The organism is Streptomyces sp. SS8 (genome assembly GCF_054072955.1).
The window spans coordinates 1-54,200 of sequence record NZ_JBSVCZ010000023.1 but is presented as its reverse complement, the minus strand read 5'-3'; the positions used below and the strand labels follow the sequence as shown (position 1 = coordinate 54,200).

Genomic DNA, 54,200 nt, shown 5'->3' with positions numbered 1-54,200 from the left:
CCGCAGGCGCACCGCCTCCACCGAGGAGGCTCCGTGGCGGCGGGCGGTGTCCTGCGCGCTCTCCACCACGGCGGCGGCGATCGACAGCTCGTGCATGGGGGGTCACGCTAGCCATCGGCCCCGGCTTCCCCGGGGGCCGCCGTTCCGGGTTCCGGGCGAGTTCCCCCGTACGGCCCAGACGCCGCGGCGGCATCCGTACGCGGCGTTCCCCTTCCGGACGCGCGGGCGCGTCCGGAAGGAGGCGCTTCCCGGCACAGCACGTTTGAGTTGTGGGGGTTTGCTGGAAATGTCACGATCCGTGAGGCGGTCGACGGCCCGGCGCACACGGCTCGCCGTCCGCCCCGGGCCCGGGCTCCGGTCCCCGCCACCCGCAGGGAAGGAAGGCTCCATGAGCACCGACACGCTGGCCCCCGGCGGCGTCGACGAGGTTCACATCCTGTGGACCTCCGAGGGCATGAGCTGCGACGGCGACACGGTCTCGGTCACCGCCGCGACACTGCCGAGCCTGGAGGACGTCGTCCTCGGGGCGATCCCCGGCATCCCCAAGGTCCACCTGCACAACAAGGTGCTGGCCTACGAGACCGGCGAGGACTTCACCCGCGCCTTCCACCAGGCGGCCGCCGACGAGCTTGGACCGTTCGTCCTGGTGGTCGAGGGTTCCATCCCCAACGAGAACATCAACGGGGACGGCTACTGGACGTCGATGGGCAACGACCCCGACACCGGTGAGCCGATCACCCTCAACCAGTGGATCGACCGCCTGGCGCACAAGGCGTACGCGGTGGTGGCCATCGGCACCTGCGCCACCTACGGCGGCATCCACGCCATGGCGGGCAACCCGACCGGCTGCATGGGGCTGGCCGACTACCTGGGCTGGGACTTCCGGTCCGCGGGCGGACTGCCGATCGTCAACGTGCCCGGCTGCCCGGTGCAGCCGGACAACTTCATGGAGACCCTGCTGTGGGTCCTGCACCAGGCGGCCGGGCTCGCGCCGCCGATCCCGCTGGACGACCAGCTGCGGCCGACCTGGCTGTTCGGCAAGACCGTCCACGAGGGCTGCGACCGGGCGGCCTACTACGAGCAGGGCGACTTCGCGCTGGACTACAACTCCCCCAAGTGCCAGGTGAAGATCGGCTGCTGGGGCCCGGTGGTGAACTGCAACGTCCCCAAGCGCGGCTGGATGGACGGCATCGGCGGCTGCCCCAACGTCGGCGGCATCTGCATCGCCTGCACCATGCCGGGCTTCCCCGACAAGTTCATGCCCTTCATGGACGAGCCCCCCGGCGGCAGCGTCTCCTCCGGGCTGCTGAGCCGGACCTACGGGCCGCTGGTGCGCTCCCTGCGCGCCATCACCAACCGCACGGTGAACAAGGAGCCCAGGTGGCGCCACAACCGCGCCGAGCTGACCTCCGGCTACGACCCCCGGTGGTCTGGCCGGTGACGACGAACCGCACACCGGCGCCGAGGACGCAAAGGACGCCCAAGAGGCTCGAAAGGAACGCTCCGTGACGACCAGCCAGACCGTCCCGGTCGAGCAGCGCACCCTCACCGAGGTGGCGTTCGACCCCATCACCAGGATCATCGGCAACCTGGGCATCTACACCAAGATCGACTTCCCCAACCGGGAGGTCGTCGAGTGCCGGAGCACGTCCTCGATCTTCCGCGGCTACAGCGTCTTCATGAAGGGCAAGGATCCCCGCGACGCGCACTTCATCACCAGCCGCATCTGCGGCATCTGCGGCGACAACCACGCGGTGTGCTCGATCTACGCGCAGAACATGGCGTACGGGGTGAAGACCCCGCCACTGGGCGAGTGGATCGTCAACCTCGGCGAGGCCGCCGAGTACATGTTCGACCACACGATCTTCCAGGACAACATGGTCTTCGTCGACTACTGCGAACGCATGGTCAAGGAGACCAACCCGTCCGTCCTGGAGCGCGCCGAGCGGACCGCGGCCCCGCGCGGCGACGTGCACGGCCACCGCACGATCGCCGACATCATGCGCTCCTACAACCCCTTCGAGGGCGCCACCTACAAGGAAGCCCTCACCATGAGCCGCCTCACCCGCGAGATGTGCTGTCTGATGGAGGGCCGGCACGTCCACCCCTCCACGCTCTACCCCGGCGGCGTCGGCACCGTGGCCACCCCCCAGGTCTTCACCGACTACCTGGTGCGGCTGATGCGCTGCATGGACTTCGTCAAGCGGGCCGTCGCCATGAACGACGACGTCTTCGACTTCTTCTACGAGGCCCTGCCCGGCTACGAGGAGGTCGGCCGCCGCCGCACGCTGCTGGGCTGCTGGGGCGCCTTCCAGGACCCGGACGTGGTCGACTACGACTACCGGACGATGAACCAGTGGGGCAACGCCATGTTCGTCACCCCCGGCATCGTCGTGGACGGCGAACTGGTCACCACCGATCTGGTCGACATCAACCTGGGCATGCGGATTCTGCTGGGCAGCTCCTACTACGAGGACTGGATCGGCGAGGAGACCTACGTCGACAAGGACCCGCTCGGCAACCCGGTCGACCCCCGCCACCCGTGGAACCAGACCACTGTGCCCGCTCCCCAGAAGCGCGACCTGGACGGCGGCAGGTACAGCTGGGTGATGAGTCCCCGCTGGTACGACCGGAGGACCAACGACTTCCTCGCCCTGGACACCGGCGGCGGCCCGATCGCCCGGCTGTGGGCCACCGCCCTGGCCGGGAAGGTGCGCACTCCGTACGTCCGCTCCACCGGGCGCAGCGTCGAGATCGACCTGCCGAAGACCCCGGCCATGCCGCAGATGCGGCTGGAGTGGACCCCACCGCCCTTCCCCAACACCATCGAGCGCAACCGGGCGCGGATGTACTTCGTCGCCTACGCCGCCGCGATGGCCCTGCACTTCGTCGACAAGGCGATGGAGGAGGTACGGGCCGGACGCACCAGGGTCTTCCAGGACTTCGACGTTCCCGAGGAGGGTGTCGGCGTGGGCTTCCACGAGGCCGTGCGCGGCGTTCTCTCCCACCATCTGGTGATCCGCGACAAGAAGATCGCCAACTACCACCCCTACCCCCCGACCCCCTGGAACGCCAGCCCCCGCGACTTCTACGGCACACCCGGCCCCTACGAGGACGCCGTCCAGGGGTGTCCCCTCTTCGAGGAGAACGGGCCGGAGAACTTCAAGGGCATCGACATCATGCGCACCGTGCGCAGCTTCGACCCCTGCCTGCCGTGCGGCGTCCACATGTACCTCGGCGGCGGGCGCACCCTGCGCCGGACCCACTCGCCCACCTTCGGCCAGGTCTCGTAGCGGGCGGCCGGAGATGCCCTGGGACGACGAGTACGCGCGCGGGCAGGCGGCCCGCGCCGAGGAACTGCTGTCCGCGCTGGAGTCGCTGCCGGACAGCGCCGCGGCCGCCCGCGCCACCGACGCCGTCCACACCCTGGTCGGCCTCTACGGGGACTGCCTGGCCCGGATCGTGGACCGCCTGGGCCGGGAGGAGGGCGGCGGTGACGCGGTGCGCGGGCTGGCCGGCGACGAACTGATCGGCCATCTGCTGCTGGTGCACGGTCTCCACCCCGACCCGCCCGAGACCCGGGTGCGCCGCGCACTGGCCGGTCTGCGGTCGCGGCGGCGGCTCGGGGAGGGCGAGGCGGAGCTGGCCGGGATCTCCCGGGAGGAGGTCCGTATCAGGCTCGGCGCCACCGGGCGCGGCTGCTCCGCCTCCCCGCAGGCTCTGGAGGAGGCGGTGCGCGAGGCGGTGGCCGCCGCCGCGCCCGAGATCGAGCGGGTGGAGGTGGAGACCGCCCCGGACCGGGCGCCCACCGCCCTCATCCCGGTGGACGACCTCTTCCGCCGTCCCGCCCTCGCCGCCGAGCGGGAGGGGTGATCCGCCGTGTCCGCCCCCATCTCCACGCCCCGGCTGCGGCGGCTGGCCCACCGTCCGGCCCGCCCTGGCGGACCGGGAGCGGAGAGTGCCCCGTCCGGGCATCAGCGGTGCGACCTGTGCTCCGAGCCGCTGCCCGAGGCGCACCGCCATCTGCTGGACGTCCGCGCCACCGCGGTCTGCTGCGCCTGCCGCGCCTGCTCCCTGCTGTTCGACCGCAAGGAGGCGGGAGGCGCCCACTACCGGCTGCTGCCGCTGCGCAGGACCCGGCTGGACGAGGACGGGTTCGACGACACGCTGTGGGCCTCGCTCGGCGTCCCGGTCGGCCTGGCGTTCTTCACCCGCGACGGCGAAAGCGGCCAGGTCACGGCCGGCTACCCCAGCCCGCTGGGTCTGCTGCGCTCCACCGTCGAGGCGGAACGCTGGCACGCGGTCCAGGCCTGCGATCCGGCCGTCGCGGCGATGGCCGACGACGTCGAGGCGCTGCTGGTCAACCTGGCGAACGGCGCGCGGGAGCGGTGGATCGTCCCCCTGGACGACTGCTACCGCCTGGCGGCCGTCGTACGCACCCACTGGAAGGGGCTGGGCGGCGGGCCCGAGGTGTGGCGGCACGTCGGGGACTTCTTCCGCTGTCTGTCTCCCGGCCCGCCACCCGGCGCCCCGCACGCCGGCCCGATCCCCACCGAACTCCCGTCCACCACCTGAAGGAGGCGTCATGGCCCGTATCGCCGTAGGCAAGGCCGATGTGAGGCCCGACAGGGCGGCCCACGTCAAGGGCACCAGGCAGGGCAACCAGAAGGGCTCCTACCGCAAGACCCCCGGGCTCCTGCCCGGCGGCCGCTCCACGGCCCGCCGGTCGACGGGAGTCGACGCCGGGCGCCGCGACCCGGTGATGCCCGGGATGCCGAACCTCTCCCCGTCATGACGGCGCCGCACGCGAAGCCGGCCGGCGCTCCGTCCCGGCACCTCATCCCGGCCCTCTCCTTCGAAGTCGCGGGGGCGGAGCCCGAGCGCCACGCCGCCGTGCCCACCCTCCGGTTCGACGTGGAGATCACCCGCACCGGCGGCGGCCCGGTCCGCTCGGTCAGCCTGACGACCGCGATCAGGATCGACGTCACCCGCCGCCACTACGACCAGCGGGCGCGGGCGGCCCTGGCCGAACTGTTCGGCGAACCCGAGCGGTGGGCCACCACCCTGCGCCCGCTGGCCTGGACCCGGACCACGGCGGTGGTCCCCCCGTTCGACGAGACCACCACGGTCGGCCTGACGGTGCCGTGCCCCTGCGACGCCGAACTGGCCGTCACCAAGTACCTGCGGGCCGTCCCCGACGGAGAGGTGCCGCTGGACTTCCTCTTCAGCGGCACGGTCTTCTTCGACGGCGGCCAGGGCCGGCTGAGAACGGCCCAGATCTCCTGGGCCGAGGACGCCGGCTACCGGCTGCCCGCCGCCCTGTGGCACACGCTGGTCGACCGCTACAGCGGCGGCAGCCCCTGGCTGCGGCTGTCCCGCGAGACCCACGACCGGCTCGACGCCTACCGCGCCCGGTGGACGCTGGGCACCCTGGACGACGCCGTCGGCGCCCTGCTGGACCGGGCGGAGGGCCTTCGCACCCGCTCCCCCGCCGCGTCCGCCACCCCCGACATCCCCAGAACACCCGAGACCACCGGAGCACCATGGACGACGTGACACCGGCGGAGCGCACGGCCGAGCCCGCGGGGAAGGCCGAGAAGATCGTGCGCACCTGCCTGTACGAGGGCTACCTGCTCTGGCCGTACCGCAGATCCGCGCTGAAGAACACCAAACGCTGGACCTTCGGCGGGGTCTTCCCCCGCTCGTGCGCCGACGCCCTGGGCGAGGCGCACCGGATGCGCACCCAGGTGCTGCTCGAAACCGGCGGGCGGGCGGCCGACCGCACCGAGGTGGCGGTGCGCGTACGGTTCCTGCACGTCGTCGACCGCGGTGTGGTCAGGCAGGGCCCGGACGGGCCCGAGGCCGTGGACGAGCTGACGGTGGACGGTGAGCGCCACCTCGCCTGGCAGGAGGCGACCGAACGCGAGGTGTCCGTGCCCGTGCGGCTGGACGCGGTCCTCGGCCAAACGGTGCGCGCCCCCGTCGCCGTTCCCGCCGGCACCGACCGCGAACCGCTCCTGGACTCCTCGGGCCGTACCGCCGGCGCCCTCGTCCGCCGGTGGAACGCGCTGAGCGGCACGGTCGAGATCGGCGCCGAGCCCGTCGCGGACGGCGTGTTCCGGCTGACCGTGCGCGTGGAGAACACCACACCGTGCCCGGCGCCCGACCCCGAGGACCGGGGCGCGCGGGAGGCGGCCTGCGCCTACGCCTTCGTCTCCACCCACACCGTGCTGCACAGCCGCACCGGGCGCTTCGTCTCGCTCCTGGACCCGCCCGGGCGGCTGCGGGAGGCGGTCTCGGCGTGCGAGAACCAGGGCACCTGGCCGGTCCTCGTGGACGACGACACCGGCGCCGGTGACGCCGGCGGCGGCGTGTACGGCGCGGGTGACGGGTCGTTCGCCCGCACCGTCCTGTCCTCACCCGTCACCCTGTACGACTTCCCCGAGGTGGCCCCCGAGAGCCCCGGCGACCTGTTCGACGGCACGGAGATCGACCGGCTGCTGATCCTCGGCGTGATGAGCCTGACCGAGGAGGAGAAGCGGGAGGCGCGGGCCTGCGACCCCAGGGCCCGGGAGATCCTGGACCGCTGCGCGGGACTGGACCCCGACGAACTGCTCGCCCTGCACGGCACCATCCGCGAGTTCCGGCCCGTGGGGGAGAAGGCGTGAGGGAGAAGACGGTACTGGTCGGCGGAGTACGGCTGGGACGGGGCGGCCGGGTACGGCTGCGCCCGTCCCCCGGCGCCGACGTCCTCGACCTCGCCCTCACCGGGCGCACCGCCGAGATCGACGCGGTCGAGGAGGACATGGAGGGCCGCACCCACGTGGCGGTGGTCCTCGACGACGACCCGGCGGGGATCGACCTCGGCACCGCCGGGCAGATGGGGCACCGCTTCTTCTTCTCCCCCGAGGAGCTGGAGCCGGCCGGGGAGCCCGGGGAGCCGGCCGCGCCCCCCTCCCGGATCCTGGTGGCCGGGATCGGCAACGTCTTCCTCGCCGACGACGGGTTCGGCCCCGCGGTGGCCGAAGCGCTGCGCGGCCGGCCCCTGCCCGACGGCGTCCACGTCGCGGACTTCGGCATCCGCGGGATGGACCTGGCCTACCGGCTGCTGGAGGGGTACGGCACGGCCGTACTGGTCGACGCCGCGCCCCACGGGCAGCCGCCCGGCACGGTGTCGGTCATCGAGCCGGACGCCGCCGCCCCCGACGACGCCCACGCCGCGCCCGAGGTCCATGCCATGGACCCGGTCAGGACACTGGCCCTGGCCCGGCGGCTCGCGGCCGACGGCGGCGCCCCGCTGCCGCGTGTCCTGGTCGTCGGCTGTGAACCACTGGTGCGCATGCGCGGCGACGAACCGGATGTCGCCGTCGGGCTCAGCGAGCCCGTGCGGCGGGCGGTCGACGAGGCCGTCGGCCTGGTGGAGTCCCTGGTGGGGGAACTGCTCGCGGGGAAGGAGGTGACCCGATGAGGAACGGTGTCTTCGTGCCCGCCGCCGTGGTGCGCGCCGCCGTGGGCGTCCTGCTGGCCGCCGCCGCGGCGACGGCGGTCGCGGGAGCGCCCTCCCTGGTGCGGTACATGCGGATCAGGGCGATGTGAGGGGCGCGGCGGATGTGACGGACCGGCGGCCTTCCGTTCCTGCCGCGGCGCCCCTGCCGCCGGGGGACAATGGTGGCCGTCCCAGGGCCCGGCAGTCGGTGCCCGCCCCTACGGCAGGAGAAGGCGCCCGGTGTCCCCCAGAACCTCCCCCGGCAAGCGACAGCGGCCGCCCGCTGCCGGCCGGGAGCGCGCGGAGCGGCGGCCCGCGCCGCGCCGCGCCCCGGCTCCCGCCCGGGTGCCCGCCTCCGACCCGGAGCTGCGGGCCGACTGCGCCTCCTGTTTCGCGCTGTGCTGCGTCGCGCTGCCCTTCGCCCCCTCGGCGGACTTCGCCGTCGGCAAGGACGCCGGGCGGCCGTGCGGAAACCTGCGGGCGGACTTCCGCTGCGGCATCCACTCCCGGCTGCGGAGGGAGGGCTTCTCCGGCTGCACCGTCTTCGAGTGCTTCGGCGCGGGCCAGAAGGTCTCCCAGGTCACCTTCGGCGGCCGGCACTGGCGCGAGGATGCCCGCACCGCCCGGCGGATGTTCGAGGTCTTCCCCGTCATGCGGCAGCTCCACGAGTTCCTGTGGTACCTGTCCGAGGCGCTGGAACTGCCGCCGGCCCGCCCGCTGCGCCGCGAGCTGCGCCGGACGACGGACGAGGTCGGCCGCCTCACCCGCGCCGGCGCCGACGAGCTCGCGGACCTGGACGTGGCGGAGGTCCGCCGCGGGGTCGACGAACTGCTGCTGCGCGCAGGCGAGCTGGTGCGGGCCACCGTCCCCGGCCGCCGCCGGAGCCACCGCCGGGCCGATCTGATGGGAGCCCGGCTCAAGGGCGCCGATCTGCGCGGGGCCGACCTGCGCGGGGCGTACCTCATCGCCGCCGACCTGCGCGGCGCCGACCTGCGCGGGGCGGACCTGATCGGCGCCGATCTGCGGGACACCGACCTGCGGGGAGCCGATCTGACCGGCAGCGTCTTCCTCACCCAGCCGCAGGTCAACGCGGCCCGGGGGGACGCCCGGACCGGACTGCCCCGGCGGCTGGCCCGTCCCGCGCACTGGCGGTCCGCCGCGCGGGACGGAAGCTGAGGGCCCCGCGCCCCCGGCCCGGCCTCAGGCGAGCGTTCTGGCCATGACGTGCTCCCGGCGGCCGTCGGGCAGCTCGTCGCCGACCGGGCCCGCGTCCTCGAAACCGTGGCGGCGGTAGAGGGCCGCGGCGTGCGCGTTGCCCGGCATCACCGACAGCCGCAGCTCCCCGGCCCCCGCTTTGCGGGCCCACTCCTCCACCGCCCGCACCAGCGCGTCCCCCACTCCCCTGCCCCGCACCTTTGGGGCGACCCACATCGATACCAACTCGGCCACGCTCCCGCCCGGCTCCACGATGCCGCTGACCTGCCCGGCCGGCCGGCCCTCCAGCACGGCGGCGAAGTGCGCGCCGGGGACGCTCAGCCGGGCCCGCCACCTCTCCTCCCGGTCGCCGTCGCCCTGCCAGTCCGCCAGGCGGGAGGAGAAGGCGTACGGGGCCTGCGCGAGCGCGGCGAGCCGCAGTTCGCGCCAGTCGGCCCAGTCGTCGGCCGTCAACTCCCGCACCCCGGCCACGGGGGAAGGCCGCCACACGTACCGGACGTCGGGCTCGCGCTCCTCGTTGCGGCTGCCGTCGGTGTACTCCACCGCGACGAAGCCGTGCCGCTCGTAGAACCGCCGGGCCGGGCCGTTGGCCTGGAACGTCCACAGCTCCAGCCCGTCCGGCCGCCGCCGCCTGGCGAGGTCCACGAACCGGTCGCCCAGCCCCCGGTCCCGCCGGGCGGGGTCGAGGTAGAGCTGCTCCAGCTCTCCCCCGCCCAGCACCATCACCCCCACCACCGCCTCCCCGCAAACGGCCACCCACGTCTCACGGAGCGGCAGGACCACCTCCCGGAACCAGGCCCGCACCTGCTCGTCACCGTGCGCCCGGCGAACGCCGGGAAGCGCCGCGGCGAAGGAACGCAGCCACACCTCGGCCGCCGCAGCGGCGTCCTGGGCCTTCGCGCGGCGGATGACGGGATCGTCTCTGTCCATGGCGGCACATCCTGGCAGTCGTGCGGCCCACCGCACATCCGGATTCCGTCCGGGTGACAGGCGCTCCCCCGACACGCCGGCGCCGCGGCGGCCGGAGGCGTGCCGCGCGTTTCCCCGGGTAGACGACGGTTGCGTCCGGGCGCCGAGCAGGTGGAGTCGCGAACAGGCGTCCGGACGCCGCGGCGCCGGCGGCCGGCGGATCTCCCCCCTCCCGCCGGCCGCCTCCGGCGCGCCGCAGCCCACCGCCCGCCACCACCGCCGCCGGAGCGGCTCCGGCCGGACGGACGACCGTAAGGAGCCGCTGTGCCGGAACGGGAACTCGCCGTCCGCCGCATGCTCGCCGGCCTGCTGAGGGCCAGTCACCTGACGCCCCTGGAGATGCTGCCGGCCACCGTGGCCGAGCACGCGGCGACCGCCGGGCTGAGGGACGTGCGGATCTACCTGGCCGACCTGCAGCAGTACACGCTGCGGCTGCTGCCGGGCCCCGAACCGTTCCCGGACACCGAGGAGAGGGAGCTGCCGGTCGAGGGAACCGTGCCCGGCCGGGCCTTCCAGTACGGTCGGACCCTGCCCGCCGCGGGCGCCGGACCGCACGGCTACCGCTGGTGGGTGCCCCTGCTGGACGGCACCGAACGCATGGGGGTGCTGAACGTCGGCACCGCCCTCGACGACGACCGCACCCATGAGCACCTGGGGCTGCTGTCCTCCCTGACGGCGCTCATGCTGGAGAGCAAGGGCAGGACCAGCGACACCGGCGCCCGGCTGACGCGCACCGGGGAGATGAGTATCGCGGCCGAGATGCAGTGGCACCTGATGCCCCCGCGCACCTATGCCGACGGCCGGGTGGTGATCAGCGCAGCCCTGGAGCCCGCCTACCTCGTCAGCGGCGACGCCTACGACTACGCCACCGCGGGGCCCGTCGTCCATCTGTCGGTCTTCGACGCCATGGGCCACGACACCGCGGCCGGGCTCACCGCCGGCCTCGCCGTGGCCGCCGGACGCAACCTGCGCCGCCGGGGGGCCTCGCTCGCCGAGACCGGCGAGGCGATCGAGGACACCCTGGTGCGGCAGTTCGGCAACACCCGTTACGTCACCGGGATCCTGGCCGCCCTGGACACCCGCACCGGTGTGTTCTCCTGGGTCAACCGCGGACACCACCCGCCGGTCGTCATCCGCGGCGGACGCTGGTCCGCACTGCTGCGCTGCCCTCCCACCCACCCGATGGGCACCGGACTGGGCCTGGCGAGCACTCTGTGCCGCGAGCAGCTCGAGCCGGGCGACCGCGTGGTGTTCTACACCGACGGCATCACCGAGGCCCGCGGCCCGGGCGACCGCGAGTTCGGCCTGTCCCGCTTCGTCGACTTCCTCATCCGCCACCACGCCGACGGCCTCCCCGTACCCGAGACCCTGCGCCGCCTGGTCCACGCGGTGCTCGGCCACCACGGCGGACGGCTCCAGGACGACGCGACCGTGCTGCTGTGCGAGTGGTTCGGCCCCCGCCCCGACGCCGTCGGCCCGGCGGCGGCCCGGGCCGGTCTGCACACCGCCTAACGGGAACCGGCGGCCGGGGGCCCGGGCCCGCCGCTGCCGGAGGCGGGCCCGCGGTCCTGCGCCGGCGGCCGGCTCCGGCGCAGGACCAGGAGGGCGATGTCATCGGCCGCGGCGCCCCCGGTATGGACCGCCAACTGGTCCAGCAGGCCCGCGGCCACCTCGCGGGGAGAGGCGTCCGCCCACCCTGCCAGGCGCTCCCCCAGGGGGAAGAAGGCCCCGGAGGAGTCGCGCGCCTCGGTGACGCCGTCCGTGCAGAGCAGCAGCATGGCGTCGGGCGGAAGAGCGAACCGCTCGACGGCGCGGGAGTCCGGCGCGAGGGATCCCAGCCCGAGCGGCACCCCGGAATTCCGCAGCGGGACCGGCCGGGCCGCCGGCCCGGCCGGCTCCCGGCGCAGCAGGTACGGCGGGATGTGCCCGCAGTCCACCACCTGGACGTCCCCGTCGCCGTCGGCGTTCAGGACGAGCGCGGTGACGAATCGTTCGGGCTCCCCGGTCTGCGCCGCGAAGGCGTTGTGCCGGACGACCGCGTCCTCCAGGACCTCCACGACCGCGGTGAGTTCCGGCTCCCGGCCGGCCGCCTCCCGGAAGGCACCCAGCACCGCGAAGGCCGTCCCGATGGCGGGCAGCCCCTTGCCCTGGACGTCGGCGATGAGCACCCGGGTGCCGTACGGCGAGGACGTGACCTCGTAGATGTCCCCGCCGACCCTGCTGTCCTCCTCCACCGGCTCGTACGCACCGTCGGCCAGGAGGCGGTCGGTGAGCAGCGGAAGAGGGCGCAGGATCTGGCGCTGCAGCGCGGCGGCGGCCGAACGCAGCCGGGTGATCTCCGCGTCCCTGCGGTCGCGCTGCCAGGCCCCGGCGATGCTCAGGCCGCCCAGCGCCGCGGTGAAGAAGACCGTCGAGAGGTTGGCGGAGACGGTCTGGAGCGGGTCGTAGACCAGCAGCCCCACCAGGACGAGGACGACCCACGCGGCGGCGGCGGCGGTCTGCCGCGCCGTACCGAGGCCCGCGACGAAGGCGGGCAGGAAGATCAGCAGGGGAACCAGACCGAGACCCCGGTCGGTCAGGTAGTCGGAGACCACCACCAGCAGCGTCACGACGACGAGCAGGGCCGCCAGCGCCCGGGAGCCGAGCCTCGCGGGGACGTACCCCCTTCTCCGGGCCCCGGCCGCACGTGCTCCGCCGGGGGAACCATGGTCGCGCACCGTCGCCTTCCGCACCTCTCGTGGTCGGGTTCCGCCAGGACGGTCCGTGCCGCGCGGAACCGATCCGGTCTCCCCACCCTGCCCCATCCCCCGGCTCGTCCCCCGGCCGCGCCGGGCATTCGGGCACCGCGTCACCCGTGCGCACCCGCGCCGTACGCCGACACGCCGAGTGTGCCCCGGCGCCGCCCGGCCCGCCGGCGCGCGGGTACTCCTGCGGATGGGACCCTGATCGCCGCGGGCGAGGCGACCTGCGGCGGGAGACGACAGGAGCCGACCGGAGGGGTGGCGCATGGCACACTGTTCTCAACGGGCGCGGGAGCTGGGGATCGTGGCGGACGGCGACGAGCCGGGCCCGTACAACGCGATCACCGACGTGCCCGGCGTCGCCGTCGGACACACCACCGTCCGCAGGCCGCCCGATGTGCACACCGGGGTGACCGCGGTCGTCCCGGCGGGCATCGGGCCCCACCCCGGCGGCACCCCGCTTCCCGCCGCGCTGTTCACCGCCAACGGCTACGGCAAGCTGGTCGGTGCCACCCAGATCGCCGAGCTGGGGCAGCTGGAGTCGCCGGTCGTCCTCACCTCCACCCTCTGCGCCTTCCGCGCCGCGGACGCCGTGGTGAGCTGGATGCTCGCCCGCCCCGAGCACGCCGGGGTCCTCTCCTTCAACCCGGTGGTCGGCGAGTGCAACGACGGGTACCTCTCCGACATCAGGGCCCGGCCGGTGCGCGAGGAGCACGTGCTGGCCGCGATCGAGGGGGCCGGGGGCGGGCCGGTGGCCGAAGGGTGCGTCGGCGCGGGCACGGGCACCTGCGCGCTGGGGTTCAAGGCGGGGATCGGCACCGCCTCCCGGCGGGTCGTGCCGGAGCGGGCGGCTCCTGTCCGGGTGGGCGTGCTGACGCAGGCCAACTTCGGCGGCACGCTGCGGATCTGCGGCACCTCCGTCCTCCCGGAGCCTTCCCGCCCGCCCGCGGATCCGGGACCCGGCGAGGACGGCTCGTGCATGGTGGTCGTCGCGACCGACGCCGCGCTGGACGCCCGGCAGCTGGGCCGGCTGGCCCGGCGCGCGGTGTTCGCCCTGGGCCGGGTCGGCGCCTCCTACGGTCACGGCAGCGGGGACTACGGGCTCGCGTTCAGCACCTCCCCCCTGCTCGGCGGCGCGCCGGCGGCGGTTCCCGACCGTTGCCTCGACCCGCTGTTCGGCGCGGTCCTGCGGGCGACCGAGGAGTCGGTGCTCAACGCCCTGTGCGCGGCGGTCACCACGACCGGCCGGCTGGGCCGCACGGTGCCCGCGGTGCCGGTGGAGCGGCTGCGGGAGCTCGCCGGGAGGGCGTACTCGCCGGGCGAGTGACGTCCGGCGGCCGGGGCGGCACCGGGGCCGTATCGGAGTGCCGCCGATATGCGTGCCGCCGTGAACGGCGGGTACGCGAAGGACACAACCCGCAAGGGAGTCACAGCGGTCAGCGGAGTTCCGCGCGCTGACGCCGCCGGCGGCCGGGTGTCCGTCCCCCGCACAGATCGGCCGCCGGCTCCTCCCTTCCCCGGCCGGCCCCCAAACGAGCCGAGACATCCCGACTCCGGCTCGCCTTGGACGAGGAAGCCGGGCCCGGGAGGAGGACGTGCCGCCCGGCGGGCCCTTCGGGGACCCGCACGAGGCGGCCGCCGTCCGTTCCGGCCGGTACCACCGCCCGTCCCCGGAAGGCCCTCCCCGCCGCGCCCAAGGCCGCACCCGGACAGTGCCCCGGACGGCACCGCGCGGAACGACGGGGCGATGTGGTGACAGATCGACAAATCCCTGCGGGTGACATGGGAGGCCGAATGCAGCAGGCCGCCGCGCGGCCGGGCCGAGCCGGGGTCACGGTGGAAGTCCCCCAACGTCTCGAAGGAGATTGATCCCATGCGTCGTCTTGTCCGCATGTCCGCGGTCGCTGCCGGTCTGTGCTGCGCCCTGTTCGCCGCCGCCCCTGCCGCCACCGCCGCCTCGGCCGCCCCCGAGTCGGGCGTCCAGATGTGCTCCGAGCACGTCAACCCCGGCCTCCTGGGCGGTCTGCTCCCGAGTGCGGGCAGCCAGACCAAGGGCTGCATGACCAGCAACGCCACCACGGCGGAGTAATCATTCGGCGGCATCCCGGTGGGTGCCCCGCGGCCGGGCCGCGGGGCACCCACCCGCCGTTTCGGCACCGCCCCTCCCGCATGTCCCGCCGCCCACGGGGTACGGTCCCCGCACCGCCGACCGTGCCGGGAAGGAGCCGTGGGACATGCCGGATTCCGCTCCCGCCCCGGGCGGGCCTCTCCCCCCGTACCCTCCCGCCCCCTGGACCTTCCGGGGGCAGCTGTGGGTGGCGCTCCTGCCGGTACGCGGACGGCTGCCCGTCCCGCCGGACCTCCGCCCGCTGGCCCGCGCCTCCTTCCTGGCGGTCGGGCTCGTCCGGTACCGGGAGGGCACCCTCGTCTACGACGAACTGGCCATGGGCCCCCTGGTGAGGCGCGGCCGCCGCGCCGGGCTGCTGATCGACCGCATCTGGGTCGACGACGCCGCTTCGGTGCGGGGCGGCCGGGAGATCTGGGGCCTGCCCAAGCGACTCGCCTCGTTCGCCTGGACGGACCGCTCGGTGCACGTCACCGACGACGAGGGCCCGGTCGCCTCCCTGGCCTTCCGCCCGGGAAGGATCCGGCTCCCGGCGTTCCCGATGCCCCTGCCGGGCTTCTCCGGCCCGGCAGGGCGGCGGCTGTTCGTTCCGGGCCGTCTGGTGGGGTCCCCTCGCCCGGAGAAGGTGGCGGTCACCTCGTGGTCGGAGCGGCTTCCGCCCCTGGAACGCACCACCGCCCGCTTCTCGCTGGCGGTACGCCCCTTCCGCATGACCGTCCCCGGGCCGGTGCGCTGCTGACCGCCGGTCACGGCGGCCGCGTGCCCGCCGCCGCCCGCACCAGGTCGGCCAGCCCGCGCCGGACGGCGGGGTCGTCGCAGGTCCGGTCGATCCTGTCCAGGGCGAGCGCGCTCAGCCGCTCGATCCGCCTCTCCACGGCCGCCCGCACCCCCAGCCCGGTCAGGACCTCGCGGAAACGGGCGAGCCGCTGGGGGGTCAGTGTCCGGTCGCCCAGACTCCCGCGCAGGACGGCGAGGGCCTCGGTGTCGCCGAGCGCCTCGGCACGGGCCAGGGCGAGGGCCGCCGGATAGGTGTTCTTGCCCTCCCGTACGTCGTCGCCCGCGGGTTTGCCCGTTCGCCGCGGGTCGCCGAAGACGCCGAGGAGATCGTCGCGGAGCTGGAAGGCCAGCCCCGCCCGCCGGCCCGCGAAGCGCAGCGCGCCGACGAGTTCGGGTGCCGCCCCGCGCAGGGCCGCGCCCAGTTGGAGGGGGCGCTCGGCGGTGTAGAGGGCGCTTTTGAGGTGGGCCACGCGCAGCGCCGCCGGCGCCGAGAAGCCTCCTTCCGCCTGGGTGTGCAGATCGAGGAACTGGCCGGCCACCATCTCCGTGCGCATCGCGTGCCACGGCTCCCGCACCCGCCGCCCGGCCGGTCCCTCCGGCAGGGCCTCGGCGAACATGTCGTCGGCCCAGGCCAGCGCGAGGTCTCCGGCGAGGGTCGCCATCGACGCTCCGTAGGCTTCGGGACTGCCGAGCATCCCGTCGTGCCGGTGGCGGCGGGCGAGTTCGGTGTGGAGGGCCGGGCGGCCGCGGCGCAGCGCGGAGTCGTCCATCAGGTCGTCGTGGACCAGCGCGCAGGTCTGGAGCAGTTCCAGGGCTCCGGCGAGCCGGAGGGCGGTGGCCTCGTCGCCGTCCCCCGGCCGCCCGCCGGCTGCGCGCCAGCCCCACCACAGGAAGGCGGCCCGCCTCCGTTTGCCCCCGTGCAGCGTGAACCGCGCGACCTCGCGGGCCAGCCGGGCGCGGAAGAGGCCGTCGAGGCCGCCGGCCTCCTCGCACCTGCGGCCGGTGTAGCGCCGCAGGGTCTCCTCCAGGCCGTGCCGGAACTCGTCGCCGGGCCCCGCGGACCCGCCGCGGTCCGGGCGGGGGCGGGTGCCCCGGGCCGGTCCCGCCGACGGCCGCTCGTGGGCGCCGGCGGGGTCGTCACCGCCGGGAGCGCCGGGACCGGTCACAGCCATCGGGCGCCTCGCACGGGGCCGTGCCCGGCCCGGCGGGGAGGCGGGAGCACCGCGCAGGGCGGGACGCGGACAAGCCACGGCCGGCGGGCATCGCGGTCCTCCTCGCCGTCGGGTACAGGGCACCGGGCAGTGGCGGACGGGTGCCCTTACCGGGCTGCGGGGAACCTCCGGCGGCCTTCCCCGGAAGACCGGAAGCCGGGGAGCGGGAATCCGGCGGGGCTCAGCCCTCGCGGGAGCGGCGGGCGAGCAGGCTGGTGTCGAGGTGGGCCAGCAGGTCCGCGGGGTTCTCGTAGACCTCCGCCGCACCCGCCTCCTCCAGCTCCCGCCGGGTGATGCCGCCCGAGAGCACGCCCACGCAGGGCACCCCCGCCCGTTCGCACGCCGCCACGTCCCACACGGTGTCACCGACGAAGACGGCCCGGTCCGGGGCGACCCGCGCGTGGTCGAGCGCGGAGCGCACCAGGTCGGGCGCGGGTTTGCTGGCCTCCACGTCGTCGGAGCTGGTGGCGGCGGTCACCGCCTCGTCCGCGCCCACCGCGCGCCGCATCGCCTCCAGTTCGTCGCCGCGCGCGGAGCTGGCCAGAACGACCGTCCAGCCGCGGTCGGCGCAGGCCCTCAGCAGTTCGGCGGCTCTGTCCAGTGGGGCCAGCCTCGGCCAGTACTCGGCGTACAGGGTGTGGTGGGCGGCGCTGACGGTGGCGGCTTCGTCCGGATCGTGGTCCTCTCCGAGGAACCGGGCAAGGAGTTGGTCGCTGCCCATGCCGATGGTCCGGTGGATCACCGACATCGGCACCCGGCGGCCCGCCTGCCGCAGCGCCTCCCACCAGGCCACGGTGTGCAGGTAGGTGGTGTCCACCAGAGTGCCGTCCACGTCGAAGAGCACAGCCCTTCCCGTTCCGTCGCCGCTCATCCGCAGCCCCTCTCCGCTTTCCGCCGGTTCGCCTTCCGGGACCGTCTTCCCGGCCGCTGCCGGAACTCCCCCGTCGCGGGGCGTGCGATCACCCGGACGGATGTGCGCCGTCCGTCCCCCGGGCTCCGCCGCCGGCGGCCCACTCCCGGTGGGAGTCCCAGGCGGACAGCGTGCGGCGGCTGGTGAAGCGGCGCACGCGGCCGGTGATCGGGTCGGTGAACTCCAGTGATCTGGCCAGCAGCTGGAGAGGGCGACCGAAGTCGTCCGGGGCGGGGTCGGTGACCGTCGGATAGACCGGGTCGCCCAGTATGGGCACGCCCAGGGAACTCATGTGCAGACGCAGCTGGTGGGTGCGGCCGGTCAGCGGCACCAGCCGGTAGCGGCCGAGTCCGCCGCGGTGCCCGGTCAGCTCGACGCGGCTGACGCTGTCGGGCTCCCCCGGCACCTCCCGCGCGGCGATGACCCCGCGTTCCTTGACGATCCTGCTGCGCACCGTGCGCGGCAGCTCCAGGCCCGGGTCGTGGGGGGCCACTGCCTCGTACTCCTTGCGCACCCGCCGGTCCTGGAAGAGGCCCTGGTAGGCGGCGCGGTGCTCGGGACGGACGGTGAACATCACCACGCCCGCGGTGAGCCGGTCCAGCCGGTGCGCCGGGCTGAGCCGGGGCAGCCCCAGGTCGCGGCGGAGCCGGGCCAGCGCGGTCTCGGTGACGTGCCGGCCGCGCGGTGTGGTGGCCAGGAAGTGCGGCTTGTCCGCGACGACCAGGACGTCGTCGCGGTACAGCACCTCCACCGCGTACGGCACCGGAACCTCCTCGGGCAGCTCCCGGTGGAACCACAGGTAGGCCCCCGGCCGGTACGGGGCGCCGGGGTCCACCGGACCGTCCGTGCCCCAGACCTCTCCCCCCTCCAGCATGGCGTCGATCAGGGCCGGTTCCACCGCGGGCAGCCGGTCGACCAGGTGGTCGCGGACCGTCTCCCAGCGGCCTTCCCCGGACAGCCTGAGGCGGACGGGGTCGATCCCGTGGCGCTGCGGCAGGGGGGAGGGCGGCACGGGGCGTCTGCGTCTCATCTCGGGGCAAGCCTAGCGCCGTGCGCCGGGCGGGGCCGGGGCTGCCGGGCGGGCCGCCGTAGGATCGGGGCGCCCGTCCACGCCCCTTCCCGGAGGTGCCGGTGTCCCCCGACGAGACCCCCCGCGTCCTGGCCGACCTCGACGACCGCATCGCGCGGGCGGCCCCCGGCGAGGGCGGGGCGCTGTGGCGGCTGGCCGAGTCCGGGCGGCAGCTCGACGCGAATCTGGTACGTCTGCCGCCGGGGGCGTCCGTCGGCGAGCACGCCGAGAACGATCTGGACGTGCTGCTGCTGGTGGTCGCCGGCGGCGGGGAGATGGAGGACGGCTCCGGCGGAAGCCTGGCGCTCTCGCCCAAGGCCCTGGTGTGGCTGCCGCGCACCTCACGGCGGGCCCTGCGGGCGGGCCCGGAGGGCCTGGTCTACCTGACCGTCCACCGCCGGCGGCCCGGTATGACCGTCGGGGTGCGCCCGCCCTCCGCCGGGCGCACCGCCCCCGGCGGGGACGAGGGCGGCGAGGGGCCGTGCATGCTGGACCGGGTCTGCCCCGCGTGCGGACGGTTGAACGAGCGGGCGGGCCCGGGCGTCTGCGAGCGGTGCGGCGAGCCGCTGCCGTCGCCGGGGGCCGCATAAGGGCGCCGGCGGCCGCACGAGGGCCTCGGCCCGGGCCCGGAGCACCCCGCCCCGCCGCCTCGCTCGGGCGCTCAGCGCCCCTGGCAGCTGTAGAGCAGCAGGAGCAGCAGGGCCGTGCCGGCCAGACTGACCAGCAGGGAGCCCAGGCACCCGGTGCGGTTGGAGAAGAAGACGAACACGGTCACCGTCTCAGTGGTCGTCGCGCGGGCGCTGCGGCGGGTGCCGGTGCGCCGGGCCGGTGCCCCGCACCGTCCCTGCTCACGTGTGCCCCGAGCTGCCCGAGAAAAGCACCCTGGCGAGTTCGTCGTCCAGGGAGGGGCGGATCTTCGCCGAGCACGCCCCGCCGGTGGCCTCGTCGACCACCTCGATCACGCAGCGGGCCTCGTGCATCGCCTTGGGGCGGTCGGCCGAGGCGCGCTGCGCCACGCGGTCGAAGAACTCCTGGCTACTCATCCGCATGCCCGAGACCGGTTCGTCGGGCGCGTAGGCGACCCTGCGCAGATGCTCGCCGATCTCGCGCGGAAGCTGAGCGGCCAGCTTCTCCGCGACCGTGGCCGGGACGCGTTCCGCGAGGGTCTCCAGGCTGGCCCGGGTGGCGGTCTCGGCCGCGCCGGGGTTGTCCAGCCGGGCGCGTGCCTGTACCTGTCCGAGGAAGGTGTCGTACCGCATGGTCACCTCGTCCCTTCTTCGCTGACCCGGCCCCGGTACCCGGGCCGAAGGGGAGGAAACACCCGGCCGGCGGCTCCGGCCCGAGCCCCGTGACGGCGGGTTCGGGCCGGAGCCGAGCCGGACCGGTGGGGACGGCCGTGTCAGGAACCGGCGCAGACGGTGTCCGGTACGGCCGGGGAGCCGGTGGCGGTGAAGCCGAACGTCGCCGAGCCGTCGGGGGCCAGCCGCGCGTTCCAGTCCGCGCCGGTGGCGATCACGGTGTCGCCGGAGCGGGTGAGCCTGGCGTTCCAGACGCTGCCGAGCGTGAATCCGTCCTGCGCCGTCCAGCGCACCTGCCAGCCGTCGACGGGGGCGGAGCCGTTGTTGCGCACCGTCACCTCGGCCTGGAAGCCGCCCGGCCACTGGTTGACGACCCGGTAGTCGGCGGTGCACGGTGCCTGCCCGGGGTTATCCGGGTCGCCGGGCTCCTCCGGCTCCTCCGGCTCCTCCGGCTCCTCCGGGCCGGTGTCGGTGTAGGTGAGCCCGTACCCGTAGGGGAACAGCGCGTCCTTGCCGTCGCCGTCGTTGACCGGCTGCTGGCTCACGGACCGCATCCAGGTCACCGGGAGCCTCCCCGTCGGCGCGTGGTCGCCGTAGAGCACGTCGGCCACCCCCGCTCCCTCGGTGCCCGGCAGCCAGGAGGCGAGCAGCGCGTCCCAGCCGTCGAGCTGTCCCGCGATGTCCAGCGGGCGGCCGGAGACGAGCACGACCACGACCGGCACACCGGAGGCCCTCAGTCGCGAGAGGGTGGCCAGATCCTCCTCGTCCAGGCCCATCGGGCCGGGCCGGTCGCCCTCCATCTCCGCGTACGGCTCCTCCCCGACGACGGCCACGGCCACGTCGTAGGAGCCGTCGATGCCGTTGCCGTGGCGGTCGTAGACGACCTTCGAGGGGTCCGAGGCCGCGGCCCGCATGCCCTCCACGATGGTGGTGCCCGGTGTGATGTCGCCGCCGGAACCCTGCCAGGTGATGGTCCAGCCGCCGCTCTGGTTACCGATGTCGTCGGCGTTCTTCCCCGCCACGAAGACCTTCGCCGAATCGGCCAGCGGCAGCAGTCCGCCGGAGTTCTTCAGCAGCACCTGGGACTTGCGCACCGCCTCCCGGGCGAGTTCCCGGTGGGCGGCGGAGCCGATGGTGGAGGTGTAGGAGCGGTCGGTGTAGGGGTTCTCGAACAGACCCAGCTCGAACTTCTTGGCCAGGATGCGGCGGTTGGCGTCGTCGATGCGCTCCATCGGCACCCGTCCGGCCCGCACCTCGCCGCGCAGCAGTTCGATGAACCCGCGGTAGTCGTGGGGCACCATCACCATGTCGATCCCGGCGTTCACCGCGTCGCGGACCTCGGAGGCGGTGAAGCCCTCCCTGCCGTCGAGCTGGTCGACGCCCGCCCAGTCGGACACCACGAAGCCGGTGAAGCCCAGTTCGCCCTTGAGGACGTCGGTGATCAGGTAGCGGTGGCCGTGCAGCTTCGCGCCGTTCCAGCTGCTGTAGGAGACCATCACCGAGCCCACGCCCCGCTCCACCGCCTCGCGGAACGGCGGCAGATGGACCGCGCGCAGCTCGGCCTCGCTCAGCTCGGTGTTCCCCTGGTCGTCGCCGCCGGTGGTGCCGCCGTCGCCGATGTAGTGCTTGGCGGTGGCCAGGACCGAACCGGGAGCGTCGAGCGAGGCGCCCTGGAGGCCGTCGATCAGCGTCGTCATCGCGCCGGGCAGTTCGGGCGTCTCGCCGAAGGACTCGTAGGTGCGCCCCCAGCGGTCGTCGCGGGCCACGCACAGGCAGGGTGCGAAGGTCCAGTCGATGCCGGTGCCGGAGACCTCCTCGGCGGTGGCCCGCCCGATCCGCTCCACCAGGGCGGGGTCACGGGCGGCCCCGAGCCCGATGTTGTGGGGGAAGATCGTCGCGCCCCGTACGTTGTTGTGTCCGTGGACGGCGTCCACGCCGTAGATCATGGGGATGCCCAGCGGAGTGGACAGGGCGGTGCGCTGGAAGGAGTCGTACATCTCCGCCCAGGCCCGGGAGGTGTTGGGTGTGGGTGCGGAACCGCCGCCGGACAGGACGGAACCGATGCGGTAGGCCGCCAGGTCGCCCGGCCGCGCCTCCAGGGCGCCGCGGTCGACCTGGGTCATCTGGCCGATCTTGTCGTCGAGGGACATGCGGGACAACAAATCCTCGACACGGTCGTCCACCGGCAGGGCCGGGTCCTCGTAGGCGGGCGGCGCATCGGCCGACGCCGCGGCGGGGGTGCCGTTCAGGCTGCAGGCCACCATCAGGCTCACCGCCGCTCCCGCGGTCAGCCGCCGGAGCCGGCCGCGCAGCGCGGCGCGGGCCGGTGTCCGTCCTCCCCTGCGCTCAGGGGTTCCTCTCGTCGTCCGTCGTCTCATCGCGGTGCCGTCCTTCCGGTGGGGCCGCGCTCCGGTCGTGCGGCCTGTGGGGGGCTTTCCGGCCCCGGCCGGCGGCCACCGGGCCGGACGTCCGGCCCCGGCGGAGGAGACACCGGGGCCGGACGCGGAACCGGTCCGGCGGCGCGCCCTCATCGCGCCGCCGGGCCGGGGTTCCCGACCGGGGCTCCAGGCGCGGGGAGCGTCCGGGCGGGTGGTCGCGGTTCAGGGGCGCAGCGGCGGCTCCGCGTTGCGCACCAGTTCCAGCGCCTGCTGCGGGAACCACCGGCCGGCCGCCGGATCGACCATGCCGCGCGCGGGGTCCTCGGGCCCCTCGGTGCCGCGCAGGCACAGGCCGTCCGACTCGCCGGGGATCTTGATCCACAGGCGGGCGTCGTGCAGCGGGTCGCCGGTGCGGGTGGTCGGCCGCGCGCCCAGGCCGCGGTCCGGCGGGTTGCACCAGTCCTGCGGGTCCGGGTAGAGGTCCGCCGGCGCGGTCCACGGCCCCTTGCCGTTGCGGCTGGTGTCGGTGACGAAGTGGGGCTGGTCGGACGGGTCGGCGGTGACGTTCTCCTCCAGCCAGGCCCGGGCGTCGTTGCGGTCCGACCACTGGTCGGGGCAGGCCGCCGGGTCGCCGCCGCCCTGGACGTACTCCACGCAGCCGGAGACCAGCTTGCCGTACCAGGCCAGTTCGTCGTCGGCCCGGTAGTTGGACGCGTTGAGGTAGAAGCCGGCGGTCCGCCCGATACCGGCCTCGACCAGCCGGGGCACGATGGATCTCACGCTGTGCCAGCCGCTGTGGCCGGCGTCGAGGTAGACGGTGGTGCCGGGCCGGGCCGAGAGGGTCTCGACGGCGTAGCCGATCTCCGCGTAGCGGGCGGCGGTCAGGGTCCCCTCGTCGTCGTCCTGGCCGCAGTCGGAGGGCAGCAGGGCCAGGGAGTCCGGCTCCAGGACGACCAGCGCCCTCTTGCCGCCGATGCCCCTGGCGACCTCGTCGATCCAGGCCTTGTACTCGGCGGTGTTCGCCGCGCCGCCCGCCGAGTACTGCGAGCAGTCGCGCCCGGGGACGTTGTAGAGGGCCAGCACCGGCAGGGCGCGCTTGCGTGCGGCGTCCCGCACGATGCGGGCCACCTCCTGCCGGATACGGCTGTCGTTCCCGTTGCCGTTGAGCCAGACCGCCTGAGGGGTGGTCACCATCTTCGCGACACCGGCGGCGTCCCGGTACTCGCGCGCCTCCACCAGCTCCCTGATCTGCGTGTACGCATCGGGATTGGCGGGCGGTACGTACAGGCGCTCCCCGCCCCGCTCCCCCTTCCGCGCCCCCTCTTCGGCCCGGTCGGCGGCTCCGGCCGCCCCGGCCCCGGCGACCAGCGCCAGCGCGGCGGCCGCCGCTGCGGCTGCGACGGTGCCTCTTCTGCGTCTCTGCACGTTTCCGGCTCCTGACGTGGACGATCCGACGGAGCGCTCTCCCGTGGCACGGCCCACCATTTGATGGGAGCGCTCCCATGCTCGCTGCCAGACCTTCCTCCCGTCAGCGCCGCCCGTCAAGACCTCCCACCCGGGTTTTCCGCGGCACCCGCACGCCCCGCGCACCCCGCGGAGGCCGTCGTTGCTGAGGCGAAGGGCGAAGGGGCCGGTCCGGCCCCCGCCGGGCGGCGCGCTCCTCTAGAGTCGTGGACATGGCTGCAGACGAGGGGAGCGTGCGGATCGACAGCTGGATCTGGTCCGTCCGGCTCACCAAGACACGTTCGACGGCCGCCGCCGCCTGCCGCGGAGGCCATGTCCGCATCAACGGCGACCGGGTGAAACCCTCCCATCCGGTGCGCCCCGGTGACGAGGTGCGACTGCGCCACCTGGGCCGCGACCGGATCGTCGTCGTCACACGCCTGGTGCGCAAGCGGGTCGGCGCCGCGGTCGCGGCGGAGTGCTTCGTCGACAACAGCCCGCCCCCGCCCCCGCGTGAGTACGCCGCCCCGGTGGCCCGGCGCGACCGCGGCGCCGGCCGCCCGACCAAGCGGGAGCGGCGCGAGACGGAGCGGCTGCGCGGCCGCTGATCCCCGTCGGCGCGCGAATCCGGGTGGCCGTACGCCACCGGCGCGGGGCCACCCGGATTCGCGACGGAGAACCCCGGCCACCCGCGCCCGGGGGTGTGAACGGCCGCGGTGGCCCCGCCGCCCGGAGTCGGCCGCCCGCCACCGCCCCGCACCATCATCCAATTTTCAACTATTTGCCCGGCGCCGCCGCCCGCGGACCGCGGCGGGGCGGGGACGGGAGCCCGGCCGGACACGCTGTCAGGCGATGCGGAGTACGCCCTCACCTGTTTTCTTTTGACACTGCGTATGACTAACATCGCTCCGTCCTTCGCCGCTCCCACCAGCGGCGACCCGTCACCGTGAACCACTGCTGGGGAGAGATGGCACTGCGCACCCGTGTGCCGAGACGGCAGGGCCGGCCGACGAGCAGAACGTTCCGTCTGAGTTCACTGCGCCCGAAGTCGATCCGGGCGGCCCTGCTGGTCCTGGCCGTCGTGCCCAGCCTCGCCATGGTCACCCTGTGGGGTGTGAGCACCGGCCAGTGGGCGCAGGAGTGGGAGGTCCAGAAAGACGAGAAGACCCTCGCCGCCCGCGCCGGCACTCCGGCCAACGCCGTCTACTTCAACCTCCAGGAGGAGCGGCGCCTGAGCGCCGAGCTGCTGGCCGGGCCCGACGGTCCGACCCGCACCGCCCTGCGCGAGCAGCGTGCCCGGACGGACGAGGCCCTGAGCTCCTTCCGCTCCCTGTCCGGCGTCGACGCCTCCAACGCGCCCGAGGACCTGCGCGAGATCGTCGAGCTGACCCGCTCGGACATGCTCCGCATCGACCGCATCCGCCAGAGCGTGGACAACGGGGTGGCGAGCCAGGCCGATGTCTTCCGCTACTTCACCGAACTGATCGCCGTCGACCTGCGCCTGTTCGAGACCCTGAGCCGCTCGGAGGACAGCGAGGTGACGGCCCGCGCCAGGGTCCTGATCGACCTGTTCTGGGCCAAGGAGATGCTCTCCCGCGAGGACGCCCTGCTCGCCCGCGGCTGGGACTCCGGCCGGCTCACCGACAGTGAGCACTCCAACCTCACCGAGTGGATCGGCGCCCAGCAGTTCCTGTTGGAGAGCCGGATCGCGCCCCACCTGCCGCACGAGGACCTCCTGCTCTACCGCCAGATGACCACCAACAGCCACTGGCTGGACAAGACCGAGACGGAGCGGGTGCTGCTGGGAGCGCACTCCCACGAGGGCGAACCCGGTATCCCCCTGCCCGACTCCGAGGCCGAGTGGCGCAGGTCGGTGGACGCGCTCACCCCGCAGTTCCAGAAGCTGATCATGAACCGGACCATCGACATCAACCAGGTCGGTGACGAGTCGCTGGCGGCCCTGGAGCGCCGTATGACGGTCGTCGCCGCCATCAGCCTGGTGGGGGTCCTCCTGATCGTCGCGCTCAGCCTGCGGATCGCGAGCGCCCTGCGACGGCGTATCACCTCCCTGCGCCAGGAGGCTCTGGAGCTGGAGGGGAAGCTGCCGGACGTCGTCGAGCGGCTGCGCCGCGGCGAGACGGTCGACACCGAGGCCGAGGTGCCCCGGGTCGGCCACGAGAACGACGAGCTGGGCCGGCTGGGCCAGGCGCTCAACCTCGCGGGCCGCAGCGCCGTCGAGACCGCCGTACGGGAGGTCGAGCAGCACCGCGGCTTCGAACGCCTGCTCCAGCGCATCGCCCGCCGCACCCAGCTGCTCATCGGTCTCCAGATGAAGAAGCTCGACGAGATGGAGCGCCGCCACGAGGACCCGGAGGTACTGGAGGGCCTGTTCGACCTGGACCATCTGACGGCCCGTCTGCGCCGCTACGAGGAGAATCTGGTCATCCTCGGCGGCGGCCAGCCGCAGCGGCGCTGGCGCAAGCCGGTGAAGGTGCTGGACGTGCTGCGCGCCGCGCTGGGCGAGGTGCAGGACTACCGCCGCATCCAGGTCGAGGTCGAGGGCCGGCCCTGGCTGACCGGCCGCGCCGTGGGACCAGTGGTGCACGTGCTGGCCGAGCTGATGGAGAACGCCGCCGCGTTCTCCAAGCCGCCCACCCCGGTGGAGGTACGGGCCGGCATGGTCGGGCGGGGTCTGGTCGTGGAGATCGAGGACCGCGGCCTGGGCATGGAGCCGGAGGAGTACGAGCGGGTCAACCGGCTCATCGCCGACCCGCCCCGCGCCGACATGCTCTCCCGTGCCGACGACGTCCGGCTGGGCCTGTACGTGGTCGCGCGGCTCGCCTCCGGCCTGGGCCTGGGAGTCGAGTTCCGGCCGTCGGTGTTCGGCGGCACCCGGGTGATCGTCCACATCCCCGAGGAACTCGTCGCGGACAGGCCCGCCGACGACGCCTCCCGAGGCACCTCCGCGCGCCGGGAGGCCTCGGCCGTGAGCGGAAGCGCCGTCGGCCGGCGGAGCGAGCCGTCCGACGACGGGCCACCCGCGCCGCTGCCCGTGCGCTCCCGCGGCCGGGCGATGTCCGCGGTCGTCCCCGCCCCGGCGGACCCGCCGTCCGCCGGGGAGGACCCGAGCGCCGGCACCACCCGGGGCACCGGCACCGCCGGGGAGAGCGGAAGTGCCGGGGAGGACCGGCACGACGGCACCGGCACGGCCGGTGACGCGGACAGCGACGCGGAGACGGCCGCGGAGCACCCCGGCGACGCGGCGGACAAGCCGCTGCCCAAACGGGTCCGCCGGGCCAGCCTCGCCCCCGAGCTGCGCAATCCGGCCGTCCGGAAGGCTCCCGCCCCGGACGAGGACACACTCACCCTGCGCCCGGAGCCCGCCCGTTCCGGCGCGGCCATCGGCGCCTTCCAGCGGCAGTCCCGCATCGCCAGGCAGCAGGCCGCCGACCCCGACGCCCCCTCCACGACCGGCGGCAGCACGCCGGGTCAGAGCCGACCCAAGACGGAAGACCGAACATGACACAGCGAACCACCGCCACCAACCAAGACCTGGACTGGCTGCTGGACGGTCTGGTCGAGCAGGTGCCGGGCACCCGGCACGCCATCGTCCTGTCGGACGACGGGCTGGTGATAAGCCAGTCGGGCACCATCGAGCGCACCGCCGCCGAGCGGCTGGCGGCCGTGGCCACCGGCCAGCAGAGCCTGGCCCGCGGTGTCGACGAACTGTTCGACGGCGGTCCGGTGCAGCAGGTCATCGTGGAGCTGGCCAATCTGTGGCTGTTCATCACCGCGGCCGGCAAGGGCACCCATCTGGCCGTCGTCGCCTCCCAGGACGTGGACGCGGAGGTGATGGCCGTGGCCATGCACACCCTCGTCCAGCAGGTCGGCCAGAAGCTCGGCACCGAGACCCGGTCCGACGCCTCGGCCGCCGGCGGGGGTGGACGTGGGTGAACCACTGGACGGACAGCCTGGAGTCCGACGGCGAGGAAGAGGACTCACTGGTCCGGCCGTACACCATCACCCGCGGCCGCGCCGCCCCGCAGCGCGACGACCTCACCCTGATCACGGTGGTGACGACGGTCGGTCCCGAGGAGGGGCGGCCCGCCGGGCGGCGGCTGGAGCCGGAGCACCGGGCCATCGTCGAGCAGTGCCGCGAGCCGGCCGCGGTGGCGGAGATCGCCGCTGAGCTGTACCTGCCCGTGTCGGTGACGAAGATCCTGATCGGCGATCTCGTGGAGCTCGGCGCGGTGACGATCCGTCCGCCCCTGGCGGACGGGAGAAGTGGTGGACTTGACGTTGAAACTCTTCAGGCGGTGAGGGATGGGCTCCACAGACTCTGACGCTACGACGGGCCCCCTGGCCGTCAAGATCCTCGTCGCCGGGGGTTTCGGAGTGGGCAAGACCACGATGGTGGGGGCGGTCAGCGAGGTGGCCCCCCTGCGCACCGAGGAGTACCTGACCGAGGCCAGCGTCGGGGTGGACGACACCGGCGGCCTGGCGAAGAAGAACACCACCACGGTGGCGCTCGACTTCGGCCGGATCACCGTCAACCCGGAACTGGTGGTCTACCTCTTCGGCACCCCGGGCCAGGAACGCTTCTGGTTCATGTGGAACGACCTGGTCAACGGCGCCCTGGGCGCGGTCGTCCTGGTCGACACCCGGCGGCTGGAGGTCAGCTTCGCCTCCATCGACTTCTTCGAGAGCCGGGGTATCCCCTTCGTGGTGGGCGTCAACTGCTTCCACGGCCGCTGCGACCGCACCGAGCAGGAGGTGCGCGACGCCCTCGACCTCGACCCGGGCGTCCCGCTGCTGATGGGGGACGTACGGCGGCCGGAGGCCGGCCGCGATCTGCTGGTGGCCCTGATCGACCTGCTGATGGCCCGGTCCGCGCCGGTCCGCGAGCCGGCCGGCTGACCGGCGGCGAGGGCCGCCGTCCCTCCCGTCCGTCCCCGTCCCCCTCGTCCGCTCGCCGGCGCGCCCCGACGCCCGGCGCGCGCTCCCGGCGCGCCCTTCCCCGAAAGGAACCCATGTCCCCGGCCCGTACCGTTCTCGTCGTCGGAGGCGGGATCTGCGGCAACGCCCTGGCAGTCCTGCTGCGCCGCGCAGGCGTGGGAGTCGATCTGGCCGAGGTCTCCTCCGACTGGAGCGTCCAGGGCTCCGGCATCACCCTCCAGGGCAACGCCCTGCGGGTGCTGCGCGAGGTGGGCGTGTGGGAGGAGGTCGGCCGGGAGGGCTTCGGTTTCGACACCCTCGGGCTGATCGCGCCCGACGGCACCGTGCTGCACGTCGCCGAGGACATCCGCACCGGCGGCCCCGGACTCCCCGCCACTGTCGGCATACGCCGCCCCGACCTCCAGCGGGTCCTGACCGGCGCCGTACGCGCGGCCGGGGTCCGCGTCCGGCTCGGCTGCGCGGTGGAGTCCCTGGAGCAGGACGGCGACGGGGTGGACGTCCGCCTCACCGACGGCACCGCCGGGCGCTACGACCTGGTGGTGGCCGCCGACGGGCTGGGCTCCCCCACCCGCGCGATGATCGGGATCGAGGACCGGCCCGAGCCCACCGGGATGGGCATCTGGCGTGTCACCGCGCCCCGTCCGCGGAGCGTGGAGCGCACCGACCTGGCCTACGGCGGCCCCGCCTACATCGCGGGCTACTGCCCCACCGGCGAGGACACCCTCTACGCCTATCTGGTCGAACCCGCGCGGGAGCGGGCCGAGCTGTCCACGTCCTCGTACGCCGCCGGGATGCGCGCCCTGGCCTCGGGCTACGGCGGCGCCTGGGAGGAGATCCGCGCCTCCATCACGGAGGACCGTGCGGTCAACTACACCTGGTTCCACCGGCTTCTGGTCGAGGGGCCGTGGCACCGCGGCCGGGTCGTACTGGCCGGGGACGCGGCCCATGCCTGCCCGCCCACCCTCGCCCAGGGGGCGGCGATGTCCCTGGAGGACGCCCTCGTCCTCGCCGAGCTGCTCACCGGCGGCGCCGACTGGGACGAGAGAACGCTGGCCGCCTACCGGGAGCGCCGCATGCCGCGGGTGCGCATGGTCGTGGAGAACTCCGTGCGGCTGGGCGACTGGCTGATGGAGGGAGTGCGGGACGCGGACGTGCCCGGCCTGATCGGCCGGACCATGACGGTGCTCGGCGAGCGCCCTTAGCCGGCGTCCTCGCGGGCGGCCTCGCGGTGCACGGCGGGCCGCACACGCTCCGTCGAAGGCTCGTAACGGTCTCTCGCCACCTCTAAAATCCGTTTATCGTTCCGGCATGTTCGATTCGCGGCACATCAGGACCTTCCACGAGGTGGTCCGCACCGGTTCGTACTCGGCGGCGGCCCGCTCCCTGGGGTACACACAGCCCGCGATCACCCAGCAGATGAAGGCGCTGGAGCGGACCGTGGGCACTCCGCTCTTCCTGCGGGCCGGCCGACGGATGCGGCTCACCGAGGCGGGCGAGGCCCTGTCCCGGCACGCCGGCGTGATCCTGGGCAGCATGGAGGCCGCCCAGCGGCAGATGACGGCGCTGACCAGGCTGCGCGCGGGACGGGTGCGGGTGTGCGCGTTCCCCAGCGCCGGGGCCACCCTGGTGCCGGAGGCGCTGGCGCGGCTGGCCGCCGACCACCCCGGGGTGCGCGTCGAGCTCCAGGAGAGCGAGCCGCCGGAGTCGCTGGACCGCGTGGTGCGCGGTGAGTGCGACATCACCCTGGCCTTCACCTACCCCGGGCTGCGCGAGCAGGTGCCCGGGGAGCTGGTGGAGATACCGCTGCTGGAGGACCAGCTCACCGTACTGCTGCCCACCGGGCATCCGATGGCGCGGCGGCGGGCGGTACGGCTGGCGGAGCTGGCGGACGAGCGATGGATCGCCGGGTGCCTGCGGTGCCGCACCAACTTCCTGCACGAGTGCGCCGAACTGGGCTTCGCCCCCGACATCGTCTTCACCACCGACGACAACCTGGTGGTGCAGAGCCTGGTCGCCGAGGGGCTGGGCATCGCCATGATGCCGGGGCTGGTGCTGTCCTTCCTGGTCCACCGGAAGGTCACCGGACGCGCCCTGGACCCGGCCGCCCGGCGACAGGTTTCGGCGTACGTGCTCCGCGAACACCTGCGGATACCGGCCACCGCGCTGGTGCTCCAGGAGTTGCGGACGGTGGCCGCGAACCGCACCGGCTGCTGAGGCCGGCCGCCTGGCGGCCCCTCCCCCGCCCCGGGCCGCCCCCACGCGCTCATCCATAAGCAGAGTTTCGGTAACCGCGAAGAAACCCTCGTTGGACGTGATGGGAGATCGGCGCGACGCTGCGGACATGGCCGCTTCGCTCTCCTCCACAGCACACACCGCCGCCCGCCCGGCCGCCGCCCGCACCGCCGGCCCGCGGACGACCGACCGCCTCGCCGCCCTCGTCGCGGACATCCGCGCGGCCGTTGGACGGGGCCTGCCGCCGGACCCGACCGCGTATCTGGTCGGCGAGAAGCTGGCGCCCCACCTGGGCGCCCCCGGCCTGCTCACCCCCGGGCAGTGCGAGGGCGACCCCGAGCGCTACCGCCAGCACCTGCTGCACGCCGAGGCCGACGGCAGTTTCTCGCTCGTGGCCCTCGTCTGGCTGCCGGGCCAGCGCACCTCCGTGCACGACCACGTCTCCTGGTGCGTCACCGGTGTCCACCGGGGCGAGGAGCACGAGCGCCGCTACCGGCTGCTGCCCGCCGACTCCCCCGATGGCCGGGCACGGCTGATCGCCACCGAGGACGTGGTGAACCCACAGGGCTCGGTGTCCGGTTTCGCGCCCCCCGGCGACATCCACCGGGTCTGGAACGGCGGCTCGGACAAGGCCGTTTCCATCCATGTCTACGGAGCCGACGTCTCCCGGCTGGGCAGCAGCGTCCGCCGGGTCTACGATCTCCCCGCCGACCGCTGATGGCGCTGCTCGGGCAGCGTCCGCGGCGGCACACCGGCGAGCACGGCGGCGGCGAGCGCCCCGCGGTGCGTCCGGCCGGGCCGGGCTCCCCGCACCGGGACGCGCCGGGCCCGCTGCCCGGTCTCGCCCTCGCCGCGGTCGGCACGGCGCTGGCCTGGGCCGTGCACCGGCTGCTGCCGGGCGTGCCGATGCTGACCGCGGCGGTCGTGCTCGGCGTCGCCGCCGCACACCTGCCGGGGACGGGCCGGTTCGCCTCCGGCGCCGGCCGCCCCGGACTCTCCCTGGCCGGGAAGCGGCTGATGCGCGCCGGTGTGGTGCTGCTGGGGCTGGAGCTGAGCCTGGGCGACGTACTGGGGCTGGGCTGGGCGACCGTCGGCATGGTGCTGGCGGTGGTGACCGCGACCTTCTCCGGCACCCTGTGGCTGGGCCGCCGGCTCGGCCTGCGCGGGGACCAGCCGCTGCTGGTGGCCACCGGCTACTCGATCTGCGGGGCGTCCGCGATCGGCGCGGTCGGCGAGGCGCGCGGCAGCGACGAGCGGGACACGGCCGCCTCCGTGGCGCTGGTGACCCTGTGCGGCACGCTGGCCATCCTCGTCCTGCCGCTGCTGCAGCATCCCCTCGGCCTGGACAGTGTCCGGTTCGGGCGCTGGGTCGGCGCCGGTGTGCACGACGTGGGCCAGGTGGTGGCGGCCGCCCAGACCGCGGGCGAGGCGGCGCTGGGCGAGGCGGTGCTGGTGAAGCTGATGCGGGTGCTGCTGCTGGCTCCGCTGGTAGCGGCGGTGGCCGTCTCGGCGGTCCGGCGCGGCCGGGAGGGCCGGGACGGCCGGGCCCCCGGTGGCGGGGGGCCAGGCGGCAGGCGCCCTGCGCTGGTTCCGCTGTTCGTGGCCGGGTTCCTGGCTGCGGTGGCCCTGCGCACCACCGGGGCCGTCCCGGCCGGCGCGCTGGAGGCCGCCGCCGCGGTCCGGGAGTTCGTCCTGGCCGCCGCGCTCGTCGGTCTGGGCAGCGCCGTCCACCTGCCCACCCTGGCGCGCACCGGCGTGCGGCTGGCCGTGCTCGGTGCCTGTTCGTGGGTGGTCGTCGCCGGGGTCTCCTACGCGGGCGTGCTGCTCACCGTCTGACGCCCGCGGGCGGCCTTTCACCTTCCCCGGCGCCCATGAAGGGGCGGCCGCCGGGGAAGGCGGGCCATGACGGACATCCCGACAAGGAGAGTGCGAGATGGCCAGCATCGAACCGAACCCCGTGAACCCGGTCAGCGACGCCTGGAACACGGTGGCCGGCTACTCCTCCTACGAGGAGGCCCAGGCCGCCGTGGACCGCCTCTCCGACGAGAGGTTCCCCGTCGAGCACATCGACATCGTCGGTTCCGATCTGCGCCTGGTCGAGCATGTCACCGGGCGGATGACCAAGGGCCGGGCGGCCGCCGTGGGGGCCGCCAGCGGCGCCTGGTTCGGCCTCTTCATCGGTCTGCTGGTGGGGCTGTTCACCACCGGCGGGGCCTGGCTCGGGCTGATCCTCGGCGGCATCCTCATCGGCGCGCTGTGGGGGGCGGCCTTCGGGTTCGTCGGCCACACCGCGACCGGCGGGAGGCGCGACTTCTCCTCCACCCGGTCCCTGGCCGCCGCCCGCTACGACGTCATCGTGCGCGGCGGGCACGCCGACCGGGCCCGGGGCATCCTCCAGCGCGAGGGGCTGTCCGGCACGGCGTGACCGCGCCGCGTTCGCGGTGCAGCAACGCCCGCTCCGCCGCCGTCCACGCCGTGGTCGTGGCCAGGTAGATCCCGGCGGCCAGCGGGACGAACGCGGCGGTCACCAGGGTGCCGAACGAGAGCAGCGGCAGGAGCCTCGCCAGGCCCGGCGCCCCGGGCAGCTCCGCCCGGTGCGCCGCCGCGCGCGCCCGTCGGCAGGTCCAGGCCGCCACGGCGGCGATCACCGCGAACAGGCCGAGGTACACCAGCCCCTGCGGGCCGAGGACCCCGCCGTCCGCGAGCGCGTCGGCGTAGACCCCGCCCAGCGGGGCCGCTCCCAGCCGGTCCTCCAGCAGTCTGTTGGGCTCGCCGCCCACCCGCTCAGCCGTGAACAGCCGGTACATCACGAAGAAGACGGGCAGCTGCGCCAGCGTGGGCAGGCAGCCCGCCGCGGGAGAGACCCCCTCACGGGCGTGCAGTTCCAGCAGGGCGCGCCGCAGCCGCTCGGGGTCGGCGGCGTGCCGCTTTCCGAGTTCGGCGGTCTGCGGGGCGAGGCGGGCGCGGGCCTTCTCCGCCCGTGCCCCGGCCCGGGCCAGGGGGTGGAGCAGGGTGCGTACGCACACGGTGGCCACCACGATCGCGGCGGCGGTCGCGAAGGTGGCGAAGACCGGTTCGAGCGCGCCGGCCAGCAGCGCGAGAAGATGGACGATGACGGACATGGCTGAGCCCTCCCGGGGCCTCGTCGTGCCGGACTGATCGGATGTCGGCGTGACGAGCCGTGCGGGCGCGGTCCCGGCATGGGATCCGCCGGGGTCCTCCCGCGCCTACCCGGCCGTCGGGAGGGGACGGCCGGGTGCCCGGGGCCGCGGGCGGCCCGAGGCGTCGGGGTCGCGCTGCGGCAGGAAGGCGGTACGGCGCTCCCGGTCGCGCAGGGCGGTGCGGATGCGCGCGGGCGGCGCGGGCCGGGCGCGGCACGCGGCCAGGAGGGCGGCCACGGCGAGCGCCGTGCTCGCGGCGGCGGTGGCGGCGAGGGCGGTGACGGCCTCCGCCAGGCCGCCGCCGTGGGCGGGCTGAAGGCCCGTCAGGAGCATCAGCAGCGCCATCAGCGCCGGTGGGACCAGGAGGGCGAGCGGCCAGGGGGCGGCATGCCGCCGTACCGTACGGGGGGCGCGCATCCGGCCCGAGATCCTGCCGTACGGCATCTGCGCCCCCTCCCGCGATTCGCTCCCCCGCGGCCCCGTCTGCCCGTGGGCCGCCTTTCGATGCTAGCCCAGACGCCCCGAAGCGGCCCCGGGGTTCCACGAGGGTCGCCTGCCGCTGAGGCCGACGGCGCGGTCCAGCAGCGGGGAGCCGTCGGGGACCTCGACGACGGGGCCGAACACCCCCGCCCTCTCCGCCTCGTCCGCCGACTGCGACAGCAGGTCGACCGAGACCCGCAGGCTCGCCTCGTCGCAGTCGTAGTCCTGGCCGGTGGCGCGGGCGATGTCCCAGCCGTGGACGAGGAGTTCGTTCAGGGCGACACGCCCGGCCACCGCGGCCGGCAGTGTGACGCCGCCCGCCTGGGTGGTCCCCTCCCACGCCGCCGGTTCCCGCCATGCCGCGACGAGTCCGTCCAGGGCGCGGGGTACGGCGTCGCGCCAGTCGGCGGGCAGTAGCGCGGCCGAGGGCCGGGAGACGGAGGGATCGGTCCGGGTGGCGGGCCCCAGATCCTTGCGGGCCGCGTCCCGGAAGGCGATGCTCAGGCCGAGCACATGGTGGATCAGGTCGCCGACGGTGCTCTCCTCGCACGGGGTCGGCGCGGAGAGCCGCTCGTCGGCGACGCTCTCCAGCACCAGGGCCATGCGCCGGGCCGGGGGTTCCAGATCGGGCATCGCGGTCATCTCGCGTCCCTTCCTCTCGCGGGTGTGCCGGTTCGCGCGGCGCCGTACGGGCGCGCATGTGTGGAGACCGGCGCGGTGCGGGGAACTCATCGCCGCCGCCGCGGGTGGCGCAGGTCTCCTCGGCCCGGGGCATGACCGGCGCCGCCACGGGTAGCCGCCCGCTGGCTCGCGGCCGCACCGCGGCCGGACGCGCCCGCGGCGGATGTGCCCGGATCGCGGGCGCGGCGGCGGGCGCGCGACCGGCACGTGAAACGATCTGGGGCGCGGCGAACGGCCGCACCACGGGTCGCTCACGGCACCCGTGACACGAGAGAGAGGATCCGCACCATGGCGACCACCGCGACCCGGACCGAGCACCCGCCGATCTACGAGGGTCTGCTGGAGGAGCTGGGGGACGTACCCACCGAGACGCGCGAGGCGGCCGAGCGAATACTGCGCGAGACCCGTGAGGTCCTGGACTGGAGAGAGCCGGGTGAGGCGCAGCGCCGGCCCGAGTGACCCGGGCCCGCCCGGACCGCTCCCGGGAAACGGGGCGAGGGAGCGCCGGGCGCTGTCCGTCAGGCGGTGGCCGGGAGCGGCACCAGGAAGAACTCCCGGCCGTCACGCCCGATCACCCGCACCGGGTTCGAGGGCAGCGCGTCGAAGACGGCCGCCGCCACGGTCTCCGGTGCGTCCTCGGCGGTGATCGGCGGCGCGAGGGCCGCCCGGATCGCCTTCCGGGAGGCGGGCGAGGGGGGCTTGCGCCCGGCGGACTCGGCGCACTCGTCGATCTGCTCGTCGCTCAGACCGGGCCCGTATCCCCTGCGGTGCGCCTCGGCGGCCACCACGGTGGCCAGGGCTGCGCGGTTGTGGTCGCGGCAGACCTCCCCCGGGGTCCCCGCGGGGTGGAAATGGCGGGCGGTTCCGATCGAGAGCGAGGACAACGCGGCCTCCGTGCTGGGCTGGGATCCGTGCGGGGATGGAGGAGGGCCGGGCGGGGCTCCCGCTCCGGGCGGCCGGGGCGTCCTCCATCGTACGGCCGCGCTCCGGCCGGCTCCTGGTTCCCGAACGCCCGTCCGGGGAGGGAGGGCCCCGGTCGAGACGGGGGAGAACTCGACCGGAGCCGGTTGGGAGGCGGGTGCCCGGAGGGCTGCGCCCGGGGGAAGAGGCGCGTTCGCGCCCAGTCGGCACCCGCATCTGGTTCAACCGTAAACCACTCTGGGGTGTTCCCGCGCACCGGGCCCCGCTCACGCGCCCACGCGGACTTTTCCCCGGCGTTCCCGGGTGACCGGACGACCGCTGGGTAGCGGGACACCATGAGGACAAACCGCCCCATCTCTCACATACTCCGGGGGCGGCGGGCGACTCTGCTCTGGGCCGTCCTGCTCGCCCTCGCCACCGCCCTCCTCACCCCCGCGGGCGGCGCCCGCGCGGCCACCGACCTCGACGAGGTCGCCGCCGCACTGCGGGACGACCCCGTCTACGTCGATCCGGCCGCCTCCGACAAGCTCTCCGCGTCCGAGGCCGACCGCCTCACCGAGCAGATCCGGGCCGGCGACGTCCCCGTCTACATCGCCGTCCTGCCCGACGATCCCTCCTACGGGGACGACGCCGTCTTCGACCGGCTGCGTTCGGAGGTGGGACGCCCCGGCGTGTACGCCGTCGCACTGGGCTCGCGGTTCGGCGCGGCCTCGGACGCCGGTGTGCTGGCCGGTTCGACGGCCAGTGAGCTGGCCCAGCGCAACCTGCGGGAGCACTCCGGCGAACCGGACCGGATCCTCGGCGGCTTCGTCACCGACGTGCAGTCGGCCGCGCGCGCCGACGGCGGCACGGGCGGTTACGGCGACCGGGACACCAGCGGCGGCACCGGCGGCACCGGCGTCCTGGTGGGCTTCCTGGCCGTGCTGGCGGTGTTCGCGCTCGGCGGCCTGTTCCTGACGCGGCGCTCGCGCAGGCGGCGGCAGGAGGAGGAGCGCGCCGAACTGGAGCAGGTGCGGGCGGCGGTCCAGGAGGACATCACCTCCTACGGCGAGTCCCTGGACCGGCTCGACTTCTCCCCCTCCGCCCCCGGTGTCACCCCGGAGATGCTGGAGGACTACCGGCGGGCCCTGGACGCGTACGAGAGGGCCAAGGGCGCCTCCGACGCCGCCCGCCGCCCCGGTGACGTACGGGCGGTGTCCGAGGCGCTGGAGGACGGCCGGTTCGCCCTGGCGGTGCTGGACGCCCGGCGGGAGGGGCGGGAGTTGCCCCAGCGGCGGCCGCCGTGCTTCTTCGACCCCCGGCACGGGCCGTCGGTACGCGATGTGGAGTGGGCGCCCCCGGGCGGCTCGCCCCGCGAGGTGCCGGTCTGCGCGGCCGACGCCGCCCGGCTCGACGACGGCCTGGACCCGGCGGTGCGGACCGTGCCGACGGCGACCGGCGAGCGGGTGCCCTACTGGGACGCGGGCCCGGCCTACGGCCCGTGGATGGGCGGCTACTACGGCGGCTACGGGTCGATGCTGCTGCCGGGCCTGCTCTTCGGAACGGTCCTGGGCAGCAGCATGGGCGGCTGGGGCTACGGCTACGGGCCCGGCTGGGGCTACGGCGGCGAGAACGGCGGGGACCTCGGCGGCGGAGACGGAGGCGGTTTCGGCGGAGGCTTCGGCGGAGGGGACTTCGGGGGCGGCTTCGGCGGCGGGGGCGACTTCTGAGCCCCTCCCCCATCCCGCTGCCGGGCGGGCCCGCCTTTCGGGCCCGCCCGGTTCTCACGCCGTGCGGCGGCGGAAGAGCGTCCCGGAGGCCGCGACGGAGACGGCGAGGATCCCGGCGCACCAGGCCAGCGCCTGCCAGGGAGCGCCGCCGACCGGCTGTCCCAGCAGCAGTCCCCGCAGCGACTCGATGAGCGGGGTGACGGGCTGGTGCCCGGCGAAGCCGTGGAGCCAGCCCGGCATGGTCTCCACGGGGACGAAGGCACTGCTCGGGTAGGGCAGGAACAGCACGAGGAAGGTGAAGCCGCTCGCGGCCTCGGGGGACTTCGCGAGCAGGCCGACCGCGGCGGACAGCCAGGACAGGGCCAGCACGTAGGCCGCCAGGAGTCCCGCCGCGGCCGCCCAGCCGGCCGCGTCCGCCTCCGGCCGGAAGCCGATGGCGAAGGCGACGGCGAGCACCACGGCCGTCGCGGCGGCGTTGCGCGCGGCACTGGCCGCCACGTGCCCGGCCAGCACACAGGCGCCGCCGACGTCCAGGGAGCGGAAGCGGTCGATGACGCCCTCGGCCATGTCACCCGCGACGCCGACGGCCGTCGCCGCGGCCCCGTAGCCGGCGCACAGCACCAGCACTCCGGGGACGACGTAGGTGATGTACCGGGTGCCGGTGTCGATCGCCCCTCCGAAGAAGTAGACGAACACCAGCATCAGCATCACCGGCAGTATCAGCGAGGTGAGCAGGGCATCGGTGTTGCGCATGGACAGCCGTGTGCAGCGGGCGGCCATGACCAGGCCGTGGGTCAGGGAGCGGGCCGGGGCTCCGGGCGCGGCGGCGCGGGGTGCGGTGAGGTCAGACACGGGCGGGCTCCCCGTGGACGGCGGGGGTGGCGGTCCGGCCGGTGAGGGCCAGGAAGACGTCGTCGAGGGTGGCCTCGTGCACGGCGAACCGGGCCACCGCGTCCCGGTCCGGATCGATCTCGTCCAGCAGCAGCCGCACCTGCGCCGCGCTCCCGTCGGTGGGCACTGCCAGGAGCAGCCGGTCCGGTTCGCGGTGCACGGTGCGCCCGCCGAGCAGATCCGCGGTGCGCCGGTAGGCGGCGGCGTCGGTGAGCGTGAGGTCCAGACGCCGTCCGGCCACCCGCCTCTTGAGGTCGGCGGCGGTGCCTTCGGCGACCACCCGGCCCGCGTCCAGGAGTGCGATGCGGCCGGCGAGCCGGTCGGCCTCCTCCAGATACTGGGTGGTGAGGAAGACCGTGGTGCCGGCGGCCGCCAGGCCGGCGACGAGTTCCCACATGGCCTGGCGGCTGCGCGGGTCGAGCCCGGTCGTCGGCTCGTCGAGGAAGACGACCTCGGGGCCGGCCACGAGTCCCGCCGCGATGTCCAGGCGGCGGCGCATCCCGCCCGAGTACGTGCCGGCCCTGCGGCCGGCGGCTTCGGTGAGGTCGAACCGCTCCAGCAGTTCCCCGGCGCGCTCGCGGGCCCGGCGGCGTGTCAGCCCGCACAGCCGGCCCATCATGCGGAGGTTCTCCTCGCCGGTCTGCTGCTCGTCCAGTGCCGCGTACTGACCGGTGAGGCTGATGCGGCGGCGCACCTCGCGCCGGTCGCGCACCGTGTCGAAGCCCGCGACGCGGGCCCGGCCGGCGTCGGGGCGCACCAGCGTGGACAGGATGCGCACGGTGGTGGTCTTGCCGGCCCCGTTGGGCCCCAGCAGCGCGAACACGCTGCCGCGCGCCACCTCCAGATCCACTCCGGCCAGGACTTTCACCCGGCCGTAGGACTTCTCCAGACCGGTCGCCTCGATCACCGGTTCGTCGGCCATGACGGCTCCCCCTCTTGTCCCGCGCGCCCCGGGCACGCTTCTGCGTATGCCATACACGCTATTGCGTAAGGTATACACATCCCTAGGATGGCGGTCAACCGGACGGAGAGCACCACAGCGGCGAGGGCGGGCACGACAAGATGGCGAAGGACAGCGGCGACGGCCTGCCGCCCGGCGTGGAGACCGCCTGGGGCCTGCGTGAACGCCCCGGCAAGGGGCCCCGGCCGGGGCTGAGCGTGTCCCGGATCGTCGGCGCCGCGATCGAACTCGCCGCCGCCGAGGGGATCGCGGCGGTCTCGATGGCCCGGGTCGCCGCCGCGCTCGGCGTCTCGACGATGTCGCTGTACCGGTACGTGACCTCCAAGGAGGAGCTCCTGGTCCTCATGGAGGACACCGCCACCGGGCCGCCTCCGCAAGGTCCCGTGCCGGAGGAGGGCTGGCGGGCCGCGCTCGCGCACTGGGCCCGCTCGCACCGGGAGGTGCTGCACCGCAACCTGTGGATGCTCCGCATCCCGGTCAGCTCGCCGCCCATCACGCCCAACTCGGTCGCCTGGATGGAGCGGGGCCTGGCCTGCCTGCGCGGCACCGGGCTGGACGAAGGCGAGAAGGTGCAGGTCATCCTGCTGGTCAGCGGCTTCGTCCGGAACGAGGCGACCTTGATGGCGGACATCGAGGCAGCCGCCAGGGCCTCGGGCCGGAGTACGGCCGAGACGATGGCCTCCTACACCCGGCTGCTGGGCAGGCTGACCGATCCCGAGCGCTTCCCGGCCGTCACCGCGCTCCTCGCCTCGGGGGCCATGGACGGCACGGAGGGCCCCGACGACGACTTCGTCTTCGGTCTGGAACGTCTGCTGGACGGCGTCGAGGTGCTGGTGCGGACGCGGAGCGAGGCGGGCCGCTGACGCACGGCGGCCTCAGCGGCCCGGCACCCCGGTGGCGGGCCCCCGGGCGGGGCCCCGGGGTCAGTTCGGCTGGGTGTCCAGCCAGACCGCGGTGTCCGGCGGCAGCGTCCGCCCGTCGCACGCGCCGCTGGCCAGCAGCGGCCCGGCCGCGGACGGCGGCAGGGGCAGCGGGACGCCGGAGAGGTTGACCCGGCACTCCAGGGCGCCCTTGCGGAAGGCAAGCTCGCCCTCCCGGGCCGGCAGCCAGGTGAAGCTCTCGTCCCCGGTGAAGGAGCGGCGGGTCTTCAGGGCCGCTCGGTACAGCTCCAGAAAGGAGCCCGGTCGGCCGGTCTGGGCCTCCACCGAGTACTCGCCCCAGCCGTCGGGCTGCGGCAGCCAGCTCCCGCCCGGGCCGAATCCGCAGGAGGCACCCGAACGCTCCCAGGGCAGCGGTACACGGCAGCCGTCGCGGCCCTTGCGTGCGTTACCGGTCCGCTCCCACATCGGGTCGCGCAGCGCCTCGCGCGGCAGGTCGGCCACCTCCGGCAGGCCCAGTTCCTCGCCCTGGTAGAGGTAGGCGGTTCCGGGCAGCGCCAGGGTCAGCAGAGCGGCGGCACGGGCCCGGCGGCGGCCCGCCTCCTCGTCGGCGGCCGGCTCGCGGCCGTCCGACATCAGCCAGGCGACGGTGTCGGTGCCGGCGGGCAGGGCGTGGCGGCTGAGGTGGCGCACCACGTCGTGGTTGGACAGCACCCAGGTGGGCAGCGAGCCGACCGAGCGGGCCCCCTCCAGCGAGGAGTCGATGACCTCGCGGTAGGCGTCGGCGTCCCAGGGACAGCGCAGATAGGGGAAGTTGAACGCCTGGTGGAGTTCGTCGGGCCGGGTGTACAGCGGCAGCCGCGCCTGGCTGACGCCCGCCTCGGCGACGGCGATCCGGGGCGGGGCGTACTCGTCGAGGATCTTCCGCCAGGCCCGGTGGATGTCGTGGACCTCGTCGCGGTCCCAGAAGGGGTGGTCGTGCCCTTCGGGCGGCGCGTTGAGGGGGGCGGAGTCCGATCCGTTGGTGTCGCGCAGCGGCAGGGCGAGGTCCTTGCGCATGCCGTGTGCCACGTCGATGCGGAAACCGTCGACGCCCAGGTCCAGCCAGAACCGCAGGATGCTCTCGAACTCGGCCGCGACCTCGGGGTTCTCCCAGTTCAGGTCGGGCTGCTCGGCGGCGAAGATGTGCATGTACCACTGGCCGTCCGGCACCCGGGTCCACACCTCGCCGCCGAACTTGGACTGCCAGTCCGAGGGCGGCTCGCCGCCGTCCGGGCCACGGCCGTCCATGAAGACGAAGCGGTCGCGGGCGGGCGAGCCGGGTGGGGAGGCCAGCGCCTCGGCGAACCAGGGATGCTCACTGGAGCAGTGGTTGGGGACGATGTCGACGATGACCTTCAGCCCAAGGGCGTGGGCCCTTTCCAGGAGCTCGCGGAAGTCCTCCAGGGTGCCGTGGCGGGGGTCGACGTCGCGGTAGTCGCTGACGTCATAGCCGCCGTCGGCCCAGGGAGAGCGGTAGAAGGGGGTGAGCCACACCGCGTCCGCGCCCAGTTCGGCGACGTGGCCGAGGCGGTCGGCGGCCCCCCTCAGATCGCCCATGCCGTCCCCGTCGGCGTCGGCGAAGCTGGGCACGTATATCTGGTAGACGACGGCCTCCCGCCACCAGTCGGCGTCATCGCCCCGGAACGTGCTCTGTGTCACGGCTGCCTCTCGGGTCCCGCTTGTAAGACAAGCCGAATTATTGGGCCGCGACTTGGTTCACGGTCAAGAAATGCCCACGATACGAGCACGTGACATATGCCATGCCCGGTAATGTCCGGACTCACCGCCCCGGTTCCCCCCGCCCCCGCCGGACGGTTCGCCCCGGAAGGACCGGGTAGCCGTCCTCGCACCGTCCGTGCCCGCCCCCACAGCACCGGGCCGCACAAGGAGAGACATGTCCGCAGCGCAGCAGAGCGACGGCCTGGTGAACTGGGCGACCGGCCTGATGGAGACCCTCGGCGCCCCCGGGGCGGGCCTGGCCATCGCCCTGGAGAACCTCTTCCCCCCGCTGCCGAGCGAGGTGATCCTGCCGCTGGCCGGGTTCGCCGCCGGCCGCGGCGACATCAGCCTCCTCGCCGCGCTGCTGTGGACCACGCTCGGCTCGGTGGCCGGGGCGTTCCTGCTGTACTGGGCGGGCGCGCTGCTGGGCCGGGAGCGGACCCTGGCCGTCGCGCGGAGGATCCCGCTGCTGAAGCCCTCGGACATCGAGAGGACCGAGGCGTGGTTCGCCAGGCACGGCACCAAGGCGGTCTTCTTCGGGCGGATGGTCCCGGTCTTCCGCAGTCTGATCTCGGTGCCCGCCGGCGTCGAGCGCATGCCCGCGGTGACGTTCCTGACCCTGACCGCGCTCGGCAGCCTGCTGTGGAACACCCTCTTCGTACTGACCGGGTACGCACTCGGGGAGAACTGGCACACGGTGTCGGGCTATGTCTCGATGTACTCCAGGGCCGTGGTGGCCGTCATCCTCGTGGCCGTCGTGGGTTTCGTCGCCGTCCGTGCGGTGCGGTACCGCCGCGGCGACGGGTAGCCGGCCGGCGGGACGGCCTCAGGTGCGTCCCTCGCTCTCCTGTGCCTCCTCCAGGACGGGGCCTGCCGTCATCCACCCTGCCCGCACCACCGTGAAACCGTCCGCCTCGTAGGCGTCGCAGACCAGGGGGTCGTCGTCGACCACCAGGGCGACGGTGTGCTCCCGCGCCAGGCTCCGCAGCAGTTCGGGCTTGGCGACGCGGGCCGGGCGGCGGTCCCGCCCGCCGCGCATCAGCAGTGGTCCGTCCGGCAGGCCGTGCCGGACCAGCCACCCCAGGGTGTCGCGGCGGCACCGCTCCGGCCTCCCGGTCACGTACGCGATCTCGTGTTCCCCGGCGGCGGCCAGGGCCAGTGCGACGCCCTCGGCCAGCGGCGGGTCGTCGGGGGCGGCGGCGAAGAAGGCGTCCCAGTCGCGGCGCCCGTCGAGGTGGTGCAGGCGGTGCCGGACGTCGGCGAGCGTTCCGTCCAGGTCGAACACCGCCAGCGCGCGGGACGCCATCGGTCACCTCCGGGTGCGGTACGGCAGCGGCACTCGCGCCATGCTCCCATCCGCCGGTCACGGCCGTGCGGCCGGCCGCGGGCCGTCCACCCACCAGCGCAGCGCCTCCGTGGCCAGTTCGGGCGGCACCTCGTGGCCGCCGCCGAACTCCCGGTAGGTGACGGCGTAACCGGACCGCATCAGCTCGGGGACGAGGCGGCGGCTGCACGCGCCGACCGGCAGGACGGGGTCCTCCCGGCCGTGGGAGACGAAGATCCGGGGGCGCCCGCGGCGGACCGTCGGCGCCATGGACCCCGGGGAGAAGGCCAGCACCGCACCGAACAGGTCCCCGTTGGCCGGCCCCAGCGAGAGCGCACAGGAGGCCCCGCCGGAGAAGCCCGCCACCGCCACCCCCGCCGGGTCCACGGGGAAGCGACGGAAGACGCCGTGCAGCACGGCGTCCAGCCGGGCCACGTCCGGGCCTCCGGCGACGTCCCAGGTGGAGCCGGCCGCCCGGGGCGCGAGCAGCAGCAACCGGCCGGATCCGGCCTGCGGAAGCAGCCGAGTCAGCGCCTGCTCCGCCGTTCCCCCCTCCTCGTGGAGCATCACCAGCAGCCAGTACGGCCGCGCCGGCCCCCCGTCCCCCGAAGGCGGCGGAACGCGCAGCAGCGCCCCTCCCTCCATCCGGTACGTGCCCGCGTCCCCCTCTCCCGCGCCGGGCGGGAACACCGGGGGCAGGGAGACGGAGGGCCGGGCGGACAACCGGCACCGCGGTACGCCCTCCCCGGCCTCCGGGCGGGGGCGGGCCCGCTCCGGCCCCGGCGCACCGCCCGCGCCCTCTCCCGCGTCCGTCCCGGCCACTTCCGCTCCCCTCTCCCGCGGCGCCGTGCCGCCGTGGTACCCCCGGCGGCACGGCGCATGCCCGCATCCCGAGGGGGTACGCACCCGGCATGACAGACGAAAAGGACATCGGCAGGAACGCGGGCGGGGACACTCCGTCGAAGTGGACCCCGGACGACGAAAGGGTGCGGGAGATCCGGGAGGCCGAGCGCGAACGCGGCGAGGCCCGCCCGTTCGACTATCCCTACGGCGAGCGCCGGGCCAATGTGCGGGCCAGGCGCCACATCAGCAGGGAGGAGGCCGACGCGGACATGCCGCCGGGCCTCTCCGGAAGCTACGGCACCACCGGCGGCGGGCAGCCCGCGGGCCCGGCGCGCGCCCGGCCGGGCAGGTCGGTCGTGGGCGAGGACCCGGCCGGGGTCGTCGACCGGGACGGCACGCCCGGGGAGGAAGGAGCCGGCGAGGAGACCCGGGAGGCCGGTGAGGACACCGGACGCGGGTAGCGGCCACCGGGGTGGAGTTCCGCGCCGCGCCGCGGAGGGCGGCGCGGCCTCCCGTTTCGCCCCGGTCCGCCGGGGCACGCGGCCCGCATGAGTCTCCCCCGCCTCCTGCCGGACAGCACCCTGTCCCTGCTCGCCCGAGGTTACGCCTGGCTGCCCGACCGTATGCGCCGCACCACGGGCCCCCTGGTGCGCGCCCGGCTACTGGGGAAGCCCACGGTGGCCCTGCGCGGGCCGGATGCGGTCCGATTCGTCTACGACGAGCGCCATGTGCGCCGCGGGCCGGCCCTCCCCGAACCGGTGAAGAGCACCCTGTTCGGGCACGGCGCGGTGCACACCCTCGACGGTGAGGCGCACCGCGTGCGGAAGGCGATGTTCCTGGCGCTGCTGAAGTCCCCGCAGAACATCGCCGGCCTGGTCGGCGATGCCACCGCAGCGTGGGACGAGGCGGCCGCCCGGTGGGCGGAGCGGGAGCAGGTGGTGCTGTTCGACGAGGCGAGCCGGGTACTGGCCGGGGCGGTCTGCCGGTGGGCCGGCGTACCGCTGAAGGAGGCCGAGGCGGAGTCCGTCGCCCGCGACCTGGTGGCCATGGTGGACGGCTTCGCCACCCTGGGCCCGCGCCACTGGCGCGCCCGGTCGGCACGCCGCCGCCGCGAGGCGTGGCTGGCGTCCCTCGTGGAGGGGGTGCGCGACGGCTCGGCGAGCGTTCCGGAGGGTTCGGTGGTGGATGTGGTGGCGCGGCACGTCGACACCGACGGCGAGCGGCTCGACGCGCGGACGGCCGCGGTGGAGATCCTCAACGTGCTGCGCCCCACCGTCGCGGTCTGCTGGTTCGTCGCCTTCGCCGCGCACGCCCTGCACCGGTGGCCGAAGCACCGGGCCCGGCTGGCCGAGGAGGCTCGCACGGGCGCCGGGCACGGCTTCGGGGGCGCGTACGCGGAGGCGTTCGCCCATGAGGTGCGCCGCTTCTATCCGTTCGCGCCGTTCATCGGCGGCCTCGCCGCGGCCGATCTGACATGGCGGGGCGAGCCCGTCCCCCGGGGCGCGCTCGTCCTGCTCGACATCCACGGGCAGGACCACGACCCCGCGCTGTGGGAGGACCCGTACTCCTTCGACCCGCGGCGCTTCCTCGACCGCCCTCCGGAGCGGGACGAGCTGATCCCGCAGGGCGGCGGCGACCCCGCCACGGGCCACCGGTGCCCGGGCGAGGACGTCACCGTGGCGCTGCTGACGGCTCTGTCGGCGCGGCTTTCCCTGCTGGAGTACGACGTGCCCGAGCAGGATCTGCGGATTCCGCTGCGCCGCGTCCCCTCCCGTCCGCGCAGCGGCTTCGTCGTCGCGAACGTGCGCCCGCCCGGCTGACCGGGCCCGGTCAGTCCCCTCGGCCCTCCTCGTCCGGCCGCGCGTCCGGTACGTCCCGTACGTCGAACCCGCCGCAGCCGTCGATCCGCACCTCCCGCACCGCGTCGAAGCCGTCCGACCGGCGGGGTTCGCGCAGCCGCCGGAGGGTGTCGAAGAAGCCTGCCTCGGGCACGCGCTCCCTGCCCTGGCGTGCGGCGTTGCGCGCCAGGGCGTTCGGCACGTCCGGCGGGAACCAGTACGCCACCACCCGCGCCCCGTACGCGCGTCCCACGGCGATCAGGGGAGCCCACTCCAGAGGTGAGGGGTTGGTGTTGTCCACGACCACCGGCCGGCCCCGCTCCAGCGCCTCCTCCACCAGACGCATCTGGCGCCGCTGCCGGTGCCGGGCGGAGCGCGGGAAGAGGTCCTTGCTGACCACGGTGTACCCGGCGGGGAGGCAGCGGGCGCGGAAGGTGGTCTTCCCCGATCCCTGGAGGCCCACCAGCACGGCCAGTTCAACTGGCGCCCGCGGTCCCTCCCCCGGGTCCCGCCCCTGGCCGGGGGCGGGACCGGGCGGCTGTCCTGCCACGGCCTGTCAGCCCTCGCCCTCGGCCTTCCGCTGGGTCAGGCTCCAGGCGTACTGCAGCCAGTCGGACAGGGCCACACTGCTCAGACAGGAGGTGACCAGACGGGTGGCACGCGGAGCCGTGGCGTAGCCCGCCGTCAGACCGCCGGCGATCCACATCGCCACGCAGAAGGGGCAGGCCAGCAGTTCGCCCACGGACCGGTGCAGCCCGTGTCCGCGGGGCACGTCCATGACCTCGGCGCCGTGGAGACTGCCGGTGCGGCGGGTGAAGGGGGCCCGAAGGAAGCTGGTGACCTTGTCCTTGGTGAGCAGCCGGGAGCTGCGGTAGGTGGCGACTCCCATCAGGAGCAGGTCCAGCGGGGGGATCCGCTCGGGCAGCTGCCGGCCCGACGCCCTCATACGCCAGGCGAACACCCCCGCACCGGTCGCGTAGACGCCCGCCAGCGTGGCGAGTCCGCGCAGGGAGACCTCCCCCTCCTCGGAGTACTCGTCCGCGCCGGTGACCCGGCCCACCGTCTCGGCGGCCTGGTCCATGGCACCACTCATTCGGCTCCTCCTCGTCACCGGTCCGGAAACAGGCCCCGCGTCCCCGCCGGGGTCGCCCGTGTCACGGCCTGGGGTTCGTACGCCGCCACCGGGGGCGCGCGTCGGCCCCTCTGCGCCCCGCGACCGAGGCGCACCGCGGGCACAACCGCTGCACGCGGTCGGCCGCGCCGCCTGACTCGGGGATGACGTCGGTCCACGTCACATGCGGGAAGCGGTCGAGCCGCGAGCGGCTGAGGGACAGCCCGCACACGGTCTGGTTCATGCCCTGTTCCCAGGCGTGCACCTCGCCCGCGGGCAGCCGGACGCCCTCCTCCTCGTCGGTCCACCGGCCCGACGCGGCCACGGCGTATCGCTTGCGTACTGACACGGGTGTACGGGTTTCCCCCAGTGCCGTCCCCACACCCCTTCTCCTCGGTTTCCGCAGCTCTCGGGGCTCCGTGCCCGCCGCACGGCCGCCTCTCCCCCCTCCCCCGGCCGCGGCCGCCGCTCGTGCCGTACGGCGGCCGCGCCTATTCGGAGTCCGCCGCAGGCTCCTCGCGGCGGTGGAGCCTGCCGCCCGCGCGGAACTCGTGGACGGCGTGGCCCTGCTCGCCCGCGGTCAGCATCACCTGCTCCCAGCCCAGCGCGCGGTTCCCCGTGGCGAACAGCGGGCCGCTCTCCCGGTCGCCGATCAGTGCGCGCAGCAGTCCGGCCGCCCGCTCGCTGATGTCTCCCCCGCCCTCGGGCACCGCCCGGCCGCAGACCCCGGTCACCCGCCTCGCCCGCAGATCCACGTCCTGGATCTCCAGTGAGAGCAGGTCCAGCACCCGCAGGTCCCCCTCCCACAGCAGCAGCCACAGGGCCCGGTGCGCCATGTCGATGGAGTCGTCGGCGAGCAGTTCCTCGAGCCGTTCGGCGGTGATGCGTTCGTCCGTGAGCGTCATGGCCCGGCAGTATTCCGGCCGGACACGTCCGCGGGTAGAGGTAGGAAGGATCCTTCCTGTGAAGGCCGTGCCGCCGAAGTCCCGTCCGCCGTCCACCGCGAGGGCGGACGGCGGTGGCGGCGGTGGAGGGCCACGGTGCGGCCCTCCACCGCAACTCCCCTGTCAGCAGCTGAGGTTGTCGCCCGGGGTGGTCCCCAGGATCTGGACGAACCGCCGGTAGTTGTCGATCCGGCTCTGCACCTGGGCCGGGTTGCGCCCGCCGCACTCCAGGGAACCGTTGATGCTGCGGATGGTCTCGCCGAAGCCGTGCCCGCCCACCATCGCGTTGTGCGGGGTCATGGTGCCCGGCCCGCTCTGGGTGTTCCAGTACCACAGCGCGGTCTTCCAGGCGACCGCCGCGTCCCGCTCCACCAGATGGGGGTTGCGCAGCAGGTCGATGCCCAGCGCGTCGCCCGCCGCCTTGTAGTTGAAGTTCCAGCTGAGCTGGATCGGGCCGCGCCCGTAGTAGGCGGCCTGGCCGGCCGGGCAGCCGTAGGGCTGACCGCTGTCGCAGTAGTGCGGATAGTTGGCGGTGTTCTGCTCCACGATGTGGACCAGCCCGCCGGTCTCGTGGCCGACGTTGGCGAGGAAGGCGGCGGCCTCCCGCTTCCTCACCGTGTCGCTGCCGGTGCCGGCGAAGGCCGGGTAGGCGCTCAGGGCCGCCTTCAGGCCCTGGTAGGTGTAGAAGGGGTTCCGGTTCGGGAACATCGAGTTGAACTGCGCCTCGCCGACCACGAAGCCCGACGGGTCCGGGTCGGTGGGCGGCGGGGTCGTGCCGCCGCCGCAGGCGCCCTGGTCGCTCCAGACTCCGGAGGTGCCGGGCGGCGCCTCGTTCTGGGTCCACCAGCGGGCGGTCCAGTTGTGGCCGTTGTGGGAGACGGTCGTCCCGCCGAGGTAGACCGCCGAGGAGTTCCACGGGGTCGCGCACTCGGCGGCGGAGGCGGAGGTCGCGGGGACGGTGACCGCCAGGGCGCCTGCGAGGACGGAGGCGGCGAGGCCCGCCATGAGGCGTTTTCTCAGCACGTGAACTTCCCTTCCGGGGTGGGGGGTTGACCGGGAACACTCAAGCGCCTTGGTATATACCAGTCAAGGTATGGACCAGATTCGCTTCCGCCGGAACCGCGGACCGGGAGGAAGGTCATTCACCGTGATCGTATGAATTGAGACTTCACCCGAATGCCGGTCATCCGGTCGGGTCCCGCCTTCGTTGTTGTGGACGTGACTCCACCAGATCCGCTTTCCACGCCCGCGGCCCGCCTTCCCGGATCGAGCTGCCGTGAGTGACCAGGGCCCGCACTTCGATCCGTACGGCACGCCCCCGGGCCCGGACCCCGAGTGGTACCGCACCGGTGTCCATCCGGACTTCGATCCGTGGTTCGTACCGGAGCAGAGAGCCCCCGCACCGCCCGACGTGGACGTCCTCGACCCGTCCTGGGACTTCGAGGCCGAACTCGCCAAGCTGCTGCAGGACTCCGGCCACGCACCGCACCGGCCCCACGGCCGGGAGCACGATCCGTCCCTTGCCCGGTCCGCCTCCACCGAGCACCCCGGGGGAGGCGCGCACACCGGGGCGGAACCGTCCGCGGACGAGACCACCCGGGTGCTGCGCCGCATCGACGCCGAGGACACGGGAGGGGCGGGCCGCCCCGGCGGCGCCGCTCCCGCCCGGCGGGCGGGGCGCTCGGCCGCCGAACGCCGCCACCGGCGCAGGCGCCGGACGCCGCACCGGCCGGAGCTGTCGCTGCTGCACGTGTTCAGTTACGCCGTGGCGGCGCTGACCGCCGGCATCGTGGCGATGGTCAGCGTGCTGGGCGGACTGGTCTCCTACGACCCCCTGCGCCTGCTGGCCGGTCCCGCCGTGCCCGCCGACCTGGCACGCTGGTGGCCCCTGCTGATCTACGGGCCCTGGCTCACCGGCTCCCTGTCGATTCTGCGCGCCACCGTGCTGCGGCGCCGGGTCCGGCACTCCTGGGCGGTGGTGATCCTCTTCTCGGCCGTGGCGGTGGTCCTGTGCGTGGCCCATGCCCCCAGGACCCTGACCGGGGTGGCGGCCGCGGGCCTCCCCCCGATCACCGCCCTGGCCTGCTTCCACCAGCTGGTGGGACAGATCACCCTCACCCAGCCCCGGCACGCCCTGCCCCGCCGGCCCGCGCCCCCGCCGCAGCGCGGCCCGCTCCCCCGGAGGCGGACCACGTACCGCGTGGACGGTCCGGGGCGCCCCTCCCCGGAGGGGCGCCCCGGACGAAGCGGCTGACACGGGCGGGAGCTGACACGGGCGGGACAGGAGCCTGCCGGGCGGCCCGCGGTGGGCCGCCCGGCAGGCTCGTCCCGGTGCGCGGCGGCGCCGCCCGTCAGCGGCCGGCTCTCCGGCTCTCCGGCGGCCCCAGGTAGCTCGGCCGCAGACCGCCGGTGTCCACCACGATCCGGTGCACGACGACCGTCGGATCGATCATCCACAGCTTCAGGACGTGGACGCCCGGCCGGCCCACCGTGTGCCGGGTGACGGTGCGGTTGACGTTGTCGGAGGTGTTCCTCGCCCACCGCCTGTTCATGTAGGTGTCATCGGCTCCGGTGGCGGTGGTGACGTTCACCGTCCGCGGTTCGGCGTCGTCGATCGAGACGGCGTACCGCAGGCCTTCGGTCGGCAGGACGTTGTTGCGCGGCGAGAGATACACCCACACATCGACCTCGCCGACCGTGGTGAGCGTCATCTCGTACTCCAGGCGTGGTCCGTGGCCACCCGGTTCCCGGCTGGGCGCGGTGACGGGGTAGGGCTCCATCCCGTCCTCCGCCCGCCCGATGTCCGGCAGGCGCTTCCAGTGGACGCCCGCGGTCTCCACGGCCCGGGAGTAGTGCGCGGCCTCCATGGATACGTGCCCGTCCGCCTCGACGAAGCCCCGCGGCCCCCGCCGCGGCATCCTGTGGTTCTCGACGACGGCCTGGACCTCCACGGTGGCGCCGCCGGGGCCGTGGACGGTGATGGGCACCCTGGTGACGCCCTCGGGAGCCCTCCTCCAGTCGACGCGCACGGTGGCGCGCACCTGCTCCTCGACCCGCCCGCGCGCACGCCTGATCCGTACCCAGGGCTCGGCCGCGGTGATGCGGTAGCCGAAGGGCCTGCTGCCGCGGTTGAAGACCTCGATGTACTGCTCGGGGTAGTTCTGGTACGGACTGAAGGCGGGCAGCACCGCCTCCGCGTCCGCCCCGGGCCACCACAGGTCGGATCCGTCGATGCCCACGCCCATCTCGGCGCGGTCGGGCGGTTCGATGCGCCTGACCGCCGGGAAGACCTCGTCGGGCAGCGCGACGTGGTCGGGTGTCTGGGGCTGCTGCCAGGGCGCGTCGGGCCCGTAGCGCTCCACGTCCCCGTAGCCGATCTTCGGCTGGGTCTGGAAGCCTTTCCACTTTCCGCCGGCCAGGATGTTGTTGTAGTAGTCCGACATCGCCCGGTCGTCGGCGAAGCGCTCGTCGGTGAGATCGGCGTAGCGGTTGGCGGCGGCGCGGCCCTGCTCGGCGTAGAGGAGGTTGGTGAACTCCGCCTCGCGCAGCTCGTAGAGGTTGGCGGTGGCCTTCACCTGGTAGAGCACGAGCTGGTAGTAGGCGTCCCGGTCCTCCTTCGGGAGCCGGCGGCCGGCCTTCTCCGCACGCCTGGCGAGCCTGCGCCACTCCTCGGTGACCCGGGCCATCTCGCCGTAGTGGTTGAGGTGGTAGGGGCTGGCCTGGTCGTCGTGGACCACCGCCTCCTCGTCCTTCGACAGGTCCTTGGCCGGGTCCAGGGTGATGCGGCGGTTGAGCAGCTCGGGCTTGCGGCGGGCCTGCAGGACGCCGTAGGTATGCAGGATCGAGGCGATCTCGTCGGCGTGCTCGGGGCCGAAGCTCTGGGCGACGTAGCCGCGCCCCCACTCGTGGAGGCGCTCCAGGGGCCAGCGCTTGGGGGCCCAGGCGTAGTCGAGGAAGAACTGCGTGGGCAGCTCCTCGGCCTTCAGGTCGCCCACGTTGACCACCCACAGGCGGTCCACGCCGTAGGTGTGGGTCAGATGGAGCTGCTCCCAGGTGCTGACGAGGTTGACGGTGTCGACCCACTTGTAGTTGCGGCCCACTCCGACGTAGTCGAAGTGGTAGTACATGCCGTAGCCGCCGGCGCGCTTCGGGAGCGACCGGTCCGGGAGCTTGCGCATGTTGCCCCAGTTGTCGTCGCAGAAGACGACGGTGACGTCGTCCGGCGGGCGCAGGCCCTTGTCCCAGTAGCGCTGGACCTCCTTGTAGAGGGTCTGCACCTGCGGGATGCCGGTGACGTCCTCCTCGCCCGTGACCTCGGCCAGGATCTCGCGCTGGCTGTCGAGGATGGACTGCATCAGGTCGATGCCGTCGCCGTCGGGCAGGCTGACGTCGCCGTTGCCGCGCATGCCGAGGGTGACCACTCCCTCGAAGTCCTCCTCCACCATGCGGCGGATGCCGTCGGCCCAGTACGCCTCGATCGCCTGCCGGTTGCGGCGGAAGCTCCACTCGCCGGTGCCGCCGTAGGGATCGCTGCCGGGCTCGGTGATGTTGCCCTCGGCGTCGCGTTTCGCGGGGGTGGCGTGGCGGTTCCACTCCTCGATGCCGCGCATCATGGGGGCCTCGTGCGAGGTGCCCATCACGATGCCGTACTCCTTGGCGGTGGCGTGGTTGGCCGGGTCGTCCTCGGCGAAGGCCCGGCCCCACACGGCCGGCCACAGGTAGTTGGCCTTGAGTCGCAGGAGGGTCTCGAAGACCTTGGCGTAGAACTCCTTGTTGAAGCCGTTCGGGAAGCCGGGGGCGTGGCCGGGGCCGAAGTACTCCGGCGCCCAGGTGCCCAGCGCCGGGTTCTCGTCGTTGATGAAGAAGCCGCGGTACTTCACGGCCGGGGTGCCCTGGGTGTGGCGGCCGGGCAGCACGTGCAGCTCGTCGTGGCGGCGCGGCGGTACGTCGTCCCAGAAGTGCCAGGGGGAGACGCCCATCTGGCGGGTGGTCTCGTAGATGCCGAAGATGGTGCCGCGCTGGTCGCTGCCGGCGATGACGAAGGCGCGGCGCACCCCCGGCGCCGGATTCTCCACCACCTGCTCGACGGTGGTCTCCCACTTCCCCGCGATGCCGGAGACGTCCAGCTTCCCCGCCGCGACGAGCCGGTCGATCAGCGGGCTCCTCCCGATGGTGCCGACGATCACGACCTCGGCGCGCCGCGGCGGGGCATCGGCCCGCTTGAGGGCCGGTTCGACGCCGGTGACACGCCCGATGTCCCCCCGCAGGTCCTCCGCCGCCCGCAGTACGCCCGGGTGGTCGTCGCCGCTGACCACGATCGGCGCGGCGCGGCCGTCCGCGACCAGGGGGAGACTCCCGGCCCGGCGGGAGAAGGAGATGTAGGCGTCGAAGCCTCCCCCGTGTCCGCCGCCGCCCCCGCCCCGGTCCGCCGCGGCGGCGGCCGGGGACGCGACGGCGGCGGGTACGGCGGTGGCTGCCGCGGTCAGCGGAATCAGTCCGAGGAACGTCCGCCGGCTGGCGTTCCCGGGGTCCTGTGGACCGGTGTCGGGCCTTCTCATTGTTCGATCTCCGCAGGTCAGGGACGGGAGAGCACTGGAGGGAAGCGCACACTGATCGTTCCGGAACGATTCCGGAAATCGAATCACCGAGACATGCTCCGGTCAAGGCTCCCACTGCGGAACTTCCGTTATTGCCAAAGCAGTTGAGGGCACGCAGCACAGGAAGGGACCGTCCGGCATTTCCGAAAACTTTCGCCGTGGTGACGACAATTCCGCGCGGAGGCATCTCCCTCGGGCGGCCGCGCCGCCGCATGCCCTCCCGTCCGTCCGGACCGGCGGAGGCCGAGGGCTCCGAAAGTTCCGGACCCGTCCCGCACACGGCGGCGGGG

Annotated in this window: 56 protein-coding genes and 1 pseudogene (1 of these 57 running past the window's edge); 32 read left to right on the top strand and 25 right to left on the bottom strand. The window is 74.3% G+C overall.

Translation table 11 applies throughout. The features are described 5' to 3' along the window. A protein-coding gene (gene hypA, locus ACW69E_RS21055; RefSeq protein WP_457499830.1) for a hydrogenase maturation nickel metallochaperone HypA crosses the window boundary here: on the bottom strand, positions 1 to 96 show its start. 312 nt of this gene lie to the left of the window's left edge; 96 of the gene's 408 nt are visible here — the first part of the coding sequence; it begins with the start codon at positions 94 to 96; the stop codon falls past the left edge of the window. Positions 97 to 388: 292 nt separating this feature from the next. Between hypA and ACW69E_RS21050 the strand changes: the two genes are divergently transcribed. The 10 genes from ACW69E_RS21050 to ACW69E_RS21005 all read left to right on the top strand — a co-directional run bounded on the left by ACW69E_RS21050 (position 389) and on the right by ACW69E_RS21005 (position 8,662). Then, entirely contained in the window at positions 389 to 1,441 is a 1,053-nt protein-coding gene (locus ACW69E_RS21050) for an NADH-quinone oxidoreductase subunit B family protein (protein ID WP_457499829.1), read from the top strand. 64 nt (positions 1,442 to 1,505) lie between these two features. Beyond that, entirely contained in the window at positions 1,506 to 3,293 is a 1,788-nt protein-coding gene (locus ACW69E_RS21045) for a nickel-dependent hydrogenase large subunit (protein ID WP_457499828.1), read from the top strand. Between the two features lie 13 nt (positions 3,294 to 3,306). Continuing rightward, positions 3,307 to 3,873, top strand: a complete 567-nt coding sequence (locus ACW69E_RS21040) for a NifU family protein (protein ID WP_457499827.1) — start codon at positions 3,307 to 3,309, stop codon at positions 3,871 to 3,873. A gap of 6 nt (positions 3,874 to 3,879) precedes the next feature. Beyond that, the gene (locus tag ACW69E_RS21035; protein WP_457499826.1) at positions 3,880 to 4,575 is read left to right on the top strand and encodes a DUF5947 family protein; all 696 of its coding nucleotides are present in this window, start codon (positions 3,880 to 3,882) and stop codon (positions 4,573 to 4,575) included. A 10-nt stretch (positions 4,576 to 4,585) separates the two neighbouring features. Next, on the top strand, positions 4,586 to 4,795 hold the full coding sequence (locus ACW69E_RS21030) for a hypothetical protein (RefSeq protein ID WP_457499825.1): 210 nt from the start codon (positions 4,586 to 4,588) through the stop codon (positions 4,793 to 4,795). Then, positions 4,792 to 5,556 carry a DUF6084 family protein gene (locus tag ACW69E_RS21025; protein WP_457499824.1) on the top strand — a complete coding sequence of 255 codons (765 nt, stop codon included), beginning with the start codon at positions 4,792 to 4,794 and terminating at the stop codon, positions 5,554 to 5,556. Before ACW69E_RS21030 ends, ACW69E_RS21025 begins: the two co-directional genes overlap by 4 nt. Beyond that, complete coding sequence (locus ACW69E_RS21020; RefSeq protein ID WP_457499823.1) at positions 5,544 to 6,668, top strand: hypothetical protein; 1,125 nt, start codon at positions 5,544 to 5,546, stop codon at positions 6,666 to 6,668. Before ACW69E_RS21025 ends, ACW69E_RS21020 begins: the two co-directional genes overlap by 13 nt. Continuing rightward, on the top strand, positions 6,665 to 7,468 hold the full coding sequence (locus tag ACW69E_RS21015; protein ID WP_457499822.1) for a hydrogenase maturation protease: 804 nt from the start codon (positions 6,665 to 6,667) through the stop codon (positions 7,466 to 7,468). The genes ACW69E_RS21020 and ACW69E_RS21015 overlap by 4 nt, the downstream gene beginning before the upstream one ends. Continuing rightward, on the top strand, positions 7,465 to 7,596 hold the full coding sequence (locus tag ACW69E_RS21010) for a hypothetical protein (RefSeq protein WP_256463324.1): 132 nt from the start codon (positions 7,465 to 7,467) through the stop codon (positions 7,594 to 7,596). The genes ACW69E_RS21015 and ACW69E_RS21010 overlap by 4 nt, the downstream gene beginning before the upstream one ends. A 130-nt stretch (positions 7,597 to 7,726) precedes the next feature. Next, complete coding sequence (locus tag ACW69E_RS21005; protein ID WP_457499821.1) at positions 7,727 to 8,662, top strand: pentapeptide repeat-containing protein; 936 nt, start codon at positions 7,727 to 7,729, stop codon at positions 8,660 to 8,662. Between the two features lie 24 nt (positions 8,663 to 8,686). Here ACW69E_RS21005 and ACW69E_RS21000 read toward each other — a convergent pair whose 3' ends face one another. Then, the gene (locus ACW69E_RS21000; RefSeq protein WP_457499890.1) at positions 8,687 to 9,172 is read right to left on the bottom strand and encodes an N-acetyltransferase family protein; all 486 of its coding nucleotides are present in this window, start codon (positions 9,170 to 9,172) and stop codon (positions 8,687 to 8,689) included. 6 nt (positions 9,173 to 9,178) lie between these two features. After that, positions 9,179 to 9,631, bottom strand: a pseudogene (locus ACW69E_RS20995) (GNAT family N-acetyltransferase); the annotation flags it as partial. 333 nt (positions 9,632 to 9,964) lie between these two features. Between ACW69E_RS20995 and ACW69E_RS20990 the strand changes: the two are divergent. Next, positions 9,965 to 11,182, top strand: coding sequence for a PP2C family protein-serine/threonine phosphatase (locus tag ACW69E_RS20990; protein WP_457499889.1), 1,218 nt, complete (start codon positions 9,965 to 9,967; stop codon positions 11,180 to 11,182). Here the strand turns inward: ACW69E_RS20990 and ACW69E_RS20985 are convergent. After that, positions 11,179 to 12,387 (bottom strand): PP2C family protein-serine/threonine phosphatase, encoded by a 1,209-nt coding sequence (locus ACW69E_RS20985; RefSeq protein WP_457499820.1) that lies wholly within the window; start codon positions 12,385 to 12,387, stop codon positions 11,179 to 11,181. The two genes, ACW69E_RS20990 and ACW69E_RS20985, sit on opposite strands and share 4 nt — an antisense overlap. Positions 12,388 to 12,676: 289 nt before the next feature. On the opposite strand from ACW69E_RS20985, the gene ACW69E_RS20980 reads away from it, so the two are divergent. From ACW69E_RS20980 to ACW69E_RS20970, 3 genes are all read left to right on the top strand, one after another. Then, positions 12,677 to 13,738: a P1 family peptidase gene (locus ACW69E_RS20980; protein ID WP_457499819.1), complete on the top strand. Its 1,062-nt coding sequence runs from the start codon at positions 12,677 to 12,679 to the stop codon at positions 13,736 to 13,738. 546 nt (positions 13,739 to 14,284) lie between these two features. Beyond that, positions 14,285 to 14,500: a hypothetical protein gene (locus tag ACW69E_RS20975; protein ID WP_457499818.1), complete on the top strand. Its 216-nt coding sequence runs from the start codon at positions 14,285 to 14,287 to the stop codon at positions 14,498 to 14,500. A gap of 145 nt (positions 14,501 to 14,645) precedes the next feature. Beyond that, positions 14,646 to 15,275, top strand: coding sequence for an acetoacetate decarboxylase family protein (locus ACW69E_RS20970; RefSeq protein ID WP_457499817.1), 630 nt, complete (start codon positions 14,646 to 14,648; stop codon positions 15,273 to 15,275). A gap of 7 nt (positions 15,276 to 15,282) precedes the next feature. Here ACW69E_RS20970 and ACW69E_RS20965 read toward each other — a convergent pair whose 3' ends face one another. The 3 genes from ACW69E_RS20965 to ACW69E_RS20955 form a co-directional block, all read right to left on the bottom strand. Continuing rightward, the gene (locus ACW69E_RS20965; protein WP_457499816.1) at positions 15,283 to 16,485 is read right to left on the bottom strand and encodes a polyprenyl synthetase family protein; all 1,203 of its coding nucleotides are present in this window, start codon (positions 16,483 to 16,485) and stop codon (positions 15,283 to 15,285) included. 220 nt (positions 16,486 to 16,705) lie between these two features. Then, positions 16,706 to 17,395: an HAD family hydrolase gene (locus ACW69E_RS20960; RefSeq protein WP_457499815.1), complete on the bottom strand. Its 690-nt coding sequence runs from the start codon at positions 17,393 to 17,395 to the stop codon at positions 16,706 to 16,708. Between the two features lie 88 nt (positions 17,396 to 17,483). After that, entirely contained in the window at positions 17,484 to 18,464 is a 981-nt protein-coding gene (locus tag ACW69E_RS20955; RefSeq protein WP_457499814.1) for an RluA family pseudouridine synthase, read from the bottom strand. A gap of 101 nt (positions 18,465 to 18,565) precedes the next feature. Here ACW69E_RS20955 and ACW69E_RS20950 point away from each other — a divergent pair, with 101 nt between their 5' ends. Next, positions 18,566 to 19,093 (top strand): cupin domain-containing protein, encoded by a 528-nt coding sequence (locus ACW69E_RS20950; protein ID WP_457499813.1) that lies wholly within the window; start codon positions 18,566 to 18,568, stop codon positions 19,091 to 19,093. 258 nt (positions 19,094 to 19,351) lie between these two features. On the opposite strand, the gene ACW69E_RS20945 is transcribed toward ACW69E_RS20950, so the two are convergent. The 3 genes from ACW69E_RS20945 to ACW69E_RS20935 form a co-directional block, all read right to left on the bottom strand. After that, complete coding sequence (locus ACW69E_RS20945) at positions 19,352 to 19,762, bottom strand: DUF2267 domain-containing protein (RefSeq protein WP_394637870.1); 411 nt, start codon at positions 19,760 to 19,762, stop codon at positions 19,352 to 19,354. A 140-nt stretch (positions 19,763 to 19,902) separates the two neighbouring features. After that, positions 19,903 to 22,179 carry a glycoside hydrolase family 3 N-terminal domain-containing protein gene (locus tag ACW69E_RS20940; protein WP_457499812.1) on the bottom strand — a complete coding sequence of 759 codons (2,277 nt, stop codon included), beginning with the start codon at positions 22,177 to 22,179 and terminating at the stop codon, positions 19,903 to 19,905. Positions 22,180 to 22,401: 222 nt separating this feature from the next. Further along, positions 22,402 to 23,604 carry a glycoside hydrolase family 6 protein gene (locus ACW69E_RS20935; protein WP_457499811.1) on the bottom strand — a complete coding sequence of 401 codons (1,203 nt, stop codon included), beginning with the start codon at positions 23,602 to 23,604 and terminating at the stop codon, positions 22,402 to 22,404. 251 nt (positions 23,605 to 23,855) lie between these two features. On the opposite strand from ACW69E_RS20935, the gene ACW69E_RS20930 reads away from it, so the two are divergent. From ACW69E_RS20930 to ACW69E_RS20885, 10 genes are all read left to right on the top strand, one after another. Further along, the gene (locus tag ACW69E_RS20930; protein ID WP_279949889.1) at positions 23,856 to 24,230 is read left to right on the top strand and encodes an RNA-binding S4 domain-containing protein; all 375 of its coding nucleotides are present in this window, start codon (positions 23,856 to 23,858) and stop codon (positions 24,228 to 24,230) included. 359 nt (positions 24,231 to 24,589) lie between these two features. Continuing rightward, positions 24,590 to 27,145, top strand: a complete 2,556-nt coding sequence (locus ACW69E_RS20925; protein ID WP_457499810.1) for a nitrate- and nitrite sensing domain-containing protein — start codon at positions 24,590 to 24,592, stop codon at positions 27,143 to 27,145. Next, on the top strand, positions 27,142 to 27,576 hold the full coding sequence (locus ACW69E_RS20920) for a roadblock/LC7 domain-containing protein (protein ID WP_457499809.1): 435 nt from the start codon (positions 27,142 to 27,144) through the stop codon (positions 27,574 to 27,576). Before ACW69E_RS20925 ends, ACW69E_RS20920 begins: the two co-directional genes overlap by 4 nt. Further along, positions 27,573 to 27,965, top strand: coding sequence for a DUF742 domain-containing protein (locus ACW69E_RS20915; protein ID WP_457499808.1), 393 nt, complete (start codon positions 27,573 to 27,575; stop codon positions 27,963 to 27,965). The genes ACW69E_RS20920 and ACW69E_RS20915 overlap by 4 nt, the downstream gene beginning before the upstream one ends. Further along, positions 27,946 to 28,539, top strand: coding sequence for a GTP-binding protein (locus tag ACW69E_RS20910; protein WP_457499807.1), 594 nt, complete (start codon positions 27,946 to 27,948; stop codon positions 28,537 to 28,539). The genes ACW69E_RS20915 and ACW69E_RS20910 overlap by 20 nt, the downstream gene beginning before the upstream one ends. A 113-nt stretch (positions 28,540 to 28,652) precedes the next feature. Beyond that, positions 28,653 to 29,780, top strand: a complete 1,128-nt coding sequence (locus ACW69E_RS20905) for an FAD-dependent oxidoreductase (protein ID WP_457499806.1) — start codon at positions 28,653 to 28,655, stop codon at positions 29,778 to 29,780. A gap of 106 nt (positions 29,781 to 29,886) precedes the next feature. After that, positions 29,887 to 30,792 carry a LysR family transcriptional regulator gene (locus ACW69E_RS20900; protein ID WP_457499805.1) on the top strand — a complete coding sequence of 302 codons (906 nt, stop codon included), beginning with the start codon at positions 29,887 to 29,889 and terminating at the stop codon, positions 30,790 to 30,792. 127 nt (positions 30,793 to 30,919) lie between these two features. Further along, positions 30,920 to 31,528 carry a cysteine dioxygenase gene (locus tag ACW69E_RS20895; protein WP_457499804.1) on the top strand — a complete coding sequence of 203 codons (609 nt, stop codon included), beginning with the start codon at positions 30,920 to 30,922 and terminating at the stop codon, positions 31,526 to 31,528. Then, complete coding sequence (locus ACW69E_RS20890; protein WP_457499803.1) at positions 31,528 to 32,646, top strand: YeiH family protein; 1,119 nt, start codon at positions 31,528 to 31,530, stop codon at positions 32,644 to 32,646. Before ACW69E_RS20895 ends, ACW69E_RS20890 begins: the two co-directional genes overlap by 1 nt. Before the next feature lie 97 nt (positions 32,647 to 32,743). After that, a complete protein-coding gene (locus tag ACW69E_RS20885; protein WP_457499802.1) occupies positions 32,744 to 33,235 on the top strand; it encodes a general stress protein in 492 nt (163 codons plus the stop codon). Here ACW69E_RS20885 and yidC read toward each other — a convergent pair. The 3 genes from yidC to ACW69E_RS20870 form a co-directional block, all read right to left on the bottom strand. Then, positions 33,162 to 33,932 (bottom strand): membrane protein insertase YidC, encoded by a 771-nt coding sequence (yidC, locus tag ACW69E_RS20880; RefSeq protein WP_457499801.1) that lies wholly within the window; start codon positions 33,930 to 33,932, stop codon positions 33,162 to 33,164. The genes ACW69E_RS20885 and yidC overlap by 74 nt on opposite strands. Before the next feature lie 105 nt (positions 33,933 to 34,037). Continuing rightward, on the bottom strand, positions 34,038 to 34,316 hold the full coding sequence (locus tag ACW69E_RS20875; RefSeq protein ID WP_457499888.1) for a DUF6412 domain-containing protein: 279 nt from the start codon (positions 34,314 to 34,316) through the stop codon (positions 34,038 to 34,040). Between the two features lie 162 nt (positions 34,317 to 34,478). Then, on the bottom strand, positions 34,479 to 35,093 hold the full coding sequence (locus ACW69E_RS20870; RefSeq protein ID WP_457499800.1) for a TIGR03086 family metal-binding protein: 615 nt from the start codon (positions 35,091 to 35,093) through the stop codon (positions 34,479 to 34,481). 327 nt (positions 35,094 to 35,420) lie between these two features. On the opposite strand from ACW69E_RS20870, the gene ACW69E_RS20865 reads away from it, so the two are divergent. Beyond that, positions 35,421 to 35,591: a hypothetical protein gene (locus ACW69E_RS20865; protein ID WP_177213962.1), complete on the top strand. Its 171-nt coding sequence runs from the start codon at positions 35,421 to 35,423 to the stop codon at positions 35,589 to 35,591. A 59-nt stretch (positions 35,592 to 35,650) separates the two neighbouring features. Here the strand turns inward: ACW69E_RS20865 and ACW69E_RS20860 are convergent, their stop codons facing one another. Then, the gene (locus ACW69E_RS20860) at positions 35,651 to 36,016 is read right to left on the bottom strand and encodes a hypothetical protein (RefSeq protein ID WP_457499799.1); all 366 of its coding nucleotides are present in this window, start codon (positions 36,014 to 36,016) and stop codon (positions 35,651 to 35,653) included. A 372-nt stretch (positions 36,017 to 36,388) separates the two neighbouring features. Between ACW69E_RS20860 and ACW69E_RS20855 the strand changes: the two genes are divergently transcribed. After that, a complete protein-coding gene (locus ACW69E_RS20855) occupies positions 36,389 to 37,762 on the top strand; it encodes a hypothetical protein (RefSeq protein ID WP_457499798.1) in 1,374 nt (457 codons plus the stop codon). Positions 37,763 to 37,816: 54 nt separating this feature from the next. Here the strand turns inward: ACW69E_RS20855 and ACW69E_RS20850 are convergent, their stop codons facing one another. Beyond that, positions 37,817 to 38,542, bottom strand: a complete 726-nt coding sequence (locus tag ACW69E_RS20850; RefSeq protein WP_457499887.1) for an ABC transporter permease — start codon at positions 38,540 to 38,542, stop codon at positions 37,817 to 37,819. A gap of 64 nt (positions 38,543 to 38,606) precedes the next feature. Beyond that, positions 38,607 to 39,575 carry an ATP-binding cassette domain-containing protein gene (locus ACW69E_RS20845; protein ID WP_457499797.1) on the bottom strand — a complete coding sequence of 323 codons (969 nt, stop codon included), beginning with the start codon at positions 39,573 to 39,575 and terminating at the stop codon, positions 38,607 to 38,609. A gap of 140 nt (positions 39,576 to 39,715) precedes the next feature. Here ACW69E_RS20845 and ACW69E_RS20840 point away from each other — a divergent pair, with 140 nt between their 5' ends. Next, complete coding sequence (locus tag ACW69E_RS20840) at positions 39,716 to 40,477, top strand: TetR/AcrR family transcriptional regulator (RefSeq protein WP_457499796.1); 762 nt, start codon at positions 39,716 to 39,718, stop codon at positions 40,475 to 40,477. A gap of 60 nt (positions 40,478 to 40,537) precedes the next feature. Here ACW69E_RS20840 and ACW69E_RS20835 read toward each other — a convergent pair whose 3' ends face one another. Then, a complete protein-coding gene (locus tag ACW69E_RS20835) occupies positions 40,538 to 42,193 on the bottom strand; it encodes a glycoside hydrolase family 13 protein (protein ID WP_457499795.1) in 1,656 nt (551 codons plus the stop codon). 235 nt (positions 42,194 to 42,428) lie between these two features. Here ACW69E_RS20835 and ACW69E_RS20830 point away from each other — a divergent pair, with 235 nt between their 5' ends. Beyond that, positions 42,429 to 43,061 carry a DedA family protein gene (locus ACW69E_RS20830; RefSeq protein WP_457499794.1) on the top strand — a complete coding sequence of 211 codons (633 nt, stop codon included), beginning with the start codon at positions 42,429 to 42,431 and terminating at the stop codon, positions 43,059 to 43,061. 18 nt (positions 43,062 to 43,079) lie between these two features. Here ACW69E_RS20830 and ACW69E_RS20825 read toward each other — a convergent pair whose 3' ends face one another. Both ACW69E_RS20825 and ACW69E_RS20820 read right to left on the bottom strand, forming a co-directional pair. Continuing rightward, on the bottom strand, positions 43,080 to 43,559 hold the full coding sequence (locus ACW69E_RS20825) for a phosphatase domain-containing protein (RefSeq protein ID WP_457499793.1): 480 nt from the start codon (positions 43,557 to 43,559) through the stop codon (positions 43,080 to 43,082). Between the two features lie 57 nt (positions 43,560 to 43,616). After that, positions 43,617 to 44,399 (bottom strand): alpha/beta hydrolase, encoded by a 783-nt coding sequence (locus ACW69E_RS20820; RefSeq protein WP_457499792.1) that lies wholly within the window; start codon positions 44,397 to 44,399, stop codon positions 43,617 to 43,619. 89 nt (positions 44,400 to 44,488) lie between these two features. Between ACW69E_RS20820 and ACW69E_RS20815 the strand changes: the two genes are divergently transcribed. Continuing rightward, the gene (locus tag ACW69E_RS20815; RefSeq protein WP_457499791.1) at positions 44,489 to 44,881 is read left to right on the top strand and encodes a hypothetical protein; all 393 of its coding nucleotides are present in this window, start codon (positions 44,489 to 44,491) and stop codon (positions 44,879 to 44,881) included. Positions 44,882 to 44,968: 87 nt separating this feature from the next. Then, positions 44,969 to 46,240 carry a cytochrome P450 gene (locus ACW69E_RS20810; RefSeq protein WP_457499790.1) on the top strand — a complete coding sequence of 424 codons (1,272 nt, stop codon included), beginning with the start codon at positions 44,969 to 44,971 and terminating at the stop codon, positions 46,238 to 46,240. Positions 46,241 to 46,250: 10 nt separating this feature from the next. On the opposite strand, the gene ACW69E_RS20805 is transcribed toward ACW69E_RS20810, so the two are convergent. From ACW69E_RS20805 to ACW69E_RS20785, 5 genes are all read right to left on the bottom strand, one after another. After that, the gene (locus ACW69E_RS20805) at positions 46,251 to 46,808 is read right to left on the bottom strand and encodes an AAA family ATPase (protein ID WP_457499789.1); all 558 of its coding nucleotides are present in this window, start codon (positions 46,806 to 46,808) and stop codon (positions 46,251 to 46,253) included. A 6-nt stretch (positions 46,809 to 46,814) separates the two neighbouring features. After that, positions 46,815 to 47,351, bottom strand: a complete 537-nt coding sequence (locus ACW69E_RS20800) for a DUF1360 domain-containing protein (protein WP_457499788.1) — start codon at positions 47,349 to 47,351, stop codon at positions 46,815 to 46,817. Between the two features lie 61 nt (positions 47,352 to 47,412). After that, on the bottom strand, positions 47,413 to 47,718 hold the full coding sequence (locus ACW69E_RS20795) for a hypothetical protein (protein WP_457499787.1): 306 nt from the start codon (positions 47,716 to 47,718) through the stop codon (positions 47,413 to 47,415). 142 nt (positions 47,719 to 47,860) lie between these two features. Beyond that, positions 47,861 to 48,274: a hypothetical protein gene (locus tag ACW69E_RS20790; RefSeq protein ID WP_457499786.1), complete on the bottom strand. Its 414-nt coding sequence runs from the start codon at positions 48,272 to 48,274 to the stop codon at positions 47,861 to 47,863. Positions 48,275 to 48,436: 162 nt separating this feature from the next. After that, positions 48,437 to 49,318 carry a glycoside hydrolase family 19 protein gene (locus tag ACW69E_RS20785; protein ID WP_457499886.1) on the bottom strand — a complete coding sequence of 294 codons (882 nt, stop codon included), beginning with the start codon at positions 49,316 to 49,318 and terminating at the stop codon, positions 48,437 to 48,439. Positions 49,319 to 49,589: 271 nt separating this feature from the next. Between ACW69E_RS20785 and ACW69E_RS20780 the strand changes: the two genes are divergently transcribed. Continuing rightward, a complete protein-coding gene (locus ACW69E_RS20780) occupies positions 49,590 to 50,567 on the top strand; it encodes a DUF2637 domain-containing protein (RefSeq protein WP_457499785.1) in 978 nt (325 codons plus the stop codon). A gap of 97 nt (positions 50,568 to 50,664) precedes the next feature. Here the strand turns inward: ACW69E_RS20780 and ACW69E_RS20775 are convergent, their stop codons facing one another. Beyond that, complete coding sequence (locus ACW69E_RS20775) at positions 50,665 to 53,871, bottom strand: glycosyl hydrolase 115 family protein (protein WP_457499784.1); 3,207 nt, start codon at positions 53,869 to 53,871, stop codon at positions 50,665 to 50,667. Positions 53,872 to 54,200: the final 329 nt, after the last annotated feature.

Excerpts from the sequence above, each read along its gene's own strand:
- ACW69E_RS21050 (WP_457499829.1), top strand. The coding sequence starts at position 389 with ATGAGCACCGACACGCTGGCCCCCGGCGGCGTCGACGAGGTTCACATC.
- ACW69E_RS21040 (WP_457499827.1), top strand. The coding sequence starts at position 3,307 with ATGCCCTGGGACGACGAGTACGCGCGCGGGCAGGCGGCCCGCGCCGAG.
- ACW69E_RS21030 (WP_457499825.1), top strand. The coding sequence starts at position 4,586 with ATGGCCCGTATCGCCGTAGGCAAGGCCGATGTGAGGCCCGACAGGGCG.
- ACW69E_RS21025 (WP_457499824.1), top strand. The coding sequence starts at position 4,792 with ATGACGGCGCCGCACGCGAAGCCGGCCGGCGCTCCGTCCCGGCACCTC.
- ACW69E_RS21020 (WP_457499823.1), top strand. The coding sequence starts at position 5,544 with ATGGACGACGTGACACCGGCGGAGCGCACGGCCGAGCCCGCGGGGAAG.
- ACW69E_RS21010 (WP_256463324.1), top strand. The coding sequence starts at position 7,465 with ATGAGGAACGGTGTCTTCGTGCCCGCCGCCGTGGTGCGCGCCGCCGTG.
- ACW69E_RS20990 (WP_457499889.1), top strand. The coding sequence starts at position 9,965 with ATGCTCGCCGGCCTGCTGAGGGCCAGTCACCTGACGCCCCTGGAGATG.
- ACW69E_RS20980 (WP_457499819.1), top strand. The coding sequence starts at position 12,677 with ATGGCACACTGTTCTCAACGGGCGCGGGAGCTGGGGATCGTGGCGGAC.
- ACW69E_RS20975 (WP_457499818.1), top strand. The coding sequence starts at position 14,285 with ATGCGTCGTCTTGTCCGCATGTCCGCGGTCGCTGCCGGTCTGTGCTGC.
- ACW69E_RS20970 (WP_457499817.1), top strand. The coding sequence starts at position 14,646 with ATGCCGGATTCCGCTCCCGCCCCGGGCGGGCCTCTCCCCCCGTACCCT.
- ACW69E_RS20965 (WP_457499816.1), bottom strand. The coding sequence starts at position 16,485 with ATGGCTGTGACCGGTCCCGGCGCTCCCGGCGGTGACGACCCCGCCGGC.
- ACW69E_RS20960 (WP_457499815.1), bottom strand. The coding sequence starts at position 17,395 with ATGAGCGGCGACGGAACGGGAAGGGCTGTGCTCTTCGACGTGGACGGC.
- ACW69E_RS20955 (WP_457499814.1), bottom strand. The coding sequence starts at position 18,464 with ATGAGACGCAGACGCCCCGTGCCGCCCTCCCCCCTGCCGCAGCGCCAC.
- ACW69E_RS20945 (WP_394637870.1), bottom strand. The coding sequence starts at position 19,762 with ATGCGGTACGACACCTTCCTCGGACAGGTACAGGCACGCGCCCGGCTG.
- ACW69E_RS20940 (WP_457499812.1), bottom strand. The coding sequence starts at position 22,179 with ATGAGACGACGGACGACGAGAGGAACCCCTGAGCGCAGGGGAGGACGG.
- ACW69E_RS20930 (WP_279949889.1), top strand. The coding sequence starts at position 23,856 with ATGGCTGCAGACGAGGGGAGCGTGCGGATCGACAGCTGGATCTGGTCC.
- ACW69E_RS20925 (WP_457499810.1), top strand. The coding sequence starts at position 24,590 with ATGGCACTGCGCACCCGTGTGCCGAGACGGCAGGGCCGGCCGACGAGC.
- ACW69E_RS20920 (WP_457499809.1), top strand. The coding sequence starts at position 27,142 with ATGACACAGCGAACCACCGCCACCAACCAAGACCTGGACTGGCTGCTG.
- ACW69E_RS20910 (WP_457499807.1), top strand. The coding sequence starts at position 27,946 with ATGGGCTCCACAGACTCTGACGCTACGACGGGCCCCCTGGCCGTCAAG.
- ACW69E_RS20905 (WP_457499806.1), top strand. The coding sequence starts at position 28,653 with ATGTCCCCGGCCCGTACCGTTCTCGTCGTCGGAGGCGGGATCTGCGGC.
- ACW69E_RS20900 (WP_457499805.1), top strand. The coding sequence starts at position 29,887 with ATGTTCGATTCGCGGCACATCAGGACCTTCCACGAGGTGGTCCGCACC.
- ACW69E_RS20895 (WP_457499804.1), top strand. The coding sequence starts at position 30,920 with ATGGCCGCTTCGCTCTCCTCCACAGCACACACCGCCGCCCGCCCGGCC.
- ACW69E_RS20890 (WP_457499803.1), top strand. The coding sequence starts at position 31,528 with ATGGCGCTGCTCGGGCAGCGTCCGCGGCGGCACACCGGCGAGCACGGC.
- ACW69E_RS20885 (WP_457499802.1), top strand. The coding sequence starts at position 32,744 with ATGGCCAGCATCGAACCGAACCCCGTGAACCCGGTCAGCGACGCCTGG.
- yidC (WP_457499801.1), bottom strand. The coding sequence starts at position 33,932 with ATGTCCGTCATCGTCCATCTTCTCGCGCTGCTGGCCGGCGCGCTCGAA.
- ACW69E_RS20875 (WP_457499888.1), bottom strand. The coding sequence starts at position 34,316 with ATGGCGCTGCTGATGCTCCTGACGGGCCTTCAGCCCGCCCACGGCGGC.
- ACW69E_RS20870 (WP_457499800.1), bottom strand. The coding sequence starts at position 35,093 with ATGACCGCGATGCCCGATCTGGAACCCCCGGCCCGGCGCATGGCCCTG.
- ACW69E_RS20865 (WP_177213962.1), top strand. The coding sequence starts at position 35,421 with ATGGCGACCACCGCGACCCGGACCGAGCACCCGCCGATCTACGAGGGT.
- ACW69E_RS20855 (WP_457499798.1), top strand. The coding sequence starts at position 36,389 with ATGAGGACAAACCGCCCCATCTCTCACATACTCCGGGGGCGGCGGGCG.
- ACW69E_RS20850 (WP_457499887.1), bottom strand. The coding sequence starts at position 38,542 with ATGGCCGCCCGCTGCACACGGCTGTCCATGCGCAACACCGATGCCCTG.
- ACW69E_RS20845 (WP_457499797.1), bottom strand. The coding sequence starts at position 39,575 with ATGGCCGACGAACCGGTGATCGAGGCGACCGGTCTGGAGAAGTCCTAC.
- ACW69E_RS20840 (WP_457499796.1), top strand. The coding sequence starts at position 39,716 with ATGGCGAAGGACAGCGGCGACGGCCTGCCGCCCGGCGTGGAGACCGCC.
- ACW69E_RS20830 (WP_457499794.1), top strand. The coding sequence starts at position 42,429 with ATGTCCGCAGCGCAGCAGAGCGACGGCCTGGTGAACTGGGCGACCGGC.
- ACW69E_RS20825 (WP_457499793.1), bottom strand. The coding sequence starts at position 43,559 with ATGGCGTCCCGCGCGCTGGCGGTGTTCGACCTGGACGGAACGCTCGCC.
- ACW69E_RS20815 (WP_457499791.1), top strand. The coding sequence starts at position 44,489 with ATGACAGACGAAAAGGACATCGGCAGGAACGCGGGCGGGGACACTCCG.
- ACW69E_RS20810 (WP_457499790.1), top strand. The coding sequence starts at position 44,969 with ATGAGTCTCCCCCGCCTCCTGCCGGACAGCACCCTGTCCCTGCTCGCC.
- ACW69E_RS20800 (WP_457499788.1), bottom strand. The coding sequence starts at position 47,351 with ATGAGTGGTGCCATGGACCAGGCCGCCGAGACGGTGGGCCGGGTCACC.
- ACW69E_RS20790 (WP_457499786.1), bottom strand. The coding sequence starts at position 48,274 with ATGACGCTCACGGACGAACGCATCACCGCCGAACGGCTCGAGGAACTG.
- ACW69E_RS20785 (WP_457499886.1), bottom strand. The coding sequence starts at position 49,318 with ATGGCGGGCCTCGCCGCCTCCGTCCTCGCAGGCGCCCTGGCGGTCACC.
- ACW69E_RS20775 (WP_457499784.1), bottom strand. The coding sequence starts at position 53,871 with ATGAGAAGGCCCGACACCGGTCCACAGGACCCCGGGAACGCCAGCCGG.